The 53811-nt window shown below is 37.7% G+C and carries 51 protein-coding genes; 50 read left to right on the top strand and 1 reads right to left on the bottom strand.

The window, feature by feature from the left end:
• Positions 1 to 133: 133 nt before the first annotated feature.
• Positions 134 to 1375: an IS110 family RNA-guided transposase gene (locus GGQ84_RS08545; protein ID WP_429161694.1), complete on the bottom strand. Its 1242-nt coding sequence runs from the start codon at positions 1373 to 1375 to the stop codon at positions 134 to 136.
• A 303-nt stretch (positions 1376 to 1678) separates the two neighbouring features.
• On the opposite strand from GGQ84_RS08545, the gene GGQ84_RS08540 reads away from it, so the two are divergent.
• The 50 genes from GGQ84_RS08540 (at position 1679) to hemL (ending at position 53531) form a co-directional block, all read left to right on the top strand.
• Positions 1679 to 2485, top strand: coding sequence for a hypothetical protein (locus tag GGQ84_RS08540; protein WP_429161692.1), 807 nt, complete (start codon positions 1679 to 1681; stop codon positions 2483 to 2485).
• Positions 2486 to 2628: 143 nt separating this feature from the next.
• Positions 2629 to 4377: a sigma 54-interacting transcriptional regulator gene (locus GGQ84_RS08535; RefSeq protein ID WP_429161690.1), complete on the top strand. Its 1749-nt coding sequence runs from the start codon at positions 2629 to 2631 to the stop codon at positions 4375 to 4377.
• Between the two features lie 292 nt (positions 4378 to 4669).
• On the top strand, positions 4670 to 5887 hold the full coding sequence (locus GGQ84_RS08530; protein ID WP_429161688.1) for an acetyl-CoA C-acetyltransferase: 1218 nt from the start codon (positions 4670 to 4672) through the stop codon (positions 5885 to 5887).
• A 4-nt stretch (positions 5888 to 5891) separates the two neighbouring features.
• Complete coding sequence (locus tag GGQ84_RS08525) at positions 5892 to 6746, top strand: 3-hydroxybutyryl-CoA dehydrogenase (RefSeq protein ID WP_429161686.1); 855 nt, start codon at positions 5892 to 5894, stop codon at positions 6744 to 6746.
• A gap of 27 nt (positions 6747 to 6773) precedes the next feature.
• Positions 6774 to 7559 (top strand): enoyl-CoA hydratase-related protein, encoded by a 786-nt coding sequence (locus GGQ84_RS08520; protein WP_429161685.1) that lies wholly within the window; start codon positions 6774 to 6776, stop codon positions 7557 to 7559.
• 15 nt (positions 7560 to 7574) lie between these two features.
• Complete coding sequence (locus GGQ84_RS08515; RefSeq protein ID WP_429161700.1) at positions 7575 to 8723, top strand: acyl-CoA dehydrogenase; 1149 nt, start codon at positions 7575 to 7577, stop codon at positions 8721 to 8723.
• 105 nt (positions 8724 to 8828) lie between these two features.
• Positions 8829 to 10067 carry an L-lactate MFS transporter gene (locus GGQ84_RS08510; protein WP_429161683.1) on the top strand — a complete coding sequence of 413 codons (1239 nt, stop codon included), beginning with the start codon at positions 8829 to 8831 and terminating at the stop codon, positions 10065 to 10067.
• 31 nt (positions 10068 to 10098) lie between these two features.
• Complete coding sequence (locus tag GGQ84_RS08505; RefSeq protein WP_429161681.1) at positions 10099 to 11241, top strand: acyl-CoA dehydrogenase; 1143 nt, start codon at positions 10099 to 10101, stop codon at positions 11239 to 11241.
• A 19-nt stretch (positions 11242 to 11260) separates the two neighbouring features.
• Positions 11261 to 12025, top strand: coding sequence for an electron transfer flavoprotein subunit beta/FixA family protein (locus tag GGQ84_RS08500; protein WP_429161679.1), 765 nt, complete (start codon positions 11261 to 11263; stop codon positions 12023 to 12025).
• Between the two features lie 13 nt (positions 12026 to 12038).
• On the top strand, positions 12039 to 13025 hold the full coding sequence (locus GGQ84_RS08495; protein WP_429161677.1) for an electron transfer flavoprotein subunit alpha/FixB family protein: 987 nt from the start codon (positions 12039 to 12041) through the stop codon (positions 13023 to 13025).
• 28 nt (positions 13026 to 13053) lie between these two features.
• Positions 13054 to 14019 (top strand): methylmalonyl Co-A mutase-associated GTPase MeaB, encoded by a 966-nt coding sequence (gene meaB, locus GGQ84_RS08490; RefSeq protein WP_429161675.1) that lies wholly within the window; start codon positions 13054 to 13056, stop codon positions 14017 to 14019.
• A 19-nt stretch (positions 14020 to 14038) separates the two neighbouring features.
• Positions 14039 to 14560 (top strand): DUF6125 family protein, encoded by a 522-nt coding sequence (locus tag GGQ84_RS08485; protein WP_429161673.1) that lies wholly within the window; start codon positions 14039 to 14041, stop codon positions 14558 to 14560.
• A complete protein-coding gene (cobO, locus tag GGQ84_RS08480) occupies positions 14553 to 15077 on the top strand; it encodes a cob(I)yrinic acid a,c-diamide adenosyltransferase (RefSeq protein WP_429161671.1) in 525 nt (174 codons plus the stop codon). The genes GGQ84_RS08485 and cobO overlap by 8 nt, the downstream gene beginning before the upstream one ends.
• 19 nt (positions 15078 to 15096) lie before the next feature.
• The gene (locus tag GGQ84_RS08475; RefSeq protein ID WP_429161669.1) at positions 15097 to 16767 is read left to right on the top strand and encodes an acyl-CoA mutase large subunit family protein; all 1671 of its coding nucleotides are present in this window, start codon (positions 15097 to 15099) and stop codon (positions 16765 to 16767) included.
• Between the two features lie 28 nt (positions 16768 to 16795).
• On the top strand, positions 16796 to 17194 hold the full coding sequence (locus GGQ84_RS08470) for a cobalamin B12-binding domain-containing protein (protein WP_429161668.1): 399 nt from the start codon (positions 16796 to 16798) through the stop codon (positions 17192 to 17194).
• A 19-nt stretch (positions 17195 to 17213) separates the two neighbouring features.
• Positions 17214 to 18512: an acetyl-CoA hydrolase/transferase family protein gene (locus tag GGQ84_RS08465; protein WP_429161666.1), complete on the top strand. Its 1299-nt coding sequence runs from the start codon at positions 17214 to 17216 to the stop codon at positions 18510 to 18512.
• Positions 18513 to 18533: 21 nt separating this feature from the next.
• Positions 18534 to 19070, top strand: coding sequence for a nitroreductase family protein (locus GGQ84_RS08460; protein ID WP_429161664.1), 537 nt, complete (start codon positions 18534 to 18536; stop codon positions 19068 to 19070).
• Between the two features lie 15 nt (positions 19071 to 19085).
• Positions 19086 to 19514 (top strand): C-GCAxxG-C-C family (seleno)protein, encoded by a 429-nt coding sequence (locus tag GGQ84_RS08455; protein ID WP_429161662.1) that lies wholly within the window; start codon positions 19086 to 19088, stop codon positions 19512 to 19514.
• Positions 19515 to 19625: 111 nt separating this feature from the next.
• Complete coding sequence (locus tag GGQ84_RS08450; RefSeq protein WP_429161660.1) at positions 19626 to 20144, top strand: NADH-quinone oxidoreductase subunit NuoE family protein; 519 nt, start codon at positions 19626 to 19628, stop codon at positions 20142 to 20144.
• A 9-nt stretch (positions 20145 to 20153) separates the two neighbouring features.
• Positions 20154 to 21821, top strand: a complete 1668-nt coding sequence (locus tag GGQ84_RS08445; RefSeq protein ID WP_429161658.1) for an NADH-ubiquinone oxidoreductase-F iron-sulfur binding region domain-containing protein — start codon at positions 20154 to 20156, stop codon at positions 21819 to 21821.
• Between the two features lie 9 nt (positions 21822 to 21830).
• Positions 21831 to 23594: an NADH-dependent [FeFe] hydrogenase, group A6 gene (locus GGQ84_RS08440; protein WP_429161657.1), complete on the top strand. Its 1764-nt coding sequence runs from the start codon at positions 21831 to 21833 to the stop codon at positions 23592 to 23594.
• Between the two features lie 80 nt (positions 23595 to 23674).
• A complete protein-coding gene (locus GGQ84_RS08435; RefSeq protein ID WP_429161655.1) occupies positions 23675 to 24154 on the top strand; it encodes a DUF456 domain-containing protein in 480 nt (159 codons plus the stop codon).
• Between the two features lie 62 nt (positions 24155 to 24216).
• Positions 24217 to 24378 (top strand): rubredoxin, encoded by a 162-nt coding sequence (gene rd, locus GGQ84_RS08430; protein WP_429161653.1) that lies wholly within the window; start codon positions 24217 to 24219, stop codon positions 24376 to 24378.
• Positions 24378 to 25547: an FprA family A-type flavoprotein gene (locus GGQ84_RS08425; RefSeq protein WP_429161651.1), complete on the top strand. Its 1170-nt coding sequence runs from the start codon at positions 24378 to 24380 to the stop codon at positions 25545 to 25547. The genes rd and GGQ84_RS08425 overlap by 1 nt, the downstream gene beginning before the upstream one ends.
• A 96-nt stretch (positions 25548 to 25643) precedes the next feature.
• Positions 25644 to 28382 carry a UPF0182 family membrane protein gene (locus tag GGQ84_RS08420; RefSeq protein WP_429161698.1) on the top strand — a complete coding sequence of 913 codons (2739 nt, stop codon included), beginning with the start codon at positions 25644 to 25646 and terminating at the stop codon, positions 28380 to 28382.
• Positions 28313 to 30790 carry a SpoIIE family protein phosphatase gene (locus GGQ84_RS08415; RefSeq protein WP_429161649.1) on the top strand — a complete coding sequence of 826 codons (2478 nt, stop codon included), beginning with the start codon at positions 28313 to 28315 and terminating at the stop codon, positions 30788 to 30790. The genes GGQ84_RS08420 and GGQ84_RS08415 overlap by 70 nt, the downstream gene beginning before the upstream one ends.
• Position 30791: 1 nt before the next feature.
• A complete protein-coding gene (locus GGQ84_RS08410) occupies positions 30792 to 31244 on the top strand; it encodes a stage II sporulation protein M (RefSeq protein ID WP_429161647.1) in 453 nt (150 codons plus the stop codon).
• An 8-nt stretch (positions 31245 to 31252) separates the two neighbouring features.
• Entirely contained in the window at positions 31253 to 31441 is a 189-nt protein-coding gene (locus tag GGQ84_RS08405) for a hypothetical protein (RefSeq protein WP_429161645.1), read from the top strand.
• A gap of 17 nt (positions 31442 to 31458) precedes the next feature.
• Entirely contained in the window at positions 31459 to 32064 is a 606-nt protein-coding gene (locus GGQ84_RS08400; RefSeq protein ID WP_429161643.1) for an SIR2 family NAD-dependent protein deacylase, read from the top strand.
• Positions 32065 to 32116: 52 nt separating this feature from the next.
• Positions 32117 to 32701: a DUF4230 domain-containing protein gene (locus GGQ84_RS08395; protein WP_429161641.1), complete on the top strand. Its 585-nt coding sequence runs from the start codon at positions 32117 to 32119 to the stop codon at positions 32699 to 32701.
• Between the two features lie 190 nt (positions 32702 to 32891).
• Complete coding sequence (locus GGQ84_RS08390) at positions 32892 to 34088, top strand: coenzyme F420-0:L-glutamate ligase (protein ID WP_429161696.1); 1197 nt, start codon at positions 32892 to 32894, stop codon at positions 34086 to 34088.
• 85 nt (positions 34089 to 34173) lie between these two features.
• The gene (locus tag GGQ84_RS08385) at positions 34174 to 35283 is read left to right on the top strand and encodes a glycosyltransferase family 4 protein (RefSeq protein ID WP_429161639.1); all 1110 of its coding nucleotides are present in this window, start codon (positions 34174 to 34176) and stop codon (positions 35281 to 35283) included.
• Complete coding sequence (locus GGQ84_RS08380) at positions 35280 to 37412, top strand: hypothetical protein (protein WP_429161637.1); 2133 nt, start codon at positions 35280 to 35282, stop codon at positions 37410 to 37412. Before GGQ84_RS08385 ends, GGQ84_RS08380 begins: the two co-directional genes overlap by 4 nt.
• A 75-nt stretch (positions 37413 to 37487) precedes the next feature.
• Complete coding sequence (gene speD / locus GGQ84_RS08375; protein WP_429161635.1) at positions 37488 to 37865, top strand: adenosylmethionine decarboxylase; 378 nt, start codon at positions 37488 to 37490, stop codon at positions 37863 to 37865.
• A gap of 185 nt (positions 37866 to 38050) precedes the next feature.
• Complete coding sequence (locus tag GGQ84_RS08370; RefSeq protein ID WP_429161633.1) at positions 38051 to 38776, top strand: polyprenyl synthetase family protein; 726 nt, start codon at positions 38051 to 38053, stop codon at positions 38774 to 38776.
• Positions 38769 to 39626, top strand: coding sequence for a UbiA-like polyprenyltransferase (locus tag GGQ84_RS08365; protein ID WP_429161631.1), 858 nt, complete (start codon positions 38769 to 38771; stop codon positions 39624 to 39626). The genes GGQ84_RS08370 and GGQ84_RS08365 overlap by 8 nt, the downstream gene beginning before the upstream one ends.
• Before the next feature lie 11 nt (positions 39627 to 39637).
• A complete protein-coding gene (gene mqnE, locus GGQ84_RS08360) occupies positions 39638 to 40750 on the top strand; it encodes an aminofutalosine synthase MqnE (protein WP_429161629.1) in 1113 nt (370 codons plus the stop codon).
• Entirely contained in the window at positions 40740 to 41570 is an 831-nt protein-coding gene (locus GGQ84_RS08355) for a menaquinone biosynthetic enzyme MqnA/MqnD family protein (protein ID WP_429161627.1), read from the top strand. Before mqnE ends, GGQ84_RS08355 begins: the two co-directional genes overlap by 11 nt.
• A 2-nt stretch (positions 41571 to 41572) precedes the next feature.
• The gene (gene mqnC / locus GGQ84_RS08350; RefSeq protein WP_429161625.1) at positions 41573 to 42637 is read left to right on the top strand and encodes a cyclic dehypoxanthinyl futalosine synthase; all 1065 of its coding nucleotides are present in this window, start codon (positions 41573 to 41575) and stop codon (positions 42635 to 42637) included.
• 24 nt (positions 42638 to 42661) lie between these two features.
• Positions 42662 to 43630 carry a polyprenyl synthetase family protein gene (locus GGQ84_RS08345; protein ID WP_429161623.1) on the top strand — a complete coding sequence of 323 codons (969 nt, stop codon included), beginning with the start codon at positions 42662 to 42664 and terminating at the stop codon, positions 43628 to 43630.
• 29 nt (positions 43631 to 43659) lie between these two features.
• Positions 43660 to 44295, top strand: a complete 636-nt coding sequence (locus GGQ84_RS08340) for a precorrin-2 dehydrogenase/sirohydrochlorin ferrochelatase family protein (RefSeq protein WP_429161622.1) — start codon at positions 43660 to 43662, stop codon at positions 44293 to 44295.
• Positions 44277 to 45566, top strand: coding sequence for a glutamyl-tRNA reductase (hemA, locus tag GGQ84_RS08335; RefSeq protein ID WP_429161620.1), 1290 nt, complete (start codon positions 44277 to 44279; stop codon positions 45564 to 45566). Before GGQ84_RS08340 ends, hemA begins: the two co-directional genes overlap by 19 nt.
• Before the next feature lie 12 nt (positions 45567 to 45578).
• A complete protein-coding gene (gene hemC / locus GGQ84_RS08330; RefSeq protein ID WP_429161618.1) occupies positions 45579 to 46502 on the top strand; it encodes a hydroxymethylbilane synthase in 924 nt (307 codons plus the stop codon).
• 21 nt (positions 46503 to 46523) lie between these two features.
• On the top strand, positions 46524 to 48047 hold the full coding sequence (gene cobA / locus GGQ84_RS08325) for a uroporphyrinogen-III C-methyltransferase (protein WP_429161617.1): 1524 nt from the start codon (positions 46524 to 46526) through the stop codon (positions 48045 to 48047).
• 34 nt (positions 48048 to 48081) lie between these two features.
• On the top strand, positions 48082 to 49254 hold the full coding sequence (nirJ1, locus tag GGQ84_RS08320) for a putative heme d1 biosynthesis radical SAM protein NirJ1 (RefSeq protein ID WP_429161615.1): 1173 nt from the start codon (positions 48082 to 48084) through the stop codon (positions 49252 to 49254).
• 26 nt (positions 49255 to 49280) lie between these two features.
• Positions 49281 to 50258, top strand: a complete 978-nt coding sequence (gene hemB, locus GGQ84_RS08315) for a porphobilinogen synthase (protein WP_429161613.1) — start codon at positions 49281 to 49283, stop codon at positions 50256 to 50258.
• A 26-nt stretch (positions 50259 to 50284) separates the two neighbouring features.
• Entirely contained in the window at positions 50285 to 51280 is a 996-nt protein-coding gene (gene nirJ2, locus GGQ84_RS08310; RefSeq protein WP_429161611.1) for a putative heme d1 biosynthesis radical SAM protein NirJ2, read from the top strand.
• A gap of 4 nt (positions 51281 to 51284) precedes the next feature.
• Positions 51285 to 51740: a siroheme decarboxylase subunit alpha gene (ahbA, locus tag GGQ84_RS08305; protein ID WP_429161610.1), complete on the top strand. Its 456-nt coding sequence runs from the start codon at positions 51285 to 51287 to the stop codon at positions 51738 to 51740.
• 2 nt (positions 51741 to 51742) lie between these two features.
• A complete protein-coding gene (gene ahbB / locus GGQ84_RS08300; protein WP_429161608.1) occupies positions 51743 to 52216 on the top strand; it encodes a siroheme decarboxylase subunit beta in 474 nt (157 codons plus the stop codon).
• A 25-nt stretch (positions 52217 to 52241) separates the two neighbouring features.
• Positions 52242 to 53531 (top strand): glutamate-1-semialdehyde 2,1-aminomutase, encoded by a 1290-nt coding sequence (gene hemL / locus GGQ84_RS08295; protein WP_429161606.1) that lies wholly within the window; start codon positions 52242 to 52244, stop codon positions 53529 to 53531.
• Positions 53532 to 53811: the final 280 nt, after the last annotated feature.

The raw sequence follows: 53811 nt of genomic DNA, 5'->3' as shown, positions 1-53811 counted from the left end.
ATTTTAGGATCCATTCAACTTTGGATTATTTGAGTCCTAGAGAATATAAATTACATAACCTTAAAAAAGTTGTCTAGTTTACTGTTGACAATCCACATCGTTTGATGACTTTTTGAAAAAAGGAGATTAAAAACTAGACTGGGACCATAACACGGAATCCCTGACTTTTAGCCAGAAAAATTGCTTGTTCTACCGTGATTTCACGGTTAACTGGAAGAACATCAGATTTTCTATACAACTCAGGATTGTAAGGTTCTTTCTTTTTAAGAATGTGATAAATAGCTGTAAGAAGCATTCTTGCAATGGCAATAATAGCCCTTTTATGACCACGACGTTTTTTAATTCTTAAGTAGCGGTTACGGATTTCAGGGTGCTTATCGCTTTTCACTACAGCAGTTGCACACTGAACTAAAAGAGGTTTAATGTAGCAGCCAGCTCTTGAAATCCTTACTGACTTTCTCTTTCCAGCACTTTCGTTATTCGTAGGTGTGAGCCCTGCCCAAGAACATAAATGCTTAGCTGTCGGGAACACGTCCATATTAACACCTATTTCGGAAACCACTGCAATGGCTGAAAAGATGTTTTTAAAAGACGGAACAGTTAAGATTAAATTGATTTCTTGAGTGTAGGGCTCGGAAAGAGAAAGAATAATTTTTTCAAGATCAGCTTTACGAGATTGTAGATCTTCATAGTGTTGTTTAATTACCTTCAGTTTTTCAGCTTGTTCAGGAGTGATAAAACCATCAATGGCAAGTTCAAGTTCAGGAAGTTTTTTCTTCATAGAGCCGTGAATGAGGCCTTCTAAGTCAAAGGTAGTATCCAAAGGATTTTCTAGAAGTTTATCAATAATATTCATAGAGCTTTTTCCAAAGGTATCAGAAACAACATTGCCAAGTTGAATATTAGATACAGTTAAACAATTTTGAAGACGGTTTTTTTCACTGGACATAAAGTTAGTTAACTTGAAGCGATAGCGCATCAAGTCACGAAGCTGTCTAATAGTAAGAGGAGGCATAAAACTTCCAGCTACAAGATCATGCTTAAATAAATCAGCAATCCATTTAGCATCTTTTTTATCGGTTTTTTTGCCACGGATAGCTTTGACATATTTGGGATGTGCTAAAGTGATATTACAGGAATCTTCAAGCACATTAAAGACAGGAATCCAGTATTTTCCTGTAGACTCCATGCAAACGTCCTTACAGTCATTTTCATAAAGCCACTGTAACAGCTGTTTCAATCCTTTTGTGTAGGTAGAAAAGCGGCGGCGTTTGTAGGTGGTAACTCCTTTGTCAGTTGAAGCAATGCAAGCAACAACAAAGGTTTTGTGGACATCGATGCCACAACAGATAGGGTAAACAATTTTTAAAGCCATAGGGAAAACTCCTTTCATAGAATTACAGGGATAGACAGCATTGACTGATTGCCTAGCAATAAACGAGTAATGTTTATACAAAGATAAGTCTGCGTGCTCTTATGGCACACTTATTTGTGCTTGAAAAGGCAATCTACACATATAAATATGCGGTCACTCCATACTGGAGCAGCCCACTCACCTCCTCGTGATTTGTAGTTAACTGTTATCCCTATGATTGTAGAATAATAAAAAAATAGCTCAATGCCAATACATTTCATGATGTTTTGTGCCTTGAGCGAAGCGAAAGGAATGGTTATAAATATGAATAAAAGGGGAAAGTCTAAAGCTTTTATTGCGGATTCAAAGGAGGTAGATTTTTTTTCTCTATTGGAAGCAGAAAATGCCGTACATGGTGTTGAAACAGTAGTTTGCTCTATAGGAGAAAATCCTTCTAAAGCTAGATTGACTCAGGGTAACAATGAAGATATGTATCTAATAATAGCAGATAATTTAGGCTTGGTAGCTTCAAAAATAGGTGTTAAACAAGTTATTTTTAAAGCTTCCAAGGAGTTATCCAACAGAAGTGAAATACTGCAGACTCTGAAGTCCTACAACATTGATGTAAAGATACTTCATGAAGAAATAGCAGGAAGTTTGCCTCAGAAAGGTAACTACAAAAGAATTTCTAACGTGTGTTCAGTACAAAGACTTCCGTTACCACCTAGTTGTGGTGCTCAATGGGTGGCCCAGCACTATATGGAATGGTTGCCTAAGTTTTCTAAGGGGATAATAAAAGTAAAAGAACACGAGCAGGGAGTCTTTGGATTTTATTTATTCTTTTTGCCTAGTGCATTACTGCAATTGACTTTGACTGCAGAAGAAAGTAGTAAAGATAGAGTGTTATATTATGTAACAGGAGGTCTTCTTGCTAATTCTCTTAATAAGAAATATAAGGGAAGATTTGAGTTTAGGAAGGTTCTTGGTGGCAAATATGTATTAGCAGCAATTCACGACTTTATTCCCGCCTTACCGTGGCATATATATAGATTAACTCAAGCGCCTATACATTTGTTGGTAATGAATAGTTTTGGCAGACATCTAAAAACGACAAAGCTTGGTCAAACTTGATTCTAAGTTGAACTGACCAAGCTTTTATGTTATAAAAATAACTAATTATTCGAATTTTCGTAAAGGAAAATAATTACTTCTGTAGAATCATATCTATATAGTACTGTAAGAAAAATTAAACTGCGGGAAATTGAGAGGTGCTTATGAAAAAAGAAGCTAATATTTCTCAGTTGGATCGGTATATTGTGGAGCAAACGAACATTCTAGGAGAGATTCACAGCATGATCCTAGCCATAAATCACGAGGGAAAAATCATCGTTTACAATGAAGTATGCGAAAAGGCATTTGGTCATATTCAGACTGATGTAATAGGTAAGGATGTTTTAGAAATTGTTCCAATTACTATTTTAAAGAAAGTTGTAAAAACAGGTTCAAGTTATATTGGTCGTAGGTTTAATTGGAAAGGCCGCTTATACGTGTCTAATAGTACACCAGTTATTAGAGAGGGCCAAGTAATTGGTGCTGTTGGAGTAGCTCAGGAGATTACGGAGTTAAACTCTAAGGCATCTGAATTAAGCTTTTCTAAAGAATTTGAGAAAGAGTTGGAGACTATTCTGGAAGTAGCATATGATGGTATTTTAGTTTTAGATGTGGACGGTACTATAACCTATATAAACAAGAATTTTGCAAAAATTTTAAATCTTGAACAACGAGAGGTCATTGGCAACCATATAACCGAGGTAATACAAGATAGTAAATTGCCTTTAATAGTAACAGAGGGCAATGAACTCTATGGTGATGTAATCAAAATCAAGTCTAAGGAGTTAGTAATATCAAGCTTCCCTATAATTAGAAACGGAAAAAAAGTAGGAGCAGTAGCAAAAGTAATTTTTAAAGATGTGAACCAACTGATACAAATGGCAAATAAGGTAAATAGACTTAATGAGGGTCTTGATTACTATAAGGGTGGGATCCAGAGATTTCGAAAAACTAAATACGGAATTAATAATATAATTGCCAGTTCAAAAGAAATGGTAGCCTTGAAAAATACTATTAAACGGGTTGCCAAAAGTTCTTCAACTATCTTAATTCGAGGGGAAAGTGGAACTGGTAAAGAGCTTTTTGCCCACGCCTTACACCAAGAGAGCAACCGCAGCAATGGACCCTTTGTAAAGGTTAATTGTGCAGCATTACCGGAGAACCTGCTGGAATCTGAGTTGTTTGGCTATAAAGAAGGAGCATTTACTGGAGCCAGAAAAAGTGGACAGGTAGGTAAATTTGAGCTTGCTCACGGTGGAACCATTTTTCTCGATGAAATTGGAGATATGATGCCTGCTATGCAGGTGAAATTATTAAGGGTCTTACAAGAAAAAGAAATTGAACCACTGGGCTCAGGACGCAGCAAAAAAGTAGATGTAAGAGTTGTATCGGCTACTAACCGCAATTTAGAAGAGTTAATCAATGAGGGGAAATTTCGAGAGGACCTCTATTACCGCTTAAATGTGGTAACCCTAAATGTTCCGCCACTGCGAAAGAGATATGAAGATATAGAGAATTTAGTAAATTATTTTATTAAGAAGTTAAATAATGATTTTCAGTTAACTGTTAAGGGGTTGACTCCAGAAGTATGGGGTATCCTAAAATCCCACCACTGGCCAGGAAATATTAGAGAGTTGGAGAACGTAATTGAGCGCTCTTTTAATGTAATTGAGGGAGATTTGATAAAAAAAGAACATTTGCCTATGTATTTGCAGAAAACCAAACCTTTAAATACATCTCCTAATATTCAAAGTGAAACTAATTTGAAAAAAATAGTTGAAGAAGCTGAAAGACAAGGTATAATCAATGCATTAAAGGTTTGTAAAGGAAATAAAGCTCAAGCTGCATCTCTGTTAGAAATATCTCGTGCGTGGCTTTATCAAAGAATGGCTAAATACAATATTAAGGATTAATTTATGTCAAGGATACTATACATGTAAACTTACCTATAAAAAGACTGTTCCGGTCAACAATGGGCAGTCTTTTTTTGCATTTAATGGGAAATAGTGTAAACAAGCGTTTACTGTCTTAAAATTCAGAATTTATAGATAATACCTATAGTTGCGGGGACAAGGAACTTGGCATGATACTTGCAATTAATATTTAAAAGATTTATTAAATGCCGTAGAGGAGGTGCCATGAAAAAGTATACGTTAGTTTTACCTGTTAAATGTGTGCTAAATATAGAGTTTAGGGGGGAGTAATTTGCGAGAAGTAGTTGCAGTTAGTGCAGTTAGAACGCCAATTGGAGTTTTTGGGGGAGCGTTAAGATCTTTAAGTGCTGTTGATTTAGGGGCTATGGCAATTAAAGAAGCCATTAAAAGGGCAAAGATACAGCCTGATATGGTTGAGTATTGTGTTATGGGGCAAGTGGTTTCCGCAGGAAGTGGGCAGGTTCCTGCGCGGCAAGCGGCATTAAAGGCTGGGATACCCGATACTACACCTGCAATTAGTGTAAATAAGGTTTGCTCATCTGGAGTTAAAACCATCGATTTAGCGGCACAAATGATACAAACTGGCAGAGTAGATATTTGTGTTGCTGGTGGTATGGAAAGTATGTCAAATGTACCTTTTGGTATTCCTGAGATGAGATGGGGAGCCCGAATGGGTGTGCCTCACAAAAAAGCTTTGGACTTAATGGTTTATGACGGCTTATGGTGCGCTACCTATAATAGGCATATGGCAATCCACGGTTCTGAAGTATCAAAAGAGTTTAACATATCTAGAGAAGAACAAGACAAATGGGCGGTTCAATCCCAGACTGCCGCATCCAAGGCAATTGAACAAGGGAAGTTGAAAGATGAGATTTTTCCAGTGGAGATTAAAGACAGAAAGGGCAGGGTTACTGTAGTTGATGCTGATGAGGGTCCAAGACCGAATACTACATTGGAGACTTTAGCAAAGCTACCTCCTGTATTCGATCCAGAAGGTTCAGTGACAGCTGGTAATGCACCGGGGATTAATGATGGTGGAGATGCAGTAGTATTAATGTCTAAAGAAAAAGCTGAAGAGCTAGGGCTTAAACCCCTTTGGACTATTTTGGGATATGCTGAAGTTTCACAAGATCCCAAGTACATAGCTACTGTGCCTGGTTTATCTATTAAGAAGGTGTTAGAGCAAACTGGCTATAGCTTAGACCAGATGGACGTTATTGAAATCAATGAAGCTTTTGCTGCTGTTGTTCTTGTTAGTGCACAGATTTTGGGAATGAGTGAAGATGACATGTACAAACGAGTAAATCCAAATGGTGGCGCAATTGCCTTTGGGCATCCAATTGGTGCTACTGGAGCTCGCATTGCAATGACCTTAGCCTATGAACTGAGAAGAAGAGGCGGAGGAATTGGAGTTTGTGGTATCTGTTCTGGGCAAGCTCAAGGCGATGCAATGATAATCAAAGTAGATCCAGAGGAGGTATCAAACTAATATTATGACAGTTAAAAAGATTATGGTTGTTGGCGCAGGTCAAATGGGTAATGGTATAGCGCAGGTTGCGGCTCAAGCTGGTTACGAAACTCTCCAAAACGACTTAAATATGGATTTAGTCAATAAAGGGATAGCTAATATTGAGAAAAACTTGGGAAGAAGTGTTAAGAAGGGCAGGATGACAGACGAAGAAGCTAAGGAAGTTCTAGGAAGAATCAAACCATCAACATCCCTTGAGGATGCAAAAGATTGCGATTTAATTGTAGAAGCCATCGTAGAGAACATGGATATAAAGAGCAAAGTATTTGGAGAATTAGACAGAGTTGCCCCTGAACATGCAATTTTAGCTAGTAATACCTCATCTTTACCAATCACACAAATTGCAGCTTGTACTAATAGACCTGAAAAAGTTATTGGAATGCACTTTATGAATCCGGTTCCAGTAATGAAATTAGTAGAGGTTATCAGAGGTCTTGCTACTACTGATGAGGTTTGCAAAACTATTGAAGAAGTTTCAGCAAAAATGAACAAAACGGCTATTGAGTGTAAGGATGTTCCTGGTTTTGTATCTAATAGAGTACTTCAAGTGATGATCAATGAGGCTATTTTTGAGCTATATGAGGGTGTAGCTACTACTGAAGGAATAGATGGCATCATGAAGCTAGGCATGAATCACCCTATGGGTCCTTTAGAGTTGGCTGACTTAATCGGATTAGATACGGTATTGGCTATATTAAACGTTCTTTATGAGGGATATGGTGACCCCAAATACAGACCATGTCCTTTGCTCAAGTCTTACGTTCATGCAGGGTGGTTGGGTAGAAAATCTGGCAAAGGATTTTATGACTACAGCAAGTAAACTGAAATCCATAGAGGGGGGATATAAGTGGGTAACTACTCAAATGTCTTATTAGAGACAAGTGATAATATAGCCACACTTACTATAAATAGACCAAAGGCATTAAACGCTCTAAATAAAGATACTCTTTTAGATATTAAAGCTGCTGCACAGGAAGTTGCTGAGGATGAAAATTCTCATGTTTTGATTATTACTGGTGCAGGAGAAAAAGCATTTGTAGCTGGTGCTGACATCAGCTTTATGAGTAAAATGACGCCTCAACAAGCTCGGGAATTTGCCTTACTAGGCCAAGACGTTTTTCGTACTATTGAAACTATGGGAAAACCTGTTATTGCGGCAGTTAATGGATTTGCTTTGGGTGGAGGATGTGAGTTAGCAATGGCTTGCGATTTTATTATCTGCTCAGAAAACAGTAAGTTTGGGCAACCAGAAGTAGGCCTAGGAGTTATTCCTGGATTTGGGGGTAGTCAGCGCTTGCCGAGAATAGTGGGGTCTAACATGGCTAAGCAATTACTGTTTACTGGAGAAATTATTGATGCCAACGAAGCTCTTAGAATAGGCTTGGTTAACAGTGTGGAGACTGCGGACCAATTGATGGAAGTAGTGACGAAAAAAGTGAAGAAAATAGTATCTAACGGACAGATCTCTGTGCGCTACTGCAAAGAGGCTGTAAATGAAGGCATGGAAGCTGATATAGACAGATCTATGACCTTGGAAGCTAATAGCTTTGGCCTTTGCTTTGCAACAGAAGATCAAAAAGAAGGGATGAAAGCATTCCTCGAAAAGAGAAAAGCTCAATTTAAAGGAAAGTAAAGGAGGGTATCAATGATGCAATTTAAATTAAGTGAAGACACGTTAATGATTCGTAATATGGTGAGAAACTTTGCAAAAAAAGAAATAGAGCCATTAGCAGAAGAGCTGGATAATACCCATCAGTTCCCCACGGAGTCATTTAAAAAGATGGGAGAACTGGACTTAGCTGGCCTTTGCATCCCTGAAGAATGGGGTGGTGGCGGAGGATCATATTTAGACTTTGCAGTTTTCATTGAAGAACTAGCTAAGGTGTGTGCATCCACTGCAGTAATTATGAGTGTTCACACTGGACTAGGATGTATGAGCATTTATAAATATGGAAGCCAAAAGCTAAAAGAAAAGTACCTTAAAGACTTGGCTAGCGGCAAAATAGTAGGAGCCTACGCATTAACAGAGCCAAACGCTGGTTCTGATGCGGGTTCACTCAAGTGTCGAGCTGAGGATAAGGGAGATCACTTTATCTTAAATGGTCAGAAAATATTCATCACTAACGGCAACGCCACCACCTTTTGTACCTTTGTAAAAACTGATTCAACTCAAGGCCCTGGTAAGGGAATAACTTGCCTGATTGTTGAACGGGATACTCCAGGATTTACAATAAGTAAACCTGTAGATAAGATGGGAATGAATGGTTCACCAACTGTAGAGTTATCCTTCGAAGACTGTAAAGTTCCCAAAGAAAATGTCCTAGGGGAAATAAATGACGGCTTTAAAGTTGCTATGGGGCTTTTAGATGGAGGAAGAATTACTATTGGCGCACAAGCCTTGGGAATTGGTGAAGGCGCTTTAGAGTACACCACACAATACATGAAAGAACGACAGCAGTTCGGAAAGCCACTAGCTGCAAATCAGGGACTTCAATTTATGGTTGCAGACATGGCTACTGCCCTTGATGCAGCTCAACTACTAGTATATCGAGCTGCTTGGATGAAAGATAATGATATCCCTCATGGCAAAGAAGCTTCAATGGCAAAGTTATTTGCTTCAGATACAGCTATGGAGGTAACAACTAATTGTGTTCAATTGCTTGGTGGTTATGGGTACTGTAAAGAGTATCCTGTAGAGCGAATGATGAGAGATGCAAAAATCACTCAGATTTATGAAGGAGCTAACCAAATCCAAAGAATGATCATAGGTCGTAACGTGATTGGTAAGTTCAAATAAAGGGAATCTTTTAAGTTTAGCCCTTGGTAGATTTGGCATACGGCAAGGGCTAAACAACAATAGAAATTGTCTGAATATTAAGAGAAAAAGGAGGTTTTTGAAAAATTGAGCGAAAAGAAGCTGATTAACCGATGGATTGTAGTGGCGGGTGCTCTATTGATTCAGATGGTGCTAGGGGCTGTTTACACGTGGAGTCTTTTCAATGCGCCTTTAGTAGAGAAACATGGTTGGGATAGCGGTGCTATTGTATTCACCTTCTCTATAACCATGGCAACTTTTGCAGTCTTCGTGTTAATTGCGGGAAGATTGCAGGATAAATTAGGTCCCAAGAAGATTGCAGTAGCCGGAGGTCTTTTAGCAGGTTTAGGCGTTTGTCTTGCCAGTCAAGCGACTAGTGTTACATTTTTATATCTGACTTACGGTTTTATGACAGGTGCAGGGATGGGTGCGGCTTATGTGACACCAGTGGCAACTTGTACAAAGTGGTTTCCCGATAAGCGAGGTTTTATTACAGGTTTAACATTAGCAGCAGTTGGATTAGGTGGAATGTTATTTACACCTATGATTATAGCTCTAATTAATACTTTTGGCGTCATGACTACATTCTTATATCTAGGTATTGGTTATGGATTGGCTATAATTATCGGTGCTCAAGCGCTAGTAGTTCCACCGGCAGGTTATAAGCCACCAGGATGGGTGCCACCAAAAGTAGATGAAACTAAAAAAGTTGGCGTGGTTCAAACACAAACTAACTTTACAACTACTCAAATGATGAAAACCCCTCAATTCTATTTGCTATTTGCCATGTACTTTATTGGTGCATCAGCTGGACTAATGGTTATCAGTGTTGCTGCAGATATTGGTGTTACATTGGCAAATTTAGATTACGCTACAGCTGGTACTGCAGTTGTGACTATTTCTTTATTCAATGCGGCAGGTCGATTTGGTTGGGGTGGTATCTCGGATAAAATTGGGCGAGTTAACTCCTTATTGCTTATGTTCACCATAATGGGATGTAGTATGTTATACATGAGCTTGATTTCATTATCTTTTATATCATTTCTAATTGTAATGTGTCTTGTGGGACTTTGCTTTGGGGGATACTTATCCATCTTCCCTTCAGTAACAGCAGATTGGTTTGGTACTAAATTTGTAGGGAATAATTACGGAGCAGTATTCATGGCGTATGGTGTTTCTTCGCTAACAGCGCCGCTTTTTGCAGCTACAGTTGGTTTTCAGACGGCATTTATAACTGCAGCAGTCTTATGCGCAATTGCATTAGTTATGGCCTATTTCACTAAGGTACCTTCTACACCAGCAGAGGAAAAGTCAATACCTGCTTAATCCTAAATAATACATATAAGGGGGATTTTCTATGAATTTCGAGTTATCAGAAGAAGTAAAAATGATTAAAAAAGTGGTCAGGGACTTCGCAGAAAAGGAGGTGGCGCCAACCGCTGCTAAGCGAGATGAAGAAGAAAGCTTTGATCGCAGTATCTACGACAAGATGGGGGAGTTGGAGTTTACTGGCATACCATTTCCTGAAGAGTATGGAGGTAGTGATATTGGCAATGTTGCCTATGCAATAGCAGTTGAAGAACTTTCTAGGGTATGTGGATCAACTGGAGTTACCTTATCTGCTCATGTTTCACTTTGTACTTGGCCTATCTTCGCTTTTGGAACTGAGGAGCAAAAACAAAAATACTTAAAACCTCTAGCAGAAGGTAAAAAGTTAGGTGCTTTTGGTTTAACTGAGCCCAGCGCAGGTAGTGATGCTAGCGGCACTAAGACAACTGCAGTATTAGATGGTGATGAGTATGTCATCAACGGAACTAAAAACTTTATTACTAATGCAGGCGAAGCTGATACTTATGTATTTGTAGCCATGACAGCTAAGGAAAAGGGAAATAAGGGAATTAGCGCATTTATAGTTGAGAAAGGAACACCAGGCTTTTCCTTTGGTAAAAAAGAGGAAAAAATGGGGATCAGATCATCCCCTACTTATGAGTTGGTTTTCGAAGATTGCAGATTGCCAAAAGAAAACCTTTTAGGTAAAGAAGGGGAAGGCTTCAAAGTAGCTATGATGACTCTTGACGGTGGCAGGATAGGAATTGCAGCTCAAGCTTTGGGAATTGCTCAAGGTGCATATGAAACTGCATTGGCATACGCCAAAGAGAGAGTACAATTTGGTAAGCCTATTATCAAACAGCAAGCGATTCAATTTAAGCTAGCTGATATGGCAACTCAAATTGAAGCAGCAAGACTATTAACATATCAAGCAGCTTATTACAAAGACAAAGGATTTAAAGGTTATGGCAAGTACGCTGCCATGGCAAAACTGTTCGCTTCAGATGTAGCTATGGAAGTTACCACCGAAGCAGTTCAAGTTTTAGGTGGATATGGATATTGTCGCGAATATCCTGTAGAGCGAATGATGCGTGATGCGAAAATCACTCAAATATACGAAGGAACAAATGAAATTCAAAAGCTTGTAATCGGCAGTTATATATCAAAGTAATCTTGAGGGGGTAGAAACAATGAATATCGTTGTAATTATGAAACACATCTTTGAGACAGAGGCCAAAATCCAATTAGATAGTAATGGAGATATTGATCCCACTGGTGTTGCCAAGGTAATCAATCCATATGATGAATTTGCTATTGAAGAAGCAGTAAAGCTTAAAGAGGCAAAGGGAGGGAAAGTGACTATTGTTACTTATGGAGGAGCAGATTGTGAAGAATCCTTAAGAACTGCTTTGGCCATGGGTGCAGATGAAGCAACGCACATAGTAGATGAAGATGCTAGCAAAGTTGATTCCAACTATGTGGCCACTGTTTTAGCTAAGGCTATTGAAAAGTTAGAACCCCAATTAATATTAGGGGGTCAGGTTGCAATAGACGATGGCGCATCTCAGGTTGCTTCACGGATTGCTGAAATCCTTAGCTTACCACAAATCAACGTAGTGACAAAGTTGGAAGTTAAGGAAAATGAAGTTGAAGCTGTAAGAGAAATTGACGGAGGGACAGAGGTCATTTCAGCTCCTATGCCAGTTTTAGTAACAGCACAACGGGGTTTAAATGAACCAAGATATCCAGCCTTAAAGAGTATTATGAAAGCTAAAAAGAAGAAAATTGAGCAAATTGCAGTTAACGACTTAGGTGTTGAAAGAGAGTTTCTTCTAAAAACTTTAGAATTTAGCTTGCCAAAGCCTCGAGGTGGAGGAGAAGTAGTGGAAGGTGAGCCACAAGAACTAGCTCAAGCTATAGGAAAATTTTTAAGTAACGAAGCAAAGGTTATCTAAAGGAGGTTACAAAATGGCTAATAATGAGATTTGGGTAATAGTAGAACATTCTAATGGTGAATTGAAAAAGGTAACAAGTGAGGCTTTAAGTAAGTCAAGTAAGCTAGCGGAAGAGCTTGGCAAAACAGTTTGCGCAGTGTTATTAGGAGAAGGTGTAGAGCAGTTAAAAGATACTCTTGGCAAGTATGGAGCACAAAAAATTTATCTAGCTCAGGATGCTAAATTAAAGAATTATGCAACAGATAGCTATACTCATGTAATTGCAGAGCTAATAAAGGAAAAAAGTCCCTTCGCTGTTTTCGCAGGTCACACATCTATGGGTAAAGACTTGGCGCCAAGACTTGCTCAGCGTGTAAAAACAGGCTTAGCAAGTGATGTAGTTCAAATAGACGTAGATGGAGAGCAGCTTAAGTTTGTAAGACCAATTTATGCTGGTAAAGCTTTTTCTACAGTTACCATTGACAAAGCAGAACCTATAATGGCAACGCTAAGACCTAACGTTTTTCCAAATGAACCTAAAGAAGTAACTCCTGAGGTTGAAGAAGTAAGCGTTAGTATCCCTGAGGATGCCCTACGAGCAGTTATTAAAGAAGTATTACAAAGCGCTGGAGACAAAATTCAGCTTACTGAAGCAGATGTTATTGTTTCCGGTGGAAGAGGCATGAAAGAACCTGACAACTTTAAAATGCTAGAAGAACTAGCTAATGAGCTAGGAGCAGCAGTTGGTGCTTCTAGAGCAGTAGTAGATGCAGGCTGGAAGGCACATGAAATGCAGGTAGGGCAAACAGGAAAGACTGTTTCCCCAGTGCTATATATTGCATGCGGTATCTCTGGTGCCATTCAACATTTAGCTGGAATGTCTTCCTCTAAATTTATTGTAGCAATAAACAAGGATGCCGATGCTAACATCTTTAATGTGGCAGATTTTGGAGTAGTAGGAGATGCTCTCAAGGTAGTTCCTTTATTAACCGAAGAGGTAAAGAAAATCAAGTCCTCTTAAAAATGTACTCTAAGGGGGTGGTTACTGAGTGGATAACCACGTTGAAGGTATTATTAAAGGCCAAAAGCGCTCCATAGCTAAGGCCATAACCATTGTGGAGAATGGTGAGGAAAATAAATATAAGTTGCTATCCCAAATATATGACCACACAGGTAAAGCTTTAATAATCGGAATAACAGGTTCTCCAGGTGCTGGTAAAAGCTCCTTAACAGATGCATTAATCCGCGCTATTAGGGCAGACGGTAAAACGGTAGGTGTAGTCGCTGTAGACCCGTCTAGCCCCTTTAGCGGGGGTGCCCTTTTGGGCGATAGGATTAGAATGCAGGAGCACGCATTGGATGATGGAGTGTATATAAGAAGCATGGGAACTAGAGGTAGTTTAGGTGGTTTAGCTAGATCTACTAAGGAAGTGCTTAGAGTTATTGATGCTGCTGGGTTTGACGTGATAATAGTAGAAACAGTAGGGGTGGGCCAATCAGAGTTAGATATTATGACAATAGCAGACACCACTATTGTAGTTTTGACGCCAGCAGGAGGAGATCACGTACAGACAATTAAGGCGGGAATCATGGAAATTGGTGATGTGTTCGTAATTAATAAGGCAGATTTGCCTGGAGTAAAAAAGACAAAAATGGAAGTTAATTCCATGCTGGATTTGAGCACATTCGAAGACGGGTGGAGGCCTCCCGTTATTCCAACAATTTCTGTGCGAGAAGAGGGTATTCAGGAGCTTTGGAATACAATTGAAGAACACAGTCAGCACCTAAAGGATCGGGGATTATTTACTACAGAGCGAGAAAGAAAGCTGAGCCGGGAATTATTAGAAATCGTGGAGTTAGAGCTAAAGGACCAAATTCATGATTTAGTGAGAAACAACGAAAAAGTAAAAGCAGTAGTAGAGCAAGTAGTTAAACGAGAGGTAAACCCTTATACGGCAACTGCAGATATTTTCAAAGTAGGTCTTGGGAGAAAAGTGAGCTTTACACTAGATTGAATTGCTAGGGGGAATTAGTTTGAAAGAGTTTGAAAATCTGAGCAAAGAGGAATTGCAGGTCTTTGTTACCGACTTATCTAAACGCTGGCTTGCACATGATGGCTTATGGTTTCAAGCGGCTGAGAAAAAGTTTGGCATGGATACTGCAATTGAGTTAGATGTGGAGGCCTGGAGAAAGTTCACTGTAATTGAGGCAAAAAGAATTATAGCCTTTTTGGGACTTGAAGAAAACGGAGGGTTAAAAGCATTAGAACAAGCTTTAGGTTTCAGATTGTACGCTTTCATCAACAAACAGCAAATCACCTGGGAAGGAAATAATAAGCTCATTTTTAAAATGATCGACTGTAGAGTTCAGTCTGCTAGAAACCGAAAGGGATTGCCTGACTTTCCCTGTAAGCCTGTTGGACTCGTTGAGTACAGCGAATTTGCAAAGACCATAGATAGTCGAATTAAAACTAAGTGCATTTCCTGCCCACCTGATGACCACCCAAAAGAATATTACTGCGCATGGGAATTTGAGTTGGAGGGTGATTATGAATAAGAAGGGGATAGTGCAAGTTTATACCGGAGATGGAAAGGGTAAAACTACGTCTTCCTTAGGGCAGACAATGCGAGTATTAGGTCATGGCTGGAAAGTGGTAATGATTCAATTCATGAAAGGTAGCCCCAAGTACGGTGAGGTGAAGTTTGCTGAAAAAACACCAAACTTTACTCTAATTCAATCAGGGTTAGAGACATTTGTCAGCAAAGAAAATCCTTCAAAAGAGGATCTGAGGTTGGCAAAAGAGGGCTGGAATAAAGCAAAAGAGATCTTAAAAAATGGTAGCTGCGACCTATTAGTCCTAGATGAAATTAATATTGCTTTGGACTACAATCTTGTTCCATTAAACGAAGTGGTACACTTTATAAAAAATAAACCTACCCATTTGGATCTTATTATGACTGGTCGTTACGTTCCTAAAGAAATAGTAGAGCTAGCTGATTTGGTTAGCGAAGTGCGAGAGGTTAAGCATCACTATAGCAGCGGTGTAGAAGCGCGAGAAGGTGTGGAATTTTAGCATTGAAAGGAGAGAGAGAATGTCTGAAAGGGAAAGTCTTAAAAATTTAAGAGAAAAAAAGGACGCGTGGGAAGAGAGGTATGCCGTAAAGTGTAAAGATCGGCCAATTGAATTTACCACTGTGTCAGGAGAACCTATCGACAAACTCTATACACCTCTAGATGTAGAGGGAATGAACTACGACCAAGATATTGGTCTACCTGGAGAGTTTCCTTATACCCGAGGTGTTCAACAAAATATGTATCGCGGTCGGATGTGGACTATGCGCCAATTTGCCGGCTTTGCAACTGCTAAAGAATCCAATGAGCGCTATAAATTTTTGCTAAGTCAGGGGCAGACTGGTTTAAGTATTGCCTTTGATATGCCCACAATAATGGGCTATGACTCAGATCATCACCGCTCTCAAGGAGAAGTTGGACGCTGCGGTGTTGCAATTGACTCCTTACGGGACATGGAGGTTTTATTTGACGGAATCCCCCTTGACCAAATTAGTACCTCAATGACAATAAACGCCCCGGCAGCTATTATCTGGTCCATGTATATTGCAACTGCAGCAAAACAAGGTGTATCTTCGGAAAAATTAAGGGGAACACTTCAAAATGACATTTTAAAGGAGTATATAGCACAGAAATCTTGGATTTTCCCACCAGAGCCCTCCATGAGATTAATTACCGATATCTTCAGTTATGCCAAGGATAACGTCCCCAAATGGAATACAGTTAGCATTAGTGGTTATCACATTAGAGAAGCAGGAGCTACTGCAGTTCAGGAACTAGCATTTACTCTGGCTGACGGCTTTGCATATGTAGAAGCAGGGATGGAAGCTGGGTTAAATGTTGATGATTTTGCACCAAGACTCTCATTTTTCTTTAACTCTCATGTTGATTTCTTTGAAGAGATAGCAAAAATGAGAGCAGCAAGGAGAATATGGGCAAAGCGAATGAAGGAGAAATATGGAGCGAAAGATGAGCGTTCATTGCTCCTACGCTTCCATACGCAAACAGCTGGTTGCTCACTCACAGCCCAGCAGCCTGAGAACAATATCGTCCGCACAGCATTCCAGGCGTTAGCAGCAGTACTAGGTGGAACTCAATCACTACATACAAATTCTATGGATGAAGTTCTAGCTTTACCTACAGAGAAAGCAGTACAAATAGCTTTGAGAACACAACAACTTATAGCTCATGAGACTGGAGTTACTAACACAGTTGACCCATTGGCAGGTTCTTACTTCGTGGAAAGTTTAACCAATCAAATGGAAGAAAAAGCTGAAGAGTATTTCACCGAAATAGATAGACTTGGTGGAGTTCTACCTGCAATAGATAAGGGCTTTTTCCAACAGGAGATTGCAGATGCGGCTTATGAATATCAGAGAGCCATCGATAGTAAGAAAAAAATTATTGTTGGCTTAAATGAGTACGTAAAGAAAGACGAAGAAATAGAGATTGAAACCTTAAAAATTAATCCAGAAATTGAAAAGGAGCAAGTGCGCAAGTTAAATGAGTTAAGACAAAACAGGGATAATGCTCAAGTAGAAAAGACATTAGCTCAATTGCGAGAAGCTTCTAAAGGTCCAGATAATTTAATCCCCTACATTTTAGATTGTGTAAACGCTTATGCTACTCTAGGGGAAATAGTGCAAGTTTTCCGCGAGACGTTTGGTGAATACAAGGAAAAGCCTCTATTTTAGCCACTAAAATGGGAAGAGGAGGAGAGCTATGAGTAAAATGATAAAGGTCTTAGTAGGTAAGCCCGGCTTAGATGGGCACGATCGGGGTGCAAGGGTGATAGCCCGAGCTTTCCGCGATGCGGGCATGGAAGTAATATATACTGGATTGCATCAAACCCCAGAGCAGATTGTGGATGCTGCAATTCAGGAGGATGTAGATATTGTAGCTGTTTCAATCTTATCAGGAGCGCATATGACCTTAATTCCTAGGATCAGGGAACTACTAGACCAAAATAACGCTGAAGATATAACTTTAATTGGAGGGGGAACTATCCCCGAAGAGGATATTGATGAATTAAAAAAGGCAGGAGCTGCCAAGGAACTATTCACACCTGGAACACCAATCGATGAGATAGTGAGCAGTGTTCGCACTATCGCAAACAATTAAAAATTAGGAGGTATTTAACATGGTCAATGTGGAAAAAATTTATTCGCAAAAACTAATGAACCCAGAGAAAGCGGTAGAACTAATAGAGTCTAATTTTCAAATAGTATTTCCTACAGGAGCAGGAGAACCAGCTGTCCTTGCAGAAGCACTTTCAAATAGAAGAAGTGAACTTAAAAATGTGGTGATAAATCAAATCTTACCTCTTAGATCTCCAGCATATCTTGACCCTAACACAACTGAAAATATTAGGCACAATGCCTGGTTTTTAGGAGGGCCAACTAGAAAAGGTTTTAATGAAGGCTGGATTACTGCTACTCCTAACTATTTCTATGAGCTACCAATCCTAATTGAGCGGGGCAATCTGCCAGTAGATGCTGTAATGGCTACAGTTTCACCTATGGATGAACACGGTTATTTCAGCTTGAGCTGTGCAGTGGATTACACATTAGCCGCTATAAAGCAAGCTAAAGTAGTAATTTTAGAAGTAAATAAGAATGCACCTAGAACCTTAGGGAATAATGCAGTCCATATTTCAGATGTTTCAGCTGTAGTAGAAACAGATACAGCTATTCCCACATTGAAAATACCACCAATTTCAGAAGTAGAAGAAAACATCGGAAACTACATTGCGGAGCTCATTCCCGATGGAGCCACAATTCAAGTTGGGTTTGGCGGTGTTCCTAATGCAGTATGTAAGGCTCTAGAGCACAAAAAAGACTTAGGTGTACATACGGAAATGGTTACCGACGGAATGGTTGATCTTTATGAGAAGGGTGTTATTACAAACAAGAAAAAGAGTTTCCACCCAGGCAAGTTTTTAGGTACATTTGTTCTTGGAACTCAGAAGCTATACGACTTTGTAAATAATAACCCAGCCATTGAAATGCAACCTGTTAATTATACAAATGACCCAGTTAACATTGGCAAGAACGATAACTTATGTGCGGTTAATGCAGCTATTGAAGTAGATTTATTGGGACAATGTGTTTCTGAAACTATTGGCAACTTCTACTGGAGTGGAACCGGAGGTCAGGCAGACTTTGGTCATGGAGCAAACAGATCTAAAGGCGGAAAAGGCTTTATCTCAATATCCTCTACTGCTAAAAATGGTACGGTCTCAAGGATTGTCTCTAACCTAAATAAAGGTGGCGTAGTAACTACTAGTAAGAACAGTGTAGATTATATTGTCACAGAATATGGGGTAGCGCATCTAAGAGGTAAAAACACTTCTGAGAGAGCAAAGCAATTGATAGCTATCGCCCATCCTAAGTTCCGAGAGGAATTAACCTTTGATGCAGCCAAGAGGGGATTAATTTAATCTAAACGGGGAGTTGATAAAATGGATTTTACAAAGGTGGTAACTAGTCGTAGAAGCATTCGCAAATATACTGATCAAGTAGTAGATCAGGATAAAATAATTAGAATAGTGGAAGCTGCTAGGCTAGCGCCGTCTTGGAAGAATCTTCAGTGCTGGAGGATACTAGTTGTAGATGATAAGGACAAAAAAGAGCTGCTTATCGATGCTTTTGAAGATACCAATCCAGGCAAAAAAGCCATAGCCCAAGCTCCTGTTTTAATAGTGGTTTTTGCTGACCCCCAGGCCTCTGGTGTAGTAGGCGATAAGCAGTACTACCTAGTGGATATAGGAATCTGCATGGAACACATGGTATTGGCAGCTCAAGCTGAAGGATTGGGTACTTGTTGGTTGGGACTCTTTGATGAAGATAAAGTGAGAGCAGCCCTTGATGTTCCTGAACAACTAGTACCAGTGGCAATGACGCCCTTAGGTTACCCCAATCAGGAGCCTAAACCAAGACCGAGAAAAGAGCTAAATGAGATTGCCTTTAAAAACTCCTTTGGTCAGACTTTAGAATAATTGGAGGTTGAATCAATGGAAGAAAAGGCTTTAGAAGCTCGGAATAAGGCGGGAGACTACTTTAAACAGGGGTACAATTGTGCAGAAGCTATTTATTTAGCTTTTATAGATTTGAATATGATAGATGGAGACAGAAATGCAGTGAGAATGCTTACTGGATTTGGCGGGGGAATGGGAGAAGCCGGTTGTAGCTGCGGGGCTTTAACTGGGTCAGTAGTTGTCTTAAATCACATTAATGGAAGAACAACTACAGAAGCTGATCGCCATAGAGCTTATACTCACGCAAAAGCCTTTCATAATGTCTTTAAAGAAAAATTTGGATCTACCTGCTGTCGCTCCTTAAATAAATACGAGTTTGATTCTAAAGAACACCTAAAAAACTGCCTTAAAATTACTGGAAATACTGCAAAATTACTTCAAGAATATTTGGGAAATAATAATTAACTGCATTTTAAAAAAGCCGTTCGATATGAGCGGCTTTTTTGTATCAAATTTTTTTATAGGGAAATATTAAGTAGAAATAGTAGAACATAATGCAGAAAGGATTGTGGCCTTATGACAGAACCTGGAGCTATAAGCGTAACTAGACCTGTAAGTGACGATTTACCCAAAGAAAAATTTGATGAATTAGATACTTTTATAAAACAAGTGGATAATAGTAAAGGAGCTTTGATTGAGATATTACATAAAGCTCAAAATATCTTCGGTTATCTTCCAAGGGATTTACAGTTGTATATAGCAAGAGTATTGGATATACCAGGAGCAGAGGTTTACGGAGTTGTCAGTTTTTATTCATATTTTTCTACAAAGCCTAAGGGTAAACATATCGTAAGCGTTTGTATGGGAACAGCTTGCTTTGTTAAAGGAGCAGATAAAATACTAGAGCAATTTAAAAAGCAATTAGGAATTGATGCAAATGAGACTACTGAAGATGGAAATTTTACTCTACAAGATGTGCGATGCATTGGCGCCTGCGGCTTAGCACCTGTAATAACTGTTAATGGTAAAGCACATGGTAGGATTAAAGATCCAGAACGCGAGGTAGCAGAGATTATAAATACTTATAGCAAGTAGGAGGGAAAGATGGTGATAAAATCATTAGATGAATTAAAGAAAACTAAAGAACAATCTGGACAGAAGCTAGAACTACGAATGCACCAAAAGGCCACAGGTAAAATCACGAAAAACATTATTGTATGCGCTGGTACCGGTTGTGTAGCTAGTGATAGCGACAAGGTTATAAAAAACCTTCAGTTAATTATAAAAGCGCGTGGCCAGGAAGATACAGTTAAAGTCTTAAAGACAGGTTGTTTTGGATTTTGTGAACAAGGCCCTATACTTAAAGTGGAGCCAGATGATATTTTTTATGTCCAGGTAGGACCTAAGGACGCCAAAGACATTGTTGATGAACACATTATAAATGGCAACATTGTAGAGAGACTACTTTATCAAGATGTTCAAACTAAGGAGCGAACATCTAAACAAACAGATATGGGGTTTTATAAAAAACAGAAACGTGTAGCTTTAAGAAATTGCGGTCTAATTGATCCAGAGGACATTTATGAATATATAGCACTAGGAGGATATGAAGCCCTTGGTAAAGCAATAAAAGAAATGAGTAGAGACCAAGTTATAGAAATTGTAAAAGAATCTGGCCTAAGAGGCAGAGGTGGAGGGGGATTTCCAACAGGTCTCAAGTGGGAAATAACCAAAAAACAAGAAGGGGAAGAAAAGTTCATTATTTGTAATGCTGATGAGGGAGACCCTGGTGCTTTTATGGATAGAAGTATTTTAGAAGGAGATCCCCATAGCATTTTAGAGGCTATGGCCATTGGCGCTTATGTTATAGGTGCATCTAAGGGAATTATTTATATTAGAGCTGAGTATCCACTGGCAATTGAGAGATTAGAAATAGCACTAAAGCAGGCTAGAGAACTTGGTTTATTAGGTTATAATATTTTTGGTAGCCAGTTCAGCTTTGATATAGTCATAAAATATGGTGCCGGTGCATTTGTCTGTGGTGAAGAAACAGCACTAATTAATTCTTGCGAAGGTAAGAGGGGAGAACCAAACTACAAGCCACCCTACCCAGCTGAAGAAGGTTATTGGGGCCATCCAACTTGTGTAAATAATGTAGAGACTTTTGCTAATGTGCCTTTAATCTTAACTAAAGGAGCCCAGTGGTTTGCTGGCCTGGGAACAGAAAAAAGCAAGGGGACAAAAGTTTTTGCTTTAGCAGGTAATATAAATAATGTGGGTCTAGTGGAGGTACCTATGGGTATTACTCTGCGAGAAATAATATACGACATTGGAGGCGGAATCCCAAATGGGAAGAAATTCAAAGCTATTCAAACAGGAGGCCCTTCAGGTGGAGTAATTTGTGAGAAAGATTTAGATACTATAATCGATTATGATAGTCTGCTTGAGAAGGGCTCAATGATGGGCTCTGGAGGTCTAATAGTAATGGACGAGGATGACAACATGGTGGAGATAGCTAAATTTTATCTTGAATTCACCATGGATGAAGCCTGTGGCAAGTGTGCCCCTGGTAGAATAGGCACTAAAAGATTACATGAAATGTTGGAGAAAATATTAAACGGGGAAGCAACAAGAGCTGATTTAGATGCATTAAAGCAACTTGCTTTTGCAGTAAAGGATACTTCTCTTTGTGGCTTATGTCAAACAGCTCCTAACCCTATTATAAGCACAATGAAGCACTTTAGCGAAGAATACGAAGCACAATTAAAGTGAGGTGGAAGCATGTCTGATGATAAAGAAATGATAAATATACAAATTAATGATCAAAGTTTATCCGTTCCCAGTGGAATCACTATTTTAGAAGCAGCTCATGAAGCAGGAGTAAAAATCCCCACATTATGTCACCTTGATTTACACAATTTACAGCTATACAATAAGACTGCCTCGTGTAGAGTTTGTATGGTTGAAATGGGAAGTGACCAGACGCGGAACAAACTTGTTCCCTCGTGTGTTACACCTGTAGCTGAGGGAATGGCAGTGAGAACAGATACAATTAGGGCAATCACTGCTAGAAGAACAGCAGTTGAACTTCTACTATCTAATCATCCCAATGAATGCTTTACCTGCCCAAAAAACTTAGAGTGTGAGCTTCAATCGTTGGCTGAAGAACTTAACGTTAGGCAGATTCGATGGGAAGGGGAACGAATGGATTATCCCAAAGATGCTTCCAGTGGCGCAATTGTAAAAGACGCTAACAAATGTATTTACTGTAGACGATGTGAGACTGGATGTAATCATGTTCAAACCTGTGGGATCCTATCGGGAATTGGAAGAGGGTTTAATTCTTTTGTAGGTCCATTTAATAATATGCCTATGGCGGATACGTCTTGCACCTATTGTGGACAATGCGTTCAGGTATGTCCCACTGCTGCTCTAACGGAAGTGTATCACACGGACAAGGTATGGGAAGCACTCAATGATCCAGATAAACATGTGATCGTACAAACAGCACCAGCAATCAGAGTAGCTTTAGGGGAATTGTTTGGTATGGAAGCAGGAACCATAGTGACTGGAAAAATGGTGACAGCATTAAAGCGTATGGGCTTTGATGCTGTATTCGATACTAACTTTGGAGCAGACTTAACTGTAATGGAAGAGGCTTCAGAATTGATCTATAGATTAGAGAACAATAAAACTCTGCCAATTCTCACAAACTGCTGTCCCGCTTGGGTTAAATTTATAGAACATCAATTTCCCGATTTAATCCATGTTCCGTCCACTTGCAAATCACCACACATTATGTTTGGTCAAATTGCCAAAACTTATTATGCGGAAGAACACGGAATCGATCCTGATAAGATTGTAGTAGTTTCCATTATGCCTTGTATCGCTAAAAAAGCTGAAGCAAAGCGCCCTGAACTTACAAAGGACGAAAGAGATAATGTGGATATAGTAGTAACTACAAGAGAGTTGGGGTCAATGATAAAAGAAGCGGGAATTGAATTTGATATATTACCAGATAGCCAATTCGACAGCCCCCTAGGAGAAACTACTGGAGCTTCGGCGATTTTTGGCACTGCAGGAGGAGTAATTGAAGCAGCCCTGCGTACAGCCCATGAATGGATTACAGGAAAAACCCTTGAAAATGTGGAATTCGAGCAATTGCGTGGTATGGATGGAGTGAGAAAAGCAACTGTACAGGTAGGTGAACATGAACTAAACATAGGCATAGCCAGTGGATTAGGAAACGCTCGAATGCTTTTAAATGAAATCAAGGAAGGTAAATCAGAGTATCATGCCATTGAAATTATGGCCTGTCCTGGTGGGTGTATTGCTGGTGGTGGCCAACCCTATCACCATGGAAATCATGAGGTGGTTAAAAAACGAAGAGAGGCAATATACCAAGAGGACAGACGAAAAGACGTGAGAAAGTCTCATGAAAATAAGGAAATTATTAAACTGTACAAGAATTATTTAGGTAAACCATTTGGAGATAAAGCTCATAAATTATTACACACTCATTTCGAAAAGAGAGAGCGAATATAGATTGGCAGATAAAACCCCTCTAGTAGGGGTTTTATCTGTGCTATAATAAATTTTAATAAGTGTTTTAGGAGGTTGAAACTGTGGAATATTTACCAATAATAGTGGCTTTAATTCTTTTCGCTCTAGGAATATTAGGGACCTTTTTACCCATAATGCCCGGTTCCATATTAATATTACTGGGAATTGTTATATATGGTGTTATGACTGACTTTGAGAACTTATCTCTGGGATTTTATATGCTTCAGACATTGGCTGCTATTCTTGTAATAGCTACAGATTATATTACTTCAGCTCTAGGTGTTAAGAAATTTAATGGTTCTAATGCTTCCATATGGGGTGCTTCTGTTGGAGTATTTGCAGGGATATTTTTGCTTGGTCCAATCGGGTTAGTTCTAGGACCTTTTTTGGGTGCTTATTTAGGAGAGTTGTTAGCTGGTAAAACTGTAAAAAATGCCGTTACTGCAAGTATAGGTGCACTTGTAGGATTATTGGGTGGAATTATTGTAAAGCTTAGTATTGAAATAGCAATGATTACCTGGTTTTTCATCATTATTTTTTAATGTTTTCCTTTTAAAATGGGAAACTTAATAGGGACCATATTTTTAAAGGAGGAATTTAAAAAGTGAAGAAATACGAATGTACAGTTTGTGGTTATATTTATGATCCAGCAAAGGGAGATCCTGATAATGACGTTCAACCAGGTACCGACTTTGCGGATGTTCCTGAAGATTGGGTCTGTCCTACATGTGGTGCTGGAAAAGGTGATTTCGAAGAGGTGAAATAATGAAACCTATTAAAATCAATGACGGTATTTATTGGGTAGGTGCTATAGATTGGGATGTAAGAAACTTTCATGGCTATATAACACAAAGGGGAGCAACCTACAATGCTTATCTAATTATAGATGAAAAGATAACGTTAATTGACACTGTAAAGCCTCAGTTTTTTGATGAGATGATTAAGCGAATTTCTCATATTGTTGATCCTGCAAAGATAGATTATATCATATCTAACCATGTAGAAATGGACCATTCAGGTAGTTTACCTCAGCTAATGGAGTTTGCTAGCAATGCAACTGTTATCGCATCGCCGAAGGGGAAAGAAGGTCTACAGAGCCACTATAACGGTGCTTGGAAGTTCGAAGTAATGAAATCAGGTGATATACTCAATTTAGGTAAAAGAAGTATTGAGTTTTTATTAACTCCGATGCTTCATTGGCCCGACAATATGATAGGCTATCTAAAGCCAGAGAAAATACTTTTTTCCAATGATGCATTTGGTCAGCATCTAGCTTCTTCTGAGCGTTTTGACCATGAACTTCCAATAGCTATAGTGCTAGAAGAAACGAAAAAATATTATGGAAATATAATTTTACCTTTTGGCAATCAAGTTACTAAAGCAATAGAAGCAGCTGAAGCTTTAGATATTGAAGTAATTGCTCCCAGTCACGGAGTCATCTGGAAGAAGCACATTTCAGATATTTTAAGTATCTATAAAAAATGGTGTAAAAATAACACTGAATCAAAAGCAGTGATAGTCTATGACACCATGTGGAATTCCACAGAAAAGATTGCTTATGCAATCCAATCAGCTTTCGAAGCTAAGGGTATCTCAACAAAAATGAGAAACCTAAAAACAAACCACATTTCCGATATAATGACCGACATAACTGATGCCAAATTCATTTGTGTGGGTTCACCTACGTTAAATAATAATATGCTTCCTACAGTTGCAGGTTTATTAACTTACTTAAAAGGTTTAGTTCCTAAGAACAGAATAGGTATGGCCTTTGGTTCCTATGGATGGAGTGGTCAGAGTATTGATCAGGTAGAGGATGCATTAAAAAGCTGTAGGTTTGACCTGATGGAGAAAATAAAAACACAATACATCCCAGATCAAGCTAGTATTGAAGAAATTGCTGCTAATACAGTAAAAACTCAAATGCACAAATGACTAAAAAGTGATATAATAATTTAGTAAGTATGCCCTAATCATATTTATAATGATTAAGGGCATTTATTTTATAATTGTGGAGGTAATGCTGTGAGAATGAAGTTTAAAAGCTTGTTTGCTGTAATTGCACTTTTATTTTTACTGGTACTAGGAGATCGAGGTATCCACCTGGTCACTGATTTGCTTTGGTTTGCATCTTTTGGTTATGAAAGCGTCCTTGTGACAATAGTTACCTATCAATGGATTACTAGATTAGTAGCTGCTTTCATTATAGGAATTTTCATCTATGCAAACCTATATATTACCTTGAAAGTTGTAAGAGTTCACACCAATACAAATATCGAATACCTTGGTTCATATTCAATACCTTTTAACGAATTACCTATTGCAAGATATTTAACTGAGAGAAGAATTAAACTTATTTACATATTAACTAGTATCTTTTTTGCTTTTTCCATGAGCGCAGTAATGACAAATCAGTGGTCTACTATTTTAAAGTACCTAAATTCTGTGAATTTTGGTCAGCTTGACCCATTGTTTGATAAAGATATTTCCTTTTATATTTTCCAATTGCCTTTTTACCAACTACTACATTCCCTGTTCATGGGAGTAACAGTATTGACCTTACTTTTAGTAGTATCGGTTTATGTATTATTTACACCCAGAGGAAGTCTTAACTTTCAATTTCAGAGCCACAAGCAACCTCAAGTGCATTTAAGTGCTCTTGGGGCATTCTTGTTTCTTTTAATAGGAATAAAGTACAAATTCAATACTTTTAATTTATTGTATTCCCAATCTGGAGCAGTTTTTGGGGCAGGTTTTACTGATATTAATGTTAAACTGCCTGTATACAATTTTTTAGCCGTATTGGCTATAATTACCGCTATTTATGCTTTAATAAATATTTTCCTTAACAAAAGAAAAGTTCTTTTCATAATGATAATTTCATTGGTGACATCTTCTTTACTATTAGCAGGAATTCTTCCTGCAGTAGTTGAAAGATTTTATGTAGAACCTAATCAATTTGCCAGAGAACAGGACTACTTAGAATACAATATTGAATACACAAGAAATGGATATGCTCTGAATAATATCCAGGAAAAACCTTTTGAGTTGGAGCACGATTTCTCTAAAACTTTTATAGAGGATAATGCAAATACACTTCAGAATGTACGCCTGTGGGACTGGCGTCCACTAAAGGAAACATATGATCAACTACAGGGATTGAGGCCCTATTATAAGTTTACACAAATTAATATTGATCGGTATGATTTTGACGGCGATTATAGGCAAGTAATGTTGGGGGCTAGAGAACTAGATTATTCTTATCTACCAGAACGAGCCCAAACCTGGCAAAATCAAAAATTACGCTATACACATGGTTACGGCTTAGCAATGAGTCCAGCCACCGAGGTAACTTCAGGGGGGCAACCTGAATTTCTAATTAAAGATATGCCTCCAAGAGTAGAACCTAATTTGGGTATAACTGTAGATAGGCCTGAAATATATTTTGGCGAATTGACTACAGAATACGTTGTTGCTAACTCAAAAAGTGAAGAGGTGAGTTATCCATCAGGTACTGATAATGTTTACACTAATTACAGCGGTACTGGAGGGATACAATTAAATTCATTTTTCAAGAAAGCTTTATATGCCTATAAATTAAAAGACTTTAGACTACTCTTAAGCAGTGAAATAGAACCTGAAAGTAGACTACTATATGATCGAGATATTGACACTATGGTGAAAAAACTAGCACCTTTCCTTAAATTTGACAGTGATTACTACCTAGTGCTTAGTGAAGGTAGATTGTATTGGATCCGTGATGCCTACACTACTTCAAGCTTGTATCCATACTCTGAGCCCACTAGGGGTTGGGGCAATTATGTTAGGAACTCAGTAAAAGTCGTAGTAGATGCCTATAATGGTAGTGTCAATTTTTATATATCAGATGAGAGTGACCCTATTATCAAAAGCTATAACCAGATGTTTCCTAATATGTTCAAAAGCATTAACACCTTAGATGATAATTTGCAAAAACACATTAGATATCCCGTAGACTTTTTTGCAGTACAAGCTCATATTTTTACTAATTACCATATGCAAAACCCTCGGGTATTTTATAATCGAGAAGATGCCTGGAATATTCCTGAGGAACAATATCGAGGCCAAAGTCAACTAATGGATCCCTATTACACAATAATGGAGTTACCAGGTGTAGGTGAGCCCGAGTACGTACTGATGTTACCCTTTACTCCAGAGCGCAGAAGGAATATGGTATCATGGTTAGCTGCTAGAAACGATGGTGATAACTACGGTCAAATGATATTATATCGCTTCCCAAAGGAAGGGTTAGTTTATGGTCCAGCGCAAATAAACGCCAGAATTGACCAAGACACTGAAATTTCTCAACAACTAACTCTTTGGGACCAAAGAGGGTCTCAGGTACTTAGGGGTAATATGATGGTGTTACCAATTGCAAATTCAATACTCTACGTAGAACCTCTTTTCCTACAGGCAGAACAGAGTAATATACCTGAATTGAGTAGAGTAATAGTCAGTTATGAAGAAGAAATAGTTATGGCCGAAACCTTCGAACAAGCCTTAAGAGAAATTTTCAAGGACGAAGCTATGGAGCAGATTATTGACGAAGCTACTGAGGGAGAAGACTTTATTTTAAATGAACAGTTAGATAGTCTTGAAGAACTGATCGAAAAAGCTAACGAACTCTATCAGGCTGCTCAAGAAAGCTTATCAAATGGAGAGTGGGCAGAATATGGAGAGAAGATGAAAGAATTAGAAACTATTTTGAAAAGATTAAATTCCAGTATTTAAAATCTACAGGAGGGATGCAGGTGGTATCCATCATGAAACTGGCCAGTATTGCTATTGTAAATAGCAGTAAAGTAGAAGCTGAAGAAATAATAAAATTGCTTGAAGAATTAGGTGTTAGTAACACCTCTTTGCTTACTACTAAAGATATAGTAAATAAACCCCTAGCTTTGGGGAAGTTTAACTTTGCTATTATCGCCTTAGATAACAAAGGTTTAGACCACTGTATCCCTGAGTTCTTTAATCAAAACAAGGTCCCATTTGCTTATTTATCAGATATTTTCATTACTTCTGAGAGCTTAGAAGCCACTCACTATGACTATTGTGTAGGTTATTTAGGCTGGCCTCTGTATAAAAAAGAACTTAATAACTTACTAGTTTATGAATTAGCGAAACCTAAAGGAATAAGGGGCTGCCATAGAGAAGAAGAGAAATGCCAAAAAGAGAAAAATGTATACAAGGCTCTATTTGAAAACTCCCAAGATGCTATAGTCTATTATGATAAAGATGGGATTGTAGAAAATGCCAACGAACAGTTTCTACATTTATTAAATTATCAAAAACATGAGATTCTAGGAAAATATATAAAAGATGTAATCGACCCTTTGAATTTAATCGATGAGCATGGCTATACTAAGGTATTAAATGGGGAAAAAGTAAACTTTGAAACAATAAGATATGACAAACATGGCAAAAAGTTTAATGTAATTCACAGGGGTGTTCCCTTTATTTTAAACGGAGTACTCCACGGAGGTTTTACCATTTACAGCGATATTAGCGAAAGTAAAATGCTTCAAGAGCGATTAATTGAAAGTGAAGCTAAATTTCAAAGGTTAATTGCCACTGCCCAAGATGCAATTATAATAATGGATCACAATGGACTTGTAACCCATTGGAATTATGCTGCTGAAAAAATCTTTGACTACACTGAAACAGAGGCTATTGGAAATGATTTACATGAGTTAATCACTCCCAGTTATTATCATGAGGAGTTCTCAAAAAAATTTGGTGAATTTATGGTCACTGGTAGGGGAAATGCCATTGATAGCACGGTAGAGCTGACAGCTTGTAAAAAAGATGGAACTGAATTCCCAGTTGAAGTGTCTTTATCCGCTGTAAAAATAAAAGGCCAGTGGCATTCTGTAGGAATTTTGAGGGATGTTACTGAGCGAAAAGAACAGGAAAAAAATCTAATTAATTATACTACTGAAATTGAGATGCAGCGAATCGAACTAGAAAACACATATGAACGGATAAACAGGGAAATCAATAAAGCAAAAGAAATTCACGAGCGAGTTCTTCCCCGTGAACTTCCCCAGACAGATCGAATTAGAATTGCTGCTCATTACCAACCTGCCGATGAATTAGGCGGAGATTTATACAATGTAATTAAAGTTAACAATAAACTGATATTGTATCTAGCTGATGTGACTGGTCACGGATTAGATAGCGCACTTATGTCAGCATTCATCAAAGAGGCTGTTAGCAGCTACATAAGTTTAGCCCAGGAGGAGAATGTATATCCTATAACTCCCAAGGAAATTTTAAACCACATTTTAAACCAATATCTAAGTGAAAATTTTCCTGAAGATTACTTTGTCTGTGTGCTAATGACAGTTTGGGATTTAGATTCTAATGTTTTAGCTTTTAGTAATGCAGGGGTACACTCGGTACCGCTTCTTGTTACAGGAGATAAGACTGTAACAAGGCTGGGCAAGTGCTTTCTTCCTATTACCAACAGTATTCCTAGAGATGTACTCGTTTATGAAGAACAACATGTAGTAATTCCTGAAGATGCAACTATTTTGTTTTCTACTGATGGGCTTACAGAGCATACAGAGGGCAATGAAAATTTTGAAAACATTTTAGAGCAAGTGATAGTAGATGCCCATTCACTGCTTCCTAAGTTTACTGTATCTCACATAAATTATGAGTTTAAAAAGTTTGCTAATGGCAATAAGACTAATGATGATATCACTTATCTAGTTGCAAAGAATCTGGGGACTACTAACAAAGATTACTTTATAATTGGTAGGTGTATCAAAAATTACTCAGATGCTGTGACTAGATTTAAAGATTCTTTAACTAAATGGGATACTGGTTTAGACATAGATACATTAGCAATAGGATTTAACGAAATGATAATGAATGCAATCGAACACGGCAATAGTTTAGAACAATCTACTGAAGTTAATGTAGAGATAATTGATAGTCCTGAAAGACTTTATGTGGTGATTAAGGATCAAGGAATGGGTTTTAAATGGGAAGATGCTATAGATGAAAGCTGTAATTTTCTTTCATCAGCGGAAAGAGGTAGAGGTATAGCAATGGCAAAACTCTGTTATGATCATGTTTGGTATAATCGAAAGGGAAATGAAGTATTATTAGTTAAAGAAAAGGCGGTTAGATAATATGTTGGCCAACATTTATAGTAACGAGTGGAGTGTTTTCAAAAGATATTATAGTAAACTTTTTTTTATAGTTATGGGATTATCATTTTTTATTGCAGCCTCTGGATACTGGTGGTTAATACAAAATCCAGAACAGACGGAAAAAGCTATGCAGGATTTAATGACGATGTTTCAACAACTAGGCGTATCTCCGGATATTTCTGCGCTGGAGATGTTTAAGATAATTTTAATGCAAAATCTTCGCGCTGCTTTATTAACAGTTGCATTAGGGTTAATACCCTTAGTAGTTTTACCGCTGTTAAGTCCTGTAGTTACAAGCGGTACAGTTAGTGCATTATCCGCATTTATGCATATTAACAATGAACCTGTATTAAATACCTTATTGTTTGGAATAGCCCCTCACGGCATAATAGAACTGCCTGCTCTTTTTTTTTTTTTTTTTTTTTTTTTTTAAGCAGCAGTGTGGGAATTTTCTTGAGCTTGACTATACTAAAGAATATCTTCTCTAGGGGCTCATATGATATGGGAGTAGGCGATGCAATTAGACAGGCTGGTAAAACCTTCATCTTCGTCATCGCTCCGCTGATACTTGTTGCTGCAGTTATTGAGAGTTTTGTTACTCCACTATTAGCTACTATCTTTATTATGTAAAATAAGGGGGTATTTACTTGGGAAAATTAGTTGCTATAACAGGTGCTGGAATCTCAAAAGCAAGTGGTATTCCCACTTTTGAGGATATGGGTACTGATATTAGAGATAAACTTACGCGCGATTATTTCGAATCGTACCCTGAGGATTTCTATTCAGGACTATTGCCTTTAAAGCGTGCTATTGATACCGCTGAACCAAATGGAGCTCACTTGGCACTTGCAGAAAGGAAGGTGCCAGTTATAACCATGAATATCGATGGGCTGCACACAAAAGCAGGAAGCAAGGATGTGTTGGAGGTTCATGGAAATCTTGATTTTTTCTATTGTGGTGAATGTGATAATAGGTATGATTATACGGAACTTGAAAACTCCATATATTGCAAGGAATGCTCTAATCTCATACAGCCTAATGTAGTATTGTACGGCGATACTATTAGGAGTTACTTTCCGGCTCTTGACTTAGTTGGTGCAGCAGATCATGTATTAGTGGTGGGAACGTCTTTTTACACATCAACTGTTAATGACTTTGTCTATCGAGCTCAAGCGGCAGGTAATCAAATAACTATAATTAACGAAAATGCTGAAGAAAAAGTAGCACAGTTTTTGTCTAATTTCTTTTCCTAATTAATAGATATAAGAATAGTGAAACCACTTTCCTGATATAGGAGGGAGTTAAATGAGTAAGCTCAGAACTATTCTTATATGCATTTGTATTTTATTCTTTGGAGCGTTAGTATTAAACAATAATTTGGACAGAGTTTTTGTAAATCAACAAACTATAAAATCTAGCACAGTTAAAGAGAAAATTAAAGACTTATGGGAGTTATCCACTGTCCAATATGTCTATACTAATGTTGTGGTTTTTGAAGATAAGTGGGAATTTGCGGGTACATCACTTCCATTTACAGGAAAGAGCTTTTTGATTAAATATACTGGCTATATTAAGGCAGGCGTTAATCTTGATAATGTGGAAATTGAAATTTTGGATTCCGATAGCATAAGCATTACCGTTAGCCAAGCCCAAATAATAGCTAATGTTATTAATGAAGAGGAAGTCTACATCTATGATGAGAGATCTTCTTTATTTAATCGCTTGAGTATTAGTGATTTATACAGTATCCTTCCAGCTGAAAAGGAAGCCATGGAAGCAGAGGTTGTAGAGCAGGGATTTTTAGAAGATGCCAATGAAAAGGCCAAATTATTATTGGAGGGACTTCTCAATAGCATGGGTTTCAATCAGGTTGTTATTACTTTTAAATAATTTAAGGGTAGCATATATAAAAAGCTATTACTCTTCTGTTCCGGTGTATACTAGTAATATATTCTTTTATAAAAGTAAAAAATAAAAAATGACTTTTCATTTTTTAAAGGACTTAATATTTGTTATGTTGAATATAAGATTGTTGTAAAACTTTGTGATATTGGCTATCTAAAGTTAGGAGGATTATTGTATTATGAGAACTATAGGTACACAGGTGCGTGGTATAAGGGCACCTATTGTTAAAAATGGAGACGATATTGTAGATGTTGTTGTTACTTCTCTTCAGAAGTCATGGGAGGCAGAAGGATTTCAGCTCAAAGAAAAAGACGTAGTTGGTATAACTGAGTCATTAGTAGCTAGAGCTCAAGGTAACTATGTTACTGTGGATGAGATTGTGACTGATCTAAAAAATAGGTTTCAGGGATGTGGAGAGATAGGTGTAGTTTTTCCTATTTTAAGTAGAAATAGATTTTCGATTATACTTAAAGCAATCAGTAAAGCTTTTGATAAGGTCTATCTCCAGCTGAGTTATCCAGCTGATGAAGTTGGTAACCACCTTATGGATGTAGATAAAATGGATGAATTAAATATTAACCCATATACTGACTCACTTTCAGAAAAAGAGTACAGAAAACTCTTTGGACAAGAGGTCAAACACCCATTTACAGGTGTAGACTATGTGAAAGAATACAAAGAAGTTGGCAATGATGACAATATCGAGATTGTACTTTCCAATGACCCTACAACAATTTTAAACTACACACAAAATATACTGGTAGCCGACGTTCACACTAGGTACAGAACTGAAAAAGTACTCAAAAAAAATCGAGCTAACAAGGTGTTGCGTTTAGACGGTATATGTACTGAGGCTACTGCTGACAATACAGGATATAACCCAGAATACGGATTATTGGGTTCAAATAAAGCTACAGGGGATAGTATAAAGTTATTTCCCCGCCACGGGAAAGAGTATGTAGATAAAATTCAAATGAAAATTAAAGGGTTGACAGGAAAAAACATTGAGGTTTTAATATACGGAGACGGAGCATTCAAAGATCCTGTAGGTAAAATATGGGAGTTAGCTGATCCTGTAGTCTCCCCAGCCTATACCGATGGACTTGAGGGAACACCCAATGAACTTAAACTTAAGTATTTAGTCGATAATAACTTAACAGAAGTTGATGTTGAGCAGATAGATCATCATGCTAAAGAATTTATCAAAAAAAAGGATAATAATTTAATAGGTAAAATGGAAGCACAAGGAACTACTCCCCGTCAATTGACTGATTTGCTAGGTAGTCTGTGCGACTTAACAAGTGGAAGTGGTGATAAGGGAACCCCTATCATATTAATTCAGGGTTATTTTGATAACTTTGCCACAGATTAAGTAAAATGAACTAGCTCTTTTTCTAAAAAAGAGCTAGTTTTTTGTTTTTAGTTATTCTTTTTTTTCATAAGGGTATATTAATAATATGAATAGAAAAATGACCTGTTTATATTTACTGCCTCCTTCTCAAGGAGGTATAAAAGACCACGTAATAACGCTTATAAAGGGACTAGATAAAAATAAATACAGGGCTATTGTTGTTGCACCACCCAGCAAAGAGCTTGAACAAGCTCTGTTGATATTTGAGCATTCTTTCATTCCACTAGGTTGGGATAATAAAACACTAAATAAAATAAAACTTATTAAAAGGATAAGTAAAATAATCAACAGCTACCAAGTTGATATAATGCATACCCATGGATATAAAATAGATATTATAGGTAAAGCTGCTTTGCATCTTAGCAACAAACAAGTAAAGGTTATAACTACTTTACATAACTTCTATCCAAAAAAATTTAATAATCCAATAGTTAGGTTTGGAATGGATTTATTATATAGAAGAAGTGACCATATCATAACCGTATCAAATGCCCTAAAAAATCATATTAATTTAAAAAGGAAGGAAAAAGTATCTGTTATATATAATGGAGTTGATGTAAACCAGAGTTTAAGTCCTAATGAGCGCTATTCTGTTAGTGAAAAAAGAGCAAAAATCATTGGTACAGTGGCCAGGCTTTCTAGTGAAAAGGGAATTGATATACTGATAAGGGCCTTTTCTCAACTTAAACATAAATTTAGTTATTTAGAGCTTATTATAGTTGGATCAGGACCTCGCGAAGAGGCTCTAAGGCAACTTGTAAAGTCACTAAATCTAACTGAATCTATCTACTTTACTGGTTGGCAGCAAGAAACAACAAAATGTCTAGAAAAGATAGATATTTTTGTGATGCCTTCAAGAAGTGAAGGTCTATCCATAGCTACTATAGAAGCTATGATGGCTAAAAAGCCAATTGTGGCAACAAATACAGGAGGCTTGGTTGAATTAATAGACCATAGAGAAACAGGAATTTTGGTAGAACCAAATAATGTGGAACAACTAGGAGAAGGTATCGAACAGTTGCTTGTGGATAGTGATTTGCGCGGTAAAACTAGCATAAATGCTCAATCCAAAGCAGTTGATAGATTTACTAGTGAACTGATGGTTGCAAATACTAAGAGAATATATGAAAAGGTCATGAAGAAGGTGAATTTATGAAATTAAAGCTAACAGTTCTGATAATGTTCATGTTCACTACCCTTTTTCTGTGTCAGGGACAAGTTTCAGCAGTTCAGGCAGAAGAAAAAAGAGCAGTTATATTAATCGTTGATGAATTGACCCATCAGGTAATTGCAAATACAAATTTAATGGAAACTGGGTCTTATGGATTACTGAATACAGCAACCGGAGGGAGACGCACTAGAAATAATGCTTTTTTGACTATAGGATTAGGCAGAGGGGCTACCGGTGGAAATAATAGTGGATTAGCATTTAATTCTTGGGAGAAGTATACAACTTCCTCAGCTCATGAATTATATCAAAAATGGATTGACCACAGCCCCCCTGGCGTAAATATATTCCACTTGGGCATTAACCAAATCAAAGCTGAAAACAATTTCTTGGAGAAAACATTAGGGGATATACTAACAACAAATGGGATTGAAGCATATGTATATGGAAATGCAGATTTTAACACCATAGATCGAAGTATAGCCAATGTAGTTATCAGTTCTAATGGTACAACCAAGGGAAATATTTCTGCGGACCTCTACACTGAAATCAACGGGATTAGAAGAACTAATCTAGAAAAGTTATGGAATCAGGTGGAGTATCCTATAAATAGTTTAACTGTTGTTCAAATTAGCGACTTATTATATCTTAATGATAAGAAGGCTTTTCTAAGTAAACATAAATTTAATGAATTTCGGAATGAATTTATTGTTGATTTAGAACGGTATGTTGAATTTTTAAAGAATAATATTTTAGATAGCTCAAATGACTTATTGATTGTTACAGCAGCTGTTCCTGAAACCGGAGAAGCATCTCGAAGAAATTTTATGACGCCTATTTTAATTTGGGGTAGTGATTTTACAGAAGGTGGAATAATAACTTCCCCTACTACAAAAAGAGAGGGGATAGTAACTCTATCTGATATTGCACCTACTATTTTAAGTCATTTTTCTCTTGAGAATGAAATGGTCGGCAGAATAATAACAGCCATTTCTACAGTGGAACCTGAAAAAACATTTGGTCAAGTTACAGCTTTAAATGAACAATTAATATTCATTTATAACACTAGACCACCTGTTATTAAGACGTATGTCTTTGGACAGATTATTGTAGTATTACTATTTTTAGTAACGCTAATACGTGGATTTAAGGGCAAATGGATTAAATATATGTACGGATTGTTAATGGGACTTTTGTCCATGCCTTTAGTCTTTCTGCTAGCTGCTCCATTTTCAGTAAATCCTATTCTTTTTTGGGTAATGTTATTTTTACTTATTGCCCTTCTGGTGCTCTCGGCTTTTTATTTAGAAGTGAGAAAAAAATTAGCAGGCATTCTAATGCTAACAACAATTACTGTAATTGCATTGATGGGAGATTTGTTGTCAGGTAACTATCTTATCAAACAGTCACTGTTAGGTTACGATGCCATTGCAGGTGCTAGATACTATGGAGTTGGCAATGAATATATGGGAGTGTTAATAGGTTCAACTATAATTTCTTCAGGGTTACTAGTATACTTTTTTCCTAATTTAAATAAGTACTTCATTGTAGGTGCATTAGTATTTATAAGCGCCATTATTGGACACCCTAGTTATGGAACTAATGTGGGTGGTGCTGTAACCTCTGTTTTTGGATTTGGATTGTTCTCTTTTTTATTATTAGGAGTCCAGTTAACAGCAACTAAATTTGCCGCTATAGGGGGAATAGGCCTTTTGGCATTGGTAGTTCTCTTTAACTACGATTTAGCTCGCTCTGTAGAAACGCAATCACATATTGGCAGAACTGCCACCATGATTAAAAATGAAGGAATAAGTGAACTGTTCCACATAGCTATGAGGAAATGGTCCATGAATATAAAGTTAATAAAATACACAAATTGGACACGAGTCTTTCTCGTGTTTGTAATAAGTCTCATTTTCTTGAGTTATAATAATAAAAGCTATTTGTCGAGAATCATGAATAAGTACCCAGAAATTAAAATCTCTGTAAGCTGTATATTTGCCGCATCTTTGGCTACATTGCTCTTAAACGACTCTGGTATAGTAGCAGCGGCTACTATGATGATATATGGTGGTATACCAGCATTTTACTTGTGTTTAAGAGAGTTTTCCTCTTAAAAATGATTGACAAACAAATAAATTATGCTAAAATTTTATTTGGCAGTTTAACATCCATAGAAGGAGGAATGATAATTGAACTCATTGGGTCGTCAGGTGATAGCAGAGATTTATGGTTGTAAGTTTGAAATTCTAAATGATCTTAAAAAGGTAGAAGAGATTATGGTGAATGCAGCATTAGAAGCTGGTGCTGAAGTGAGGGAATTTGTTTTTCATAAGTTTAGTCCTCAAGGTGTCAGTGGAGTAGTAGTTATCTCTGAATCGCATTTGGCAATTCATACTTGGCCAGAACTTGGTTATGCAGCAGTTGATGTGTTTACTTGTGGAGATAAAGTAGATCCTTGGAATGCTTGTAATTACTTGACTACAAACTTTCAAGCAGGACATATGACAGCGAACGAAGTGAAAAGAGGTATGATTGAGCAATCCTCAAAAGAGGCTGTAAACCTTTAGGAGGGATTTTTATTATAGGGTATTATAAAAAATCAAAAGGATAATTTGAGCCTTGCAATACGATAGAGTGTGTTGTAAGGCTTATTTAATTACACGGGACAAGATTACTTTGTAAATAGATAGAGGAAAATAAGCATATATATCGAAATAAGTACAAGTTGCAACAAATATTTAGGGGGATAACTATGGAACAAAGGGCTATTGATAGGCTTAGACCTCAAATAAGCCAGATACAGACGAAGATTAATGACGAAATGAAATATAACGGCAAAGATATAGTTGATTTTTTTAATTATAGAGCTTTTGAAGACTGTATCCCAACTGCACTATTATTGGCTTTTGCTTACAATGATACTGGAGAAGAACTGGAAGAAAACTTGGCCGAATTAGCTTCAGTAGTACATCTGATTGGAATGTCTACTAATGTACACGACGATGTTACTGAAGATTCCAATAGTGCTGGACAAATTTTAGTTGGAGATTTATTATATGGAAAGTTCTATTTAGCTCTTTGCAATGCCAACTATCTAGAATTTTTAAAGCCCTTAGGAGAGATTATTTGCGATATTCATCAAGCTAAAATTGACAAATTGCGTGGGAAAGGTAACTGCTTGGACGAAGACATTTTAATAAAGGAATATGGAAACTTTATTTCTATATGTTGTAAGTTAGGTGCTCATTGGGGTGGTTTAAATCATAAAGATCAGCTCAGGGCAGAAGAAATAGGTCTAAACATTGGAGTTTATATCCAAGCTAAAAAATCTGAATATTCTTTCCCAGAATTAGATAAATATTTACTTAATGCCAAACAGTTAATACAACAATTAAATAGCATTGAAATAAGGGATAATATAACTGCAATTATAGATTTTTTGACAATAAATAAATTGGGAAGTGGTAACATTGTCTAAAAATAAATTTTTAGTGTTTTTAGAAATGATTAAGTTTGAACACACTATTTTTGCTCTACCTTTTGCTTATTTAGGCGCATTTATGGCAGTTGGTGGATTGCCACCAGTTGATAAATTATTTTGGATAACCGTAGCCATGGTAGGTGCTAGAACAGCTGCTATGGCTTTAAATCGCTTAATTGACAGACATATTGACAAACTAAACCCCAGGACTGCTCAAAGGGCTATTCCCAGTGGTGCAATTTCTACTATAGAAGTATGGGCATACACCATAATTTCTTTTGCAGTACTCTTTTTAGCAGCGACTATGCTCAATCCACTCTGTGTTAAGTTAATGCCAATTGCAGTATTTGTTTTAGTAATATATTCCTATATGAAGCGCATCTCTTGGACATGCCACATAGTACTTGGAATTGCTATCGGTCTAGCACCATTAGGGAGTTGGGTTGCAATTACTGGGAAAATCAACTTACCCGGTGTTATATTAGCTATTGCTGTGGCGAGTTGGGTTGCAGGGTTTGACATTATATACTCCTGTCAAGACTGGGAGTTTGATAAAGAAAATAAATTACACTCCATTCCAGTAGAATTTGGTTTAGAAAAAGCCTTAATTATTTCAAAATTATTTCACATTATTGCTCCTGCTATGTTTGTTATAATTGGTTTGATAATGAATTTTGGTATTATTTATTATGTAGGGGTATTAATTGCCATTTCACTGTTACTGTATGAACACAGTTTAGTACGCCCTAATGATTTAACGAAAATTGATATGGCTTTCTTCAATATGAACGGCTACCTAAGCGTAGTTATGTTTGTATTTACTCTAATTGATTTGATAATTAAATGAGGTGATTTCATATGATGGATTTGTTTAGTAATTCTGAATTAGCCGGTATCGCAAAAAAAGTTGTAGCAGGTCAGCGATTAACTAAGGAAGATGGTATTAAGCTAATGAACTCCAACGATTTGCTTGCCATTGGCCAAATGGCTGATTATGTGCGACAAAAGAAAAATGGAAACAAAGCCTACTTTATTCATAATCGACATATTAACCATACCAACATTTGTGTCAATGAGTGCAAATTTTGCGCTTTTGGCGTGGATGAGAAACATGAAACTGCCTACCTAATGACCTTAGATGAAATTGAAGCTCGAGCAAAAGAGGTAGTTGATACTCGTGTTTCGGAGGTTCACATTGTAGGAGGGTTACACCCTGACTTGTCCTTTGACTTTTATTTAGAAATGTTGCGACTAGTTAAAGCAATCTTACCAAATACTCATATTCAAGCATTTACTGCAGTAGAGATTGCTTATTTTGCCAAGCAACTGGAGACTACCTATGAAGATGTCCTTAAACAACTTCGCAGTGCAGGTCTAGGTTCTCTACCAGGTGGGGGAGCTGAGGTGTTCTCTCCTAGAGTGCGGGAGCAGTTGTGCCATAAGAAAATAAGTGGCGAAGAATGGCTAAAGGTAATGGAGTCTGTTCACAAAATTGGTATGAGAAGTAACGCTACCATGCTATATGGACATATAGAAACTGCAGAAGAGCGAATTGATCATCTTCTTAAACTGCGAGAATTACAAGACAGAACAGGGGGATTTATGACATTTATACCTCTGGCATTTCACCCCAAAAATACAGGTCTAGAGGACAAGGGAATCTTAAAAACTACAGGATTTGAAGACCTTAAAATGTTAGCTGTGTCCAGACTAATGCTGGACAACTTTGATCATATTAAAGCCTTCTGGATTATGGTTGGTCCTAAGTTGGCGCAAATTTCATTGAGCTTCGGAGTAGATGATATTGATGGAACTGTTATTGAGGAAAAAATAACTCATGCAGCAGGTGCTGAAACTGGACAGGGCATGACCAAGCGAGAAATCCTCAACTTAATTAGAAAAGCTGGAAAAGTTCCAGTAGAAAGGGATACTCTTTACAATGTTATCCAGGAGGATTTTCATGAGTCATAAAGTTGTTCTTGGAAAGGTTGATTATCTTAACTGTTTTCCAATTTATTATCCTATAGAACAAGATATTATCTCTACTCCCTGTGAGATTAAAAAAGGGCCACCATCCTTACTCAATAGGGAATTTATTTCAGATGCAATTAATATCACTCCAATTTCTTCAATAGAATACGCACGTAATTGGAATATTTGCAAGGTTGTGCCTAACTTATCCATTAGTGCTGAGGGAACTGTAATGAGCATCTTGCTATTTAGTAAAGTTGACTTTAAAGAGCTACAGGGAAAGAGTATTGCCGTAACAACATCATCAGCTACATCTGTTGTATTATTGAAGATACTCATGCAGGAGGCCTTGGGGGTTGAAGCCACCTATATGCCTGAAAAGCCAGATTTAGATGAAATGCTCACAAATCATGATGCGGCTCTTTTAATAGGAGATGATGCTCTTAAGGGTAAAGTGCTGTCAAATCAGTACCATATCTTGGACTTAGGTGAACTTTGGTATCGGTTTACAGGTTTTCCTATGGTATATGCTCTGTGGGTGGTTAAAGAAAGTATGAGTACGAGTTTATCAGAAAAGTTTTCTGCTACTATTACTGGGTTAGAGCAGGCGAAACAGTGGCAGCTGGAGCAAAAAGAGTTCTTAATTAAAACCGCAGAATCCAACTATCCTTTTGAAGAAAAAATTATTAGAGACTATTATAGTACTATTCAATATGATCTCGGGAACAGGCATATTGAAGGATTAAAATTATTTTATTACTATGCAAGCAAAATAGGGATTTTAGATAAAAGATATGATCTAAATTTTTGGAGTGATTAGATATGAACTGTAACGACATCTATCAAAAAGCCCTCTCTGGTGCTCGACTCAGCTTAGAAGAAGGTGTATTCCTATTAGAAAATGGAGAGTTATTGACTCTAGGGCAAATTGCTAATGTGAGAAAACAAAGAGTTCATAAGGAAAAAATAATCACCTTTGTAATTGACCGAAACATTAACTATACAAATGTCTGTACGGTAAAATGCAAGTTTTGTGCATTTTACCGAAATCAAGGGGAGAACGATGCTTATATTCTTACAGACAAGGAATTATTTCATAAAATAGATGAAACTATTGCTCAGGGGGGGACTCAACTTCTAATCCAAGGTGGACTCCACCCTGAACTGGGACTTAATTATTATGCAAGCCTATTAAAAAAAATAAAGGCTAAGTATCAGATCCATATTCATTCCTTTTCACCACCAGAAATTAAACATATGGCTCTTATGGCTAATCGACCTGTTAAGGAAATTTTACTTCATTTAAAAGCAGCTGGACTTGACTCTATTCCCGGTGGTGGAGCTGAAATTTTAGTTGATAGGGTTCGAGAGAAAATTAGTCAAGATAAGATTTCCGCTGACTCTTGGCTTAATATAATGAAATCTGCTCATCAAGTAGGATTTAAAACTACAGCTACTATGATGTTTGGCAGTATAGAAACTTTATCTGAGAGAGTAGAACATCTGATTAAAATACGTGATATACAGGATGAAACACAAGGATTTACAGCATTTATTCCCTGGAGCTTTCAGCCCAATAATACTTATCTAGGAGGAGTTGCCGCAACATCGGTAGAATACTTGAAAATGGTTGCTATTTCTCGCATACTGTTAGATAATGTACCTAATATTCAAGCCTCATGGGTAACACAAGGGTCTAAAGTAGCTCAAACAGCCATGTTTTTTGGTGCTAATGACTTTGGTGGAACCATGTTGGAAGAAAACGTCGTTCGAGCAGCTGGTGTAACAAATAATGTTTTGATAGATGAAATAATTAACTCAATAAGAATTGCAGGCTTTCAGCCCGCTCAGAGAAATACCTTTTATAATATATTAAAAAGATTTTAGTATTAAAGAAGCAGGTGGCACAAAATGAAATCGTGGGTAGTATTTGCAGAAGTGAAAAATGATTTAAAATTAGTAGAAGAAGAGTTAGAACAACAGGTATGTGCCAGTGATGACTTCTTAACTGAAACTTCTTCTCATTTATTAAAAGCAGGGGGCAAACGATTGAGACCTGCTTTTGCGCTATTAGCTGGTAAGTTTTATAATTATAACCTAGAACGTATGATGCCACTAGCAGTGGCATTAGAAATGATTCATATGGCTACATTAGTTCACGACGATGTGGTAGATACTTCCCTCACCCGAAGGGGAATTCCTACAGTAAAGGCCAAGTGGGGAAATAAAATATCAATCCATACTGGAGACTTTCTCCTAGCCCGTTCCCTAGTGCTAGTATCAAATTATAGTGATCCGCGCATTTCTAAAACTCTAGCTAAGGTGAGCGTAAAAATGTGTCAAGGAGAAATACAGCAAATTATATCAGCCTATGATGCAGATCAAACAATTAGAGATTATTTTTATCGAATAAACAGAAAAACGGCCCTTTTAATTTCAGCTAGTTGTAAACTAGGCTCAATAGTTAGTGGCGCCCCTACCAGTACTGTCAATGCCCTAAGTCGTTACGCCCATAATTTAGGAATGGCTTTTCAGATTACTGATGATATATTGGATTTAACAGCAAAGAATACTAAATTCGGAAAACAAGTTGGCAGTGACCTGCGCCAAGGCATTATTACCTTGCCAATTATCTGTGCTCTACAAAATTCCCCCAAAGATCTTGAATTTCGGGAACTTATAGCTAAGAAAAATAAGACAGATGTTGAAATACAGCAGGCCATTGGATTTATAAAGGACAATAAAGGGATAGAATATGCTAATGAAATAAGCTTTAAGTTTTTAGAAAAAGCAAAGAACAATTTACTCCATTTACCAGACACTAAAGCTAAAAAGGCTTTTAATTATATTGCTGAACAAATAGGAAAACGACAATTTTAATGATACCCTATAGCAAAGGAAATGATAGCATGACAAAAGTATACCCTATGCACTCAAAACTAGAAAACAAGCCCTGCGTGGTAGTGGGTGGAGGGGAAGTTGCAGAGAGAAAGATCAAAAAACTTGTCAGTGCTGGTGCCAAAGTAACGGTGATTAGTCCTGATATAACTACAGAAATAGAGATTCTCAGATCTAAGGGGAAATTGAAAGTACTAAAGCGACCCTACGCTTATGGAGATATGAGCAATTTTTTCTTAGCCATCTGTGCTACTGACATCAAGGAAGTAAACCAAGAAGCTGCCAGAGAATGTGATCAACACAATATTCTGGTTAATGTTGTAGATGACCCAGATATGTCTAGCTTCATTGTACCATCCGCCTTACACCGAGGAGACTTGACTATCAGTATTACAACAGGAGGGGCAAGCCCTGGGCTAGCTCGAAAAATCAAAAAAGATTTAGAGCTAAATTATGGGCCTGAATATGAAGAATACATTAATATCCTTAAGATGGTAAGAGTAAGAGTTATGAGCGAATGTAACGATCCTAGCATTAGAAAAATGATTTTTAGAGAAGTTTTGGAACTCGGTGTTTTAGAATTAATTGAAGCAGGTAATTATACACTGGCAAAGGAGAGAGTTAACAAATGTTTATCGTTGTTGTAGGTCTAAATCACAAAACTGCTCCCGTCGAAATAAGGGAAGGACTTGCTTTTTCTTCTAGGACAATCGAAACAGCCCTAGGTGACTTGCACTCATCACAGGATATATACGGCTGTGCAATTCTCTCCACATGCAATCGTACAGAGTTTTATGCAGCTGTTACTGATGTAGATGCAGGTCTAAAAGCTGTATACAATTTTATTGATAACTACTTGGAAGAAGACATTGCAGATATTAAGCATTACCTGTATACACCCACCTGTGAAAATGCAATCAGGCACTTGTTTAGAGTGGCAGCAGGTTTGGATTCAATGGTATTAGGTGAAACTCAAATATTGGGACAAGTAAAAGAAGCTTACCAACTTGCATGTGAGCATAAAGTGAGTAATAATGTGCTTAATACTCTATTCCAAAATGCTATTACTGTTGGGAAGAGAGTACGAACAGAAACTGCTATTGACAAGACCCCTGTTTCAATTAGCTATACAGCTGTGGAATTAGCAAAACAACTATTTGGAGACTTAACAGGTTTTTCAACTTTGATTATCGGTGCAGGAGAAATGAGTGAGCTTACCGCAAAACATTTAGTAGCAAACGGAGTTAGTTCTGTATTAGTATCAAACCGCTCCTACGACAGAGCAGTAGAGTTAGCTCATGAATTTGGTGGTAATGCAGTTCGCTTTGATGAGCTTTTTGAGCATATGAAAAATGCTGATATAATTATTAGTTGTACTGCTTCACCCAAATATATTATTGATAAAGAGAAAGTGGAAGAAGTAATGTTAGGAGAAAGAAAGGGCAAAAAGCTCTTCATGATAGATATTGCTGTTCCTAGGGACATTCACCCTGATGTGGGTAAGATTGATGGTGTAAGTTTATATGATATAGACAGCCTGCAAAATGTAGTAGACAACAATTTAGCTGAACGAAAAGAAGCCGCTAAAAATGCTGAAATTATTATTGAAGATGAGCTTAGCCAGTTTCTTAAGTGGGTTAATTCATTATTTGTTGTTCCTACGATTGTGGCTCTGAAAGAAAAAGGCGAACAAATTAAGAAAACTGAAATGCAAAAGGCTTTTAATAAATTTGGAACTCTTACAGAAAGAGAAAAAAATATAATTGGTGCACTATCTAATTCCATTGTCAATCAATTATTACATGACCCTATAGTAAACCTAAAGGAGTACGCCGATACTAGTCAAGGTCATTTGTACACTGAGATTATGCAAAACCTTCACGGTTTAGATGTTAAGGGACAGAAGAATAAAAACTAAAAGGAGGAGCGTATGTCTAAAAAAGTTATTATAGGCACAAGAGATAGCAACCTAGCTATGTGGCAAACAAAGTGGGTTAAGAAAAAACTAGAGGAAGCACATCCACATTTAGATATTGAAGTAAAGCCAATAAAAACTCAAGGTGATAAAATTTTAGATGTAGCATTGTCTAAGATAGGAGATAAGGGTCTTTTTACTAAAGAGCTTGAAGTGGCAATGCTCGATAACACTATCGACTTTGCTGTACACAGTATGAAAGATTTACCTACCGTGCTACCAGATGGGTTAGTGGTTTCAGCAATTACTGAGAGACATGACCCTAGAGATGTTGTTATCTCAAAAACTGGAGTTAAGCTAAAAGATTTACCTGAGGGTGCTGTGATTGGTACTAGTAGTTTGCGAAGACAATCTCAAATAAACAACCAACGACCTGATTTTAAAATTAAAGATATAAGGGGAAATTTAAACACTAGAATGAGAAAACTGGAAGAGGGTAATTACGATGCCATTATTCTAGCTGCAGCAGGAGTAGAGCGTCTGGATTGGGCAAGTAAAATTACTGAAAAATTAGATATTGATAAATTTTTGCCAGCAGTAGGCCAAGGTGCCCTAGGGATAGAAGCAAGGGCAGGGGATGATTTTATAAGTGAAGTAGTTTCTGTATTAAATGATCGTGACACTTCTCTGGCTGTTAGAGCTGAACGAGCAATGCTGAAAACCCTTGAAGGTGGCTGCCAGATACCCATTGGAGCTCATGCATATATTGATAATGATCAAATTGTATTATCAGGTTTTGTGGGAAGTGTTGATGGCAAAGAGCTAATCCGAGAATCAAAAAGGGGACCAGTAGCTTCTCCAGAAGAATTGGGCATAGCATTAGCTGAAAGCTTAATAGCATCAGGAGCATTAGATATATTAAGACAAATTAGAAATTAATGGACTAGAAAGGGGAATAACATGGGAACGGGAATGGTTTATTTAGTAGGTGCTGGACCTGGAGATCCGGGCTTAATAACTGTTAAGGGATTAGAAGCTATAAAAAAGGCAGAAGTTATTATTTATGATAGATTGGCAAATAGGCGATTACTACAGCATGCAAGTGAAGATGTGGAGCTAATATATGTAGGTAAATCGCCCGATAGACATACATTAACTCAAACTGAGATTAACCAAGCAATAGTAGATAAGGCTAAAGAAAACAAGATAGTGACAAGGCTAAAAGGTGGCGATCCATTTGTTTTTGGCCGGGGTGGTGAAGAAGCAGAAGTCTTACTGGAAAACGATATTAAATTTGAAATAGTTCCTGGGATAACTTCAGCTATATCTGTTCCAGCTTATGCTGGTATCCCTGTAACCCATAGAGACTTTACATCGTCTTTTGCAGTAATTACAGGAAATGAAGACCCTAATAAAGAAGATTCTAGTATAGATTGGAGCAAAATAGCTACTGCACATGGCACTTTAGTATTTTTGATGGGTATGTCTAATCTTCCCAAAATAGTAGAAAAGTTAACAGCAAATGGTCGTAGCAGTGACACTCCGGTTGCTTTAGTTAGATGGGGAACTAGACCAGAACAGGAAACATTAACTGGAACTTTAGAAGATATTGTACAAAAAAGTAAAGAGAATAAATTTAAGAACCCAGCTATCATAATTGTTGGAAAAGTTGTCCAGCTACGTGAAAAACTGAAGTGGTTTGAGGATAAGCCACTATTTGGACAAAGAGTTGTTGTCACTAGATCTAGAAATCAAGCAAGTGATCTAGCAAAGCGAATTGAAGATTTAGGGGGAGAACCCTTTGAATTTCCTACCATTAAGATTGAAGAGCCTGATTATGAACAATTGGATAAGGCACTTGATCAAATTCAAGAATATAAATGGATTGTATTCACCAGCGTCAATGGAGTAAAGTACTTCTTTAAGCGAATGGCTTTCAAGGGAATTGACATTCGTTCTTTATACCAGGCAAAAATTTGTGCTGTTGGACCAAAGACTATGGAACTTTTAACTGAGAGAGGAATAATCGCCGATTATATTCCAGGAGAATATAAAGCAGAGATCATTATAGAGGGATTAAAGAATAAAATTAATTCAGGGGATAAGATCTTGCTACCTAGAGCTGATATAGCCAGGAAGATTTTACCAGAAGCATTAAGTGAGTTAGGAGCCGTTGTAGACGATGTAGTTGCATATAAAAATGCACTCAACGATACTTCTGCCCACCATTTAAAGGAGCTTTTGGAAAACGGAGATATTACAGTATTAACATTTACCAGCTCTTCTACTGTAAAGAACTTTATCAGTATGCTAAATGTCAGCGGAAATGAACTAAAAGAACTTTTAAACGGAGTTAAGGTAGCATCTATAGGACCTATTACATCCTCAACAGCTAAAGAGCTAGGGGTAAATGTAGATATTGAAGCTAAGGAATATACAATAGATGGACTTGTAGAAGCAGTCCGCTCTATTACAAATGATTAGAGAATAACTGTGTTCTGGAAAGGTGGAGGCTTATATGATTAGTATTACTAAATTTTTGCTGGGAACTAGTAATTTTGGGGATACCCTGCGCTATAAAAAAGGAGCAAAGAATACAGTACATGGTACCAGCGACGGTTATGGGCCTGTGGTTGCTTGGAATATGACCAGAACTTGCAATTTAAAGTGTAGGCACTGTTACATGAATTCTGAAAACAAACAATACGAAGGAGAATTAACTCATCAAGAGGCGTTAAAGTTTATTGATGACCTTTGTGCGTTTAAGGTACCTGTTTTGCTATTCTCCGGCGGGGAACCTTTGATAAGAGAAGATTTTTTCCACTTAGCTGAACACGCTGCTAAACACAATATCAGGCCTACTGTATCTACAAACGGTACTTTAATAACCCGAAAAGTAGCCCAAAAACTTAAGGAAATAGGTGTAGGCTATGTGGGTATAAGCTTAGATGGTCTCAGGGAAGCTAATGACAAGTTTAGAGGTAAAGAAGGTGCTTTTGATGCAGCGCTTCAAGGAATTGAAAATTGTGTTGCTGTGGGGCAACGCGTAGGACTACGCTTTACAATTAATAAGCACAATTACAATGACCTGGATCAGATTTTTGATTTAATTGAAGAGCATAATATCAATAGAGTTTGCTTCTATCACCTAGTTTATTCTGGGAGAGGTAGTGAGATGATAAAAGAGGATATCTCCCATGAAGAGAGTAGGAAAGCTATGGATACAATAATGGAAAGAACTATGGATTTCCATCGCCGAGGGCTTGAAAAAGAAATCTTAACGGTGGATAATCACGCTGATTCCATTTATCTATACATGAAGCTAAAGGAGATAGATCCTAAGAGAGCAGAAGAAGTTTATGAGTTGATGCAGATTAATGGAGGTAATAGATCTGGAATAGCCTTTGCAAATGTGGACAGCTTGGGCAATGTTCATCCTGATCAATTTACCCAAAACCATACTTTTGGCAATGTGAAGGAAACGCCATTTAGTGAAATATGGACTAACATGTCCCACCCTATACTGGCAGGTCTAAAAAATAGAAAGCCTTTATTAAAAGGACGCTGTTCTAAATGTAGCTGGCTTCACGTCTGTAATGGTAACTTTAGAGCTAGAGCAGAAGCTGTTACAGGAGACTTCTGGGAATCAGATCCAGCATGCTATTTAAGTGATAGCGAAATTGGTCTATAAACAAGAATACAAGAGAGGTGTTTTTTGTGTACTTTCCCCAGTACCGACCGCGAAGACTGCGAGCTAACAGCACTTTTAGAAACATGATCGCAGAGACAAAGTTAGATACAAATGATTTAGTATATCCCCTTTTTGTTGTAGAGGGAGAGGATATTAAAAGAGAAGTTAAATCCATGCCTGGGGTCTACCAACTGTCACTTGAGCACTTGGTGAAAGAGGTAGAGGAAGTCTACAGTATGGGAATAAAAGCAGTACTTCTCTTCGGGATTCCCGAGCATAAAGATGCAGTTGGCACAGGTGCATATAGTGACGATGGTATCGTGCAGTTGGCAGTAAAGAAAATCAAAGAAAAAAGGCCAGAAATTACTGTAATAACTGATGTATGTCTATGTGAATTTACTGACCACGGTCATTGTGGGCTTGTGGGAAAGAATGGAGAAATATTAAATGACCCCACATTAGACCTGTTAGCCCAGACTGCTTTATCTCATGCTATGGCAGGAGCAGACATGGTAGCACCTTCGGATATGATGGACGGAAGAGTAAGGGCCATTAGAGATGTATTGGATGCCAACTCTTTTGAGCAGCTACCAATAATGGCTTACTCTGCTAAATATGCTTCTGCCTTCTACGGTCCCTTCAGGGATGCGGCCCAGTCGGCACCTCAGTTTGGCGACAGACGCACATATCAGATGGACAATGCTAACACATTGGAAGCAATAAGGGAAACTGAATTAGATATAGCAGAAGGTGCAGATATTGTAATGGTAAAGCCAGCTCTTTCGTATCTTGATATAATAAAGACTATCAAACAGGAATTCAATTACCCAGTAGCAGCCTATAATGTAAGTGGTGAATACTCCATGATTAAAGCAGCTGCTCAAAATGGATGGATTGATGAAGAAGCAGTGGTATTAGAGAAGATAACTAGTATGAGAAGAGCTGGTGCTGATATAATTATCACTTACCACGCAAAGACTATAGCAAATATTTTACAGAAATAGTTGCTAAATTTATGAGGTGTTGATCTATGATTATATCTTGGAATACTACAAATGCATGTAATATGTATTGCGATCACTGTTATAGGGATGCAGGAGCTAAGGCAGAAGAAGAGTTAAATACTGAAGAGGGAAAGGCCTTGCTGAACGAAATTGCTAAAGCAGGATTTAAGATAATGATTTTTAGCGGCGGCGAACCCTTTATGCGAGACGATATTTTTGAGCTAGTTGCCCATGCTACTAGTTTAGGCTTGCGACCAGTATTTGGTACCAACGGAACCATGATAACCCCTGAAGTAGCTCAAAAGCTAAAAGAAGTGGGCACTATGGGTGTGGGTATTAGTCTAGATAGTGTGGATCCGGAAAAACACGATAAACTTCGCTGCTATAAAGGCGCTTGGGAAGAGGCAGTTCAGGGAATGAAGAATTGTAAAGAAGCTGGCCTTCCCTTTCAAATACACACTACTGTAATGGATTGGAACTACAATGAAGTGGAAGCTCTAACCGATATGGCAGTTGAGTTAGGAGCAGTTGCGCATCACATCTTCTTTTTAGTACCCACTGGCCGAGCTGAAAATATCGAAGAGGAATCCCTAAGGGCTGAGCAATATGAACGGTTATTAGAACGAATTATGAAAAAGCAACAGGAAGTTGATATTGAATTAAAGCCCACCTGTGCACCCCAGTTTATGCGCATAGCAAAGCAAATGGGCCTTAACCTGCGATTTGGTAGGGGGTGCTTGGCTGGAACCTCTTACTGTATTATTGGTCCTAAAGGAAAAGTCCAACCATGTGCCTACATGGATCTGGAAATAGGAAATGTTAGAGAAACTCCATTTAGTGAAATTTGGGAAAACAATCCCGTCTTTAAGGAACTTCGAACAATGGCGTATAAAGGCGGTTGCGGTTCCTGTGGATATAAGAAATTATGCGGAGGCTGTAGAGCTAGAGCTGCTTTTTATAATGATGGTGACTATATGGCGGAGGAACCTTGGTGCTTATATCATGGGCGAAAGGGTGTATAAGAAAATGGATGAAATCAACAAAGAAATAATTAATATGATTCAGAAGGACTTTCCCATCCACAATAGGCCTTATAGTATTATTGGAGCTGAGATGGGAATAAGCGAAGAAGAAGTTATAAATAGAATTACAGATATGAAAGAGGCAGGATTAATTAGAAGAATGGGTGGAATTTTTGACTCTCGCAAGCTTGGCTACTATAGTACTTTATGCGCTGCTAAGGTGCCTGAAGATAAAATAGAAGAAGTGGCAGAAGCAATTAATTCCGTTCACGGTGTTACCCATAATTATTTGCGGGAACACTCTTATAATATGTGGTTTACGCTTATTGTCTCATCAAAGGAAAAATCAGAAAGAGTACTCCAAGAATTGAGGGAAAGTACAGCAGCTGAGAGTATTATCAGCTTGCCCTCTGAAAAGTTGTTTAAAATCAGTGTTAATTTTGATTTGAATGAGGTGTAAGCATGAATATAACAGAATTAGATAAAGATATTATTAGAAAACTACAAGGAGATTTGCCCTTAAGTCCTGAACCCTTTAAGGAAATAGCTCAGTCATTAGACATAAGTGAGGAAGAGCTATTAGAAAAGATTAGATTACTTAAAGAGCAGGGGATAATTCGCAGATTTGGTGCAGCCCTACGACATAGAGAAGCAGGTTATAAGGCTAACGCTATGGTAGTTTGGGAGGTAGAAGAGGAAAAAGCACTTGACATGGGTCAAAAAATGGCTCAATTTCCCGAGGTAACCCATTGCTATAAACGCAGAACTTATCCAGGCTGGCCCTATAATTTATTTACCATGGTTCACGGAACTACTAAAGAACAATGTTATCAAATAGCAGAAAGAATAAATGAAGCGGTAGACGCGAAAAATTACAAACTACTGTTTAGCACCAAAGAACTTAAGAAGACAAGTATGAAGTATTTTGTAGAATAATTCTTATAAGGGAGTGTTTAATGTCATGCATCATGGTTACCAAAAATCAGTTAATTTATTTGAAGATGCACAGAAAGTAATACCTGGTGGTGTAAACAGCCCTGTTAGAGCCTTTAAAGGAGTAGGTGGGGATCCTGTCTTTATTGACAGGGGAAAAGGTTCAAAAGTTTATGATGTAGACGGAAATGAATACGTTGACTATGTGGCGTCTTGGGGACCGTTAATATTAGGACACCTGCATCCATCTGCAGTAAAAGCTTTAGAGGATTGCCTACAGAAGGGAACTAGCTTCGGTGCTCCCACTGAATTGGAAACTGAGATGGCAGAACTATTAATAGATATTATGCCCTCTATAGAGATGGTTAGAATGGTCAACTCTGGCACAGAAGCAACTATGAGTGCACTGCGCCTGGCAAGAGGTTACACAAAGCGAAGTAAAATTGTCAAATTTGAGGGCTGTTATCACGGTCACGCTGATTCGCTACTAATTAAAGCTGGTTCTGGTGCATTAACTCTAGGTGAGCCTACAAGTCCCGGTGTACCTGAAAACATAGCCAACAATACAATAACAGCTTCTTATAATGACTTAGATATGGTTAAGAAGATATTTGAATTAGAGGGAGAGAATATTGCTGCAATAATATTAGAGCCTGTAGCTGGTAATATGGGTTGTATTCCACCCGAGCCCGGATTTCTAGAAGGACTACGGAAGCTTACTAACGACTACGGAAGCTTATTAATTTTCGATGAAGTAATGTGTGGCTTTAGAGTAGCCTTAGGAGGTGCTCAAGCCAGGTTTAATATACAACCTGATATCACCTGTTTAGGCAAAGTAATTGGTGGTGGACTTCCAGTAGGGGCATACGGCGGTACTAAAGAAATAATGGAATACATAGCTCCAGCAGGGCCTATCTATCAGGCGGGTACACTTTCTGGTAACCCACTAGCTATGTCTGTTGGAATTGCTACGCTTAAAGAACTGCAAAAACCAGGCGTTTATGAAGACTTAGAGCAAAAGACTGAAAAAATTGTCTCCGGCTTGAAGGATGCCGCTAAGGAAACTGGTTTGAATTGCAGCTTTAATCACATTGGCGCCATGTACTCAATCTTCTTTACTAAGGGTCCAGTAAATAGCTTTAAAGCGGTAACAAAATCAGATTTAGAAATGTTTAATAAGTTTTTCCACATGATGTTAAAAGAAGGCATATATCTAGCTCCTTCACAATTTGAAGCTTCATTTATGTCCACAGTTCACTCGGATCAAGATATTGAAAAGACTATAGCGGCAGCGAAAAAAGTATTTAAACTTCTTTAGTTTAGCGTTTAAATATGCGGAGGTTGGCCATACTATAGTTACACACTCACTTCTTCATCAAGACCTCCTTAAAAAAGAAGACCCGTTAATGACGGGTCTTCTTTTTTTCTGTGTTTAATAGCAGGAAATACCTATTTGAGACTTTTGCAAATTAATTAACCCTTGATATATAAGGTTTTCAATATCATAAAAAAGGACTTCACCCCAATGTGGAGAAATTTTCAAGTGACAAAACAAGAAAACCCACAAGGAGGGAAGTCACTTTGTATATTCTCCAAGA

This window comes from Desulfitispora alkaliphila (assembly GCF_050433185.1).
GTDB lineage: Bacteria > Bacillota > Desulfitisporia > Desulfitisporales > Desulfitisporaceae > Desulfitispora > Desulfitispora alkaliphila.
Note: the sequence above shows the minus strand (reverse complement) of the source record. Positions and strands in the feature narration are given on the sequence as shown.

Bases quoted from the DNA above. Each gene is read 5' to 3' on its own strand.
- ahbA (WP_429161610.1), top strand. From the start codon at position 51,285: ATGGATGAAATCAACAAAGAAATAATTAATATGATTCAGAAGGACTTT.
- GGQ84_RS08370 (WP_429161633.1), top strand. From the start codon at position 38,051: ATGGAACAAAGGGCTATTGATAGGCTTAGACCTCAAATAAGCCAGATA.
- GGQ84_RS08460 (WP_429161664.1), top strand. From the start codon at position 18,534: ATGGATTTTACAAAGGTGGTAACTAGTCGTAGAAGCATTCGCAAATAT.
- GGQ84_RS08505 (WP_429161681.1), top strand. From the start codon at position 10,099: ATGAATTTCGAGTTATCAGAAGAAGTAAAAATGATTAAAAAAGTGGTC.
- GGQ84_RS08395 (WP_429161641.1), top strand. From the start codon at position 32,117: ATGAGTAAGCTCAGAACTATTCTTATATGCATTTGTATTTTATTCTTT.
- GGQ84_RS08380 (WP_429161637.1), top strand. From the start codon at position 35,280: ATGAAATTAAAGCTAACAGTTCTGATAATGTTCATGTTCACTACCCTT.
- GGQ84_RS08465 (WP_429161666.1), top strand. From the start codon at position 17,214: ATGGTCAATGTGGAAAAAATTTATTCGCAAAAACTAATGAACCCAGAG.
- GGQ84_RS08450 (WP_429161660.1), top strand. From the start codon at position 19,626: ATGACAGAACCTGGAGCTATAAGCGTAACTAGACCTGTAAGTGACGAT.
- cobO (WP_429161671.1), top strand. From the start codon at position 14,553: ATGAATAAGAAGGGGATAGTGCAAGTTTATACCGGAGATGGAAAGGGT.
- GGQ84_RS08500 (WP_429161679.1), top strand. From the start codon at position 11,261: ATGAATATCGTTGTAATTATGAAACACATCTTTGAGACAGAGGCCAAA.
- hemL (WP_429161606.1), top strand. From the start codon at position 52,242: ATGCATCATGGTTACCAAAAATCAGTTAATTTATTTGAAGATGCACAG.
- GGQ84_RS08475 (WP_429161669.1), top strand. From the start codon at position 15,097: ATGTCTGAAAGGGAAAGTCTTAAAAATTTAAGAGAAAAAAAGGACGCG.
- GGQ84_RS08410 (WP_429161647.1), top strand. From the start codon at position 30,792: ATGTTGGCCAACATTTATAGTAACGAGTGGAGTGTTTTCAAAAGATAT.
- hemA (WP_429161620.1), top strand. From the start codon at position 44,277: ATGTTTATCGTTGTTGTAGGTCTAAATCACAAAACTGCTCCCGTCGAA.
- GGQ84_RS08515 (WP_429161700.1), top strand. From the start codon at position 7,575: ATGCAATTTAAATTAAGTGAAGACACGTTAATGATTCGTAATATGGTG.
- cobA (WP_429161617.1), top strand. From the start codon at position 46,524: ATGGGAACGGGAATGGTTTATTTAGTAGGTGCTGGACCTGGAGATCCG.
- GGQ84_RS08420 (WP_429161698.1), top strand. From the start codon at position 25,644: ATGAAGTTTAAAAGCTTGTTTGCTGTAATTGCACTTTTATTTTTACTG.
- nirJ2 (WP_429161611.1), top strand. From the start codon at position 50,285: ATGATTATATCTTGGAATACTACAAATGCATGTAATATGTATTGCGAT.
- GGQ84_RS08540 (WP_429161692.1), top strand. From the start codon at position 1,679: ATGAATAAAAGGGGAAAGTCTAAAGCTTTTATTGCGGATTCAAAGGAG.
- GGQ84_RS08455 (WP_429161662.1), top strand. From the start codon at position 19,086: ATGGAAGAAAAGGCTTTAGAAGCTCGGAATAAGGCGGGAGACTACTTT.
- GGQ84_RS08470 (WP_429161668.1), top strand. From the start codon at position 16,796: ATGAGTAAAATGATAAAGGTCTTAGTAGGTAAGCCCGGCTTAGATGGG.
- GGQ84_RS08545 (WP_429161694.1), bottom strand. From the start codon at position 1,375: ATGGCTTTAAAAATTGTTTACCCTATCTGTTGTGGCATCGATGTCCAC.
- GGQ84_RS08525 (WP_429161686.1), top strand. From the start codon at position 5,892: ATGACAGTTAAAAAGATTATGGTTGTTGGCGCAGGTCAAATGGGTAAT.
- hemC (WP_429161618.1), top strand. From the start codon at position 45,579: ATGTCTAAAAAAGTTATTATAGGCACAAGAGATAGCAACCTAGCTATG.
- mqnE (WP_429161629.1), top strand. From the start codon at position 39,638: ATGATGGATTTGTTTAGTAATTCTGAATTAGCCGGTATCGCAAAAAAA.
- GGQ84_RS08340 (WP_429161622.1), top strand. From the start codon at position 43,660: ATGACAAAAGTATACCCTATGCACTCAAAACTAGAAAACAAGCCCTGC.
- GGQ84_RS08440 (WP_429161657.1), top strand. From the start codon at position 21,831: ATGTCTGATGATAAAGAAATGATAAATATACAAATTAATGATCAAAGT.
- GGQ84_RS08445 (WP_429161658.1), top strand. From the start codon at position 20,154: ATGGTGATAAAATCATTAGATGAATTAAAGAAAACTAAAGAACAATCT.
- GGQ84_RS08535 (WP_429161690.1), top strand. From the start codon at position 2,629: ATGAAAAAAGAAGCTAATATTTCTCAGTTGGATCGGTATATTGTGGAG.
- mqnC (WP_429161625.1), top strand. From the start codon at position 41,573: ATGAACTGTAACGACATCTATCAAAAAGCCCTCTCTGGTGCTCGACTC.
- GGQ84_RS08495 (WP_429161677.1), top strand. From the start codon at position 12,039: ATGGCTAATAATGAGATTTGGGTAATAGTAGAACATTCTAATGGTGAA.
- GGQ84_RS08425 (WP_429161651.1), top strand. From the start codon at position 24,378: ATGAAACCTATTAAAATCAATGACGGTATTTATTGGGTAGGTGCTATA.
- GGQ84_RS08345 (WP_429161623.1), top strand. From the start codon at position 42,662: ATGAAATCGTGGGTAGTATTTGCAGAAGTGAAAAATGATTTAAAATTA.
- ahbB (WP_429161608.1), top strand. From the start codon at position 51,743: ATGAATATAACAGAATTAGATAAAGATATTATTAGAAAACTACAAGGA.
- GGQ84_RS08355 (WP_429161627.1), top strand. From the start codon at position 40,740: ATGAGTCATAAAGTTGTTCTTGGAAAGGTTGATTATCTTAACTGTTTT.
- nirJ1 (WP_429161615.1), top strand. From the start codon at position 48,082: ATGATTAGTATTACTAAATTTTTGCTGGGAACTAGTAATTTTGGGGAT.
- GGQ84_RS08385 (WP_429161639.1), top strand. From the start codon at position 34,174: ATGAATAGAAAAATGACCTGTTTATATTTACTGCCTCCTTCTCAAGGA.